Origin of the sequence: Aquabacterium sp. (genome assembly GCF_034003525.1) — a bacterium.
Taxonomy (GTDB): Bacteria; Pseudomonadota; Gammaproteobacteria; order Burkholderiales; family Burkholderiaceae_C; genus Aquabacterium.
In genome coordinates this window covers 1-56783 of sequence record NZ_JAVEYN010000017.1, presented here as the reverse complement: position 1 = coordinate 56783, position 56783 = coordinate 1, and the positions used below count along the sequence as shown (strand labels likewise).

At 64.5% G+C, this 56783-nt stretch carries 49 protein-coding genes and 1 tRNA gene (1 of these 50 running past the window's edge); 21 read left to right on the top strand and 29 right to left on the bottom strand.

Annotated elements, in window-relative coordinates; translation table 11 throughout:
- From RBT42_RS11170 to RBT42_RS11155, 4 genes are all read left to right on the top strand, one after another.
- Positions 1-468, top strand: partial view of a DUF58 domain-containing protein gene (locus tag RBT42_RS11170; RefSeq protein ID WP_320365098.1) — the final stretch only. It extends 531 nt beyond the left edge of the window; only the last 468 of its 999 coding nucleotides appear in the window; the start codon falls outside the window, past its left edge; it ends in the stop codon at positions 466-468.
- Positions 468-2582 carry a DUF3488 and transglutaminase-like domain-containing protein gene (locus RBT42_RS11165; protein WP_320365096.1) on the top strand — a complete coding sequence of 705 codons (2115 nt, stop codon included), beginning with the start codon at positions 468-470 and terminating at the stop codon, positions 2580-2582. The genes RBT42_RS11170 and RBT42_RS11165 overlap by 1 nt, the downstream gene beginning before the upstream one ends.
- A gap of 39 nt (positions 2583-2621) precedes the next feature.
- Positions 2622-3824, top strand: a complete 1203-nt coding sequence (gene mltB / locus RBT42_RS11160; protein WP_320365094.1) for a lytic murein transglycosylase B — start codon at positions 2622-2624, stop codon at positions 3822-3824.
- Between the two features lie 237 nt (positions 3825-4061).
- Positions 4062-4400 (top strand): H-NS histone family protein, encoded by a 339-nt coding sequence (locus RBT42_RS11155; RefSeq protein WP_320365092.1) that lies wholly within the window; start codon positions 4062-4064, stop codon positions 4398-4400.
- Between the two features lie 112 nt (positions 4401-4512).
- On the opposite strand, the gene RBT42_RS11150 is transcribed toward RBT42_RS11155, so the two are convergent.
- A complete protein-coding gene (locus tag RBT42_RS11150) occupies positions 4513-7278 on the bottom strand; it encodes a pitrilysin family protein (RefSeq protein WP_320365090.1) in 2766 nt (921 codons plus the stop codon).
- 180 nt (positions 7279-7458) lie between these two features.
- Here RBT42_RS11150 and RBT42_RS11145 point away from each other — a divergent pair, with 180 nt between their 5' ends.
- From RBT42_RS11145 to RBT42_RS11135, 3 genes are read left to right on the top strand one after another with little or no spacing between them, the layout of a single operon-like run.
- The gene (locus RBT42_RS11145; protein WP_320365088.1) at positions 7459-8574 is read left to right on the top strand and encodes an HlyD family secretion protein; all 1116 of its coding nucleotides are present in this window, start codon (positions 7459-7461) and stop codon (positions 8572-8574) included.
- Between the two features lie 8 nt (positions 8575-8582).
- Positions 8583-11390: a ribosome-associated ATPase/putative transporter RbbA gene (gene rbbA, locus RBT42_RS11140; protein WP_320365138.1), complete on the top strand. Its 2808-nt coding sequence runs from the start codon at positions 8583-8585 to the stop codon at positions 11388-11390.
- Entirely contained in the window at positions 11387-12526 is a 1140-nt protein-coding gene (locus RBT42_RS11135) for an ABC transporter permease (RefSeq protein ID WP_320365086.1), read from the top strand. The genes rbbA and RBT42_RS11135 overlap by 4 nt, the downstream gene beginning before the upstream one ends.
- A gap of 45 nt (positions 12527-12571) precedes the next feature.
- On the opposite strand, the gene RBT42_RS11130 is transcribed toward RBT42_RS11135, so the two are convergent.
- The 8 genes from RBT42_RS11130 to RBT42_RS11095 form a co-directional block, all read right to left on the bottom strand.
- Positions 12572-13063 carry a hypothetical protein gene (locus RBT42_RS11130; protein ID WP_320365084.1) on the bottom strand — a complete coding sequence of 164 codons (492 nt, stop codon included), beginning with the start codon at positions 13061-13063 and terminating at the stop codon, positions 12572-12574.
- A 100-nt stretch (positions 13064-13163) separates the two neighbouring features.
- The gene (gene ntrC, locus RBT42_RS11125; protein ID WP_320365082.1) at positions 13164-14768 is read right to left on the bottom strand and encodes a nitrogen regulation protein NR(I); all 1605 of its coding nucleotides are present in this window, start codon (positions 14766-14768) and stop codon (positions 13164-13166) included.
- A 52-nt stretch (positions 14769-14820) separates the two neighbouring features.
- On the bottom strand, positions 14821-15903 hold the full coding sequence (gene glnL / locus RBT42_RS11120) for a nitrogen regulation protein NR(II) (RefSeq protein WP_320365080.1): 1083 nt from the start codon (positions 15901-15903) through the stop codon (positions 14821-14823).
- Positions 15904-15962: 59 nt separating this feature from the next.
- The gene (locus RBT42_RS11115; protein WP_320365079.1) at positions 15963-16520 is read right to left on the bottom strand and encodes a hypothetical protein; all 558 of its coding nucleotides are present in this window, start codon (positions 16518-16520) and stop codon (positions 15963-15965) included.
- Positions 16521-16665: 145 nt separating this feature from the next.
- Positions 16666-18084, bottom strand: a complete 1419-nt coding sequence (gene glnA / locus RBT42_RS11110; RefSeq protein ID WP_320365078.1) for a type I glutamate--ammonia ligase — start codon at positions 18082-18084, stop codon at positions 16666-16668.
- Between the two features lie 234 nt (positions 18085-18318).
- Positions 18319-19116: a competence/damage-inducible protein A gene (locus RBT42_RS11105; RefSeq protein ID WP_320365077.1), complete on the bottom strand. Its 798-nt coding sequence runs from the start codon at positions 19114-19116 to the stop codon at positions 18319-18321.
- A complete protein-coding gene (locus tag RBT42_RS11100) occupies positions 19113-19949 on the bottom strand; it encodes an EI24 domain-containing protein (protein ID WP_320365075.1) in 837 nt (278 codons plus the stop codon). Before RBT42_RS11100 ends, RBT42_RS11105 begins: the two co-directional genes overlap by 4 nt.
- Positions 19950-19975: 26 nt before the next feature.
- Entirely contained in the window at positions 19976-20794 is an 819-nt protein-coding gene (locus RBT42_RS11095) for a TIGR00266 family protein (protein ID WP_320365073.1), read from the bottom strand.
- A gap of 176 nt (positions 20795-20970) precedes the next feature.
- On the opposite strand from RBT42_RS11095, the gene RBT42_RS11090 reads away from it, so the two are divergent.
- Genes RBT42_RS11090 through ubiE form a run of 3 tightly spaced genes read left to right on the top strand, consistent with a single transcriptional unit; the run spans position 20971 to position 24283 of the window.
- The gene (locus tag RBT42_RS11090) at positions 20971-22194 is read left to right on the top strand and encodes a GGDEF domain-containing protein (protein WP_320365071.1); all 1224 of its coding nucleotides are present in this window, start codon (positions 20971-20973) and stop codon (positions 22192-22194) included.
- A 41-nt stretch (positions 22195-22235) separates the two neighbouring features.
- Positions 22236-23531, top strand: coding sequence for an NAD(P)/FAD-dependent oxidoreductase (locus tag RBT42_RS11085; RefSeq protein WP_320365069.1), 1296 nt, complete (start codon positions 22236-22238; stop codon positions 23529-23531).
- A gap of 20 nt (positions 23532-23551) precedes the next feature.
- The gene (gene ubiE, locus RBT42_RS11080) at positions 23552-24283 is read left to right on the top strand and encodes a bifunctional demethylmenaquinone methyltransferase/2-methoxy-6-polyprenyl-1,4-benzoquinol methylase UbiE (RefSeq protein ID WP_320365067.1); all 732 of its coding nucleotides are present in this window, start codon (positions 23552-23554) and stop codon (positions 24281-24283) included.
- A 94-nt stretch (positions 24284-24377) separates the two neighbouring features.
- Here the strand turns inward: ubiE and RBT42_RS11075 are convergent, their stop codons facing one another.
- Positions 24378-24971, bottom strand: a complete 594-nt coding sequence (locus RBT42_RS11075; protein ID WP_320365066.1) for a chalcone isomerase family protein — start codon at positions 24969-24971, stop codon at positions 24378-24380.
- 2 nt (positions 24972-24973) lie between these two features.
- The gene (locus RBT42_RS11070; RefSeq protein ID WP_320365064.1) at positions 24974-26659 is read right to left on the bottom strand and encodes a long-chain-fatty-acid--CoA ligase; all 1686 of its coding nucleotides are present in this window, start codon (positions 26657-26659) and stop codon (positions 24974-24976) included.
- A gap of 119 nt (positions 26660-26778) precedes the next feature.
- Here RBT42_RS11070 and RBT42_RS11065 point away from each other — a divergent pair, with 119 nt between their 5' ends.
- Together RBT42_RS11065 and RBT42_RS11060 are read left to right on the top strand one after the other, a co-directional pair.
- Complete coding sequence (locus RBT42_RS11065) at positions 26779-27585, top strand: MerR family transcriptional regulator (RefSeq protein WP_320365062.1); 807 nt, start codon at positions 26779-26781, stop codon at positions 27583-27585.
- A gap of 94 nt (positions 27586-27679) precedes the next feature.
- Positions 27680-28267, top strand: coding sequence for a protein-L-isoaspartate(D-aspartate) O-methyltransferase (locus tag RBT42_RS11060; RefSeq protein WP_413785888.1), 588 nt, complete (start codon positions 27680-27682; stop codon positions 28265-28267).
- A 23-nt stretch (positions 28268-28290) separates the two neighbouring features.
- Here the strand turns inward: RBT42_RS11060 and RBT42_RS11055 are convergent, their stop codons facing one another.
- Positions 28291-28869, bottom strand: a complete 579-nt coding sequence (locus tag RBT42_RS11055) for an HPF/RaiA family ribosome-associated protein (RefSeq protein ID WP_320365059.1) — start codon at positions 28867-28869, stop codon at positions 28291-28293.
- Between the two features lie 238 nt (positions 28870-29107).
- Here RBT42_RS11055 and RBT42_RS11050 point away from each other — a divergent pair, with 238 nt between their 5' ends.
- Positions 29108-29569 (top strand): CBS domain-containing protein, encoded by a 462-nt coding sequence (locus tag RBT42_RS11050; RefSeq protein WP_320365058.1) that lies wholly within the window; start codon positions 29108-29110, stop codon positions 29567-29569.
- Positions 29570-29645: 76 nt separating this feature from the next.
- Here the strand turns inward: RBT42_RS11050 and RBT42_RS11045 are convergent.
- The 10 genes from RBT42_RS11045 to thrS form a co-directional block, all read right to left on the bottom strand.
- Positions 29646-29722: transfer RNA gene (locus RBT42_RS11045), tRNA-Pro, on the bottom strand.
- Between the two features lie 61 nt (positions 29723-29783).
- Positions 29784-30326 carry a MerR family transcriptional regulator gene (locus RBT42_RS11040; protein ID WP_320365056.1) on the bottom strand — a complete coding sequence of 181 codons (543 nt, stop codon included), beginning with the start codon at positions 30324-30326 and terminating at the stop codon, positions 29784-29786.
- A 61-nt stretch (positions 30327-30387) separates the two neighbouring features.
- Positions 30388-30747 carry an integration host factor subunit alpha gene (locus RBT42_RS11035; protein WP_320365054.1) on the bottom strand — a complete coding sequence of 120 codons (360 nt, stop codon included), beginning with the start codon at positions 30745-30747 and terminating at the stop codon, positions 30388-30390.
- Between the two features lie 20 nt (positions 30748-30767).
- The gene (gene pheT / locus RBT42_RS11030) at positions 30768-33197 is read right to left on the bottom strand and encodes a phenylalanine--tRNA ligase subunit beta (RefSeq protein WP_320365052.1); all 2430 of its coding nucleotides are present in this window, start codon (positions 33195-33197) and stop codon (positions 30768-30770) included.
- Positions 33198-33253: 56 nt separating this feature from the next.
- Positions 33254-34285, bottom strand: a complete 1032-nt coding sequence (gene ahr / locus RBT42_RS11025) for an NADPH-dependent aldehyde reductase Ahr (RefSeq protein WP_320365050.1) — start codon at positions 34283-34285, stop codon at positions 33254-33256.
- Between the two features lie 10 nt (positions 34286-34295).
- Positions 34296-35345 carry a phenylalanine--tRNA ligase subunit alpha gene (gene pheS / locus RBT42_RS11020; protein ID WP_320365048.1) on the bottom strand — a complete coding sequence of 350 codons (1050 nt, stop codon included), beginning with the start codon at positions 35343-35345 and terminating at the stop codon, positions 34296-34298.
- Between the two features lie 117 nt (positions 35346-35462).
- A complete protein-coding gene (gene rplT, locus RBT42_RS11015; RefSeq protein WP_035034889.1) occupies positions 35463-35822 on the bottom strand; it encodes a 50S ribosomal protein L20 in 360 nt (119 codons plus the stop codon).
- Between the two features lie 63 nt (positions 35823-35885).
- On the bottom strand, positions 35886-36089 hold the full coding sequence (gene rpmI / locus RBT42_RS11010; protein ID WP_028601240.1) for a 50S ribosomal protein L35: 204 nt from the start codon (positions 36087-36089) through the stop codon (positions 35886-35888).
- Between the two features lie 138 nt (positions 36090-36227).
- Positions 36228-36776: a translation initiation factor IF-3 gene (gene infC / locus RBT42_RS11005; RefSeq protein WP_320365136.1), complete on the bottom strand. Its 549-nt coding sequence runs from the start codon at positions 36774-36776 to the stop codon at positions 36228-36230.
- 115 nt (positions 36777-36891) lie between these two features.
- Complete coding sequence (gene thrS, locus RBT42_RS11000) at positions 36892-38811, bottom strand: threonine--tRNA ligase (protein WP_320365035.1); 1920 nt, start codon at positions 38809-38811, stop codon at positions 36892-36894.
- A 363-nt stretch (positions 38812-39174) separates the two neighbouring features.
- Here thrS and RBT42_RS10995 point away from each other — a divergent pair, with 363 nt between their 5' ends.
- Positions 39175-40203, top strand: a complete 1029-nt coding sequence (locus tag RBT42_RS10995) for a hypothetical protein (RefSeq protein WP_320365033.1) — start codon at positions 39175-39177, stop codon at positions 40201-40203.
- A gap of 43 nt (positions 40204-40246) precedes the next feature.
- Here RBT42_RS10995 and RBT42_RS10990 read toward each other — a convergent pair whose 3' ends face one another.
- The 4 genes from RBT42_RS10990 to ppa form a co-directional block, all read right to left on the bottom strand.
- Positions 40247-40810, bottom strand: coding sequence for a PEP-CTERM sorting domain-containing protein (locus tag RBT42_RS10990; protein WP_320365032.1), 564 nt, complete (start codon positions 40808-40810; stop codon positions 40247-40249).
- 40 nt (positions 40811-40850) lie between these two features.
- Positions 40851-43601: an ExeM/NucH family extracellular endonuclease gene (locus tag RBT42_RS10985; RefSeq protein ID WP_320365031.1), complete on the bottom strand. Its 2751-nt coding sequence runs from the start codon at positions 43599-43601 to the stop codon at positions 40851-40853.
- A gap of 289 nt (positions 43602-43890) precedes the next feature.
- Entirely contained in the window at positions 43891-45207 is a 1317-nt protein-coding gene (gene aceA / locus RBT42_RS10980; protein ID WP_320365029.1) for an isocitrate lyase, read from the bottom strand.
- Positions 45208-45457: 250 nt separating this feature from the next.
- Complete coding sequence (gene ppa, locus RBT42_RS10975; protein WP_320365027.1) at positions 45458-45991, bottom strand: inorganic diphosphatase; 534 nt, start codon at positions 45989-45991, stop codon at positions 45458-45460.
- 226 nt (positions 45992-46217) lie between these two features.
- On the opposite strand from ppa, the gene RBT42_RS10970 reads away from it, so the two are divergent.
- The 3 genes from RBT42_RS10970 (at position 46218) to RBT42_RS10960 (ending at position 48499) form a co-directional block, all read left to right on the top strand.
- Positions 46218-46772: a phasin family protein gene (locus tag RBT42_RS10970; protein WP_320365025.1), complete on the top strand. Its 555-nt coding sequence runs from the start codon at positions 46218-46220 to the stop codon at positions 46770-46772.
- Between the two features lie 219 nt (positions 46773-46991).
- Positions 46992-47744, top strand: coding sequence for a leucyl/phenylalanyl-tRNA--protein transferase (gene aat, locus RBT42_RS10965; protein ID WP_320365023.1), 753 nt, complete (start codon positions 46992-46994; stop codon positions 47742-47744).
- On the top strand, positions 47741-48499 hold the full coding sequence (locus RBT42_RS10960; protein WP_320365021.1) for an arginyltransferase: 759 nt from the start codon (positions 47741-47743) through the stop codon (positions 48497-48499). The genes aat and RBT42_RS10960 overlap by 4 nt, the downstream gene beginning before the upstream one ends.
- On the opposite strand, the gene RBT42_RS10955 is transcribed toward RBT42_RS10960, so the two are convergent.
- Positions 48484-49209, bottom strand: coding sequence for an SIMPL domain-containing protein (locus RBT42_RS10955; RefSeq protein ID WP_320365019.1), 726 nt, complete (start codon positions 49207-49209; stop codon positions 48484-48486). The genes RBT42_RS10960 and RBT42_RS10955 overlap by 16 nt on opposite strands.
- Before the next feature lie 192 nt (positions 49210-49401).
- Here RBT42_RS10955 and ompR point away from each other — a divergent pair, with 192 nt between their 5' ends.
- Together ompR and RBT42_RS10945 are read left to right on the top strand one after the other, a co-directional pair.
- The gene (ompR, locus tag RBT42_RS10950; protein WP_320365018.1) at positions 49402-50139 is read left to right on the top strand and encodes a two-component system response regulator OmpR; all 738 of its coding nucleotides are present in this window, start codon (positions 49402-49404) and stop codon (positions 50137-50139) included.
- Between the two features lie 3 nt (positions 50140-50142).
- Positions 50143-51471: a sensor histidine kinase gene (locus tag RBT42_RS10945; RefSeq protein ID WP_320365017.1), complete on the top strand. Its 1329-nt coding sequence runs from the start codon at positions 50143-50145 to the stop codon at positions 51469-51471.
- Between the two features lie 49 nt (positions 51472-51520).
- On the opposite strand, the gene ispF is transcribed toward RBT42_RS10945, so the two are convergent.
- Positions 51521-52009, bottom strand: a complete 489-nt coding sequence (gene ispF, locus RBT42_RS10940) for a 2-C-methyl-D-erythritol 2,4-cyclodiphosphate synthase (RefSeq protein ID WP_320365016.1) — start codon at positions 52007-52009, stop codon at positions 51521-51523.
- Positions 52010-52310: 301 nt separating this feature from the next.
- Here ispF and RBT42_RS10935 point away from each other — a divergent pair, with 301 nt between their 5' ends.
- Entirely contained in the window at positions 52311-53513 is a 1203-nt protein-coding gene (locus tag RBT42_RS10935) for an ammonium transporter (RefSeq protein ID WP_320365015.1), read from the top strand.
- Positions 53514-53516: 3 nt separating this feature from the next.
- Here RBT42_RS10935 and ispD read toward each other — a convergent pair whose 3' ends face one another.
- Positions 53517-54269: a 2-C-methyl-D-erythritol 4-phosphate cytidylyltransferase gene (gene ispD / locus RBT42_RS10930; protein ID WP_320365014.1), complete on the bottom strand. Its 753-nt coding sequence runs from the start codon at positions 54267-54269 to the stop codon at positions 53517-53519.
- Positions 54270-54358: 89 nt separating this feature from the next.
- Between ispD and RBT42_RS10925 the strand changes: the two genes are divergently transcribed.
- On the top strand, positions 54359-56783 hold a 2425-nt coding region (locus RBT42_RS10925; RefSeq protein WP_320365013.1), incomplete at its 3' end, for a transcription-repair coupling factor.

Genomic DNA, 56783 nt, shown 5'->3' with positions numbered 1-56783 from the left:
ACCCGGGTGCTGGTGTGGCCGGCCATCGACCCCCATGCGCCTCCGCTGCCAGCCTGGCAATCCGACGCTGCCTTGAGCGCGAGCACGCGTCAGGCCGGCCACAGCACCGAGCCCCCGGAAGGCCTGCGCGATTACCGACGTGGTGACCCGCTGCGCTGGATCGCCTGGAAGAAGTCCAGCCATGCGATTGCCTCGGGCACGGGCCTGGTGAGCCGCACGTCCGAGCAAGGGCGCTCGCCCGATCTGTGGCTGGACTATGAGCACAGCCCAGGGCTGGCGGGACTGGACACCGAAGCGCGCCTGTCGCGTCTGGCCACTTGGCTGCTGGAGGCCGAGAACCGCATGGAAGGCCCCAGCGGCACTTACGGCCTGAAGCTGCCCGGGCTGACCATGGCATGTGGCCGCGGTGCCGCCCACCTGCGGGAGTGCCTGGATGCCTTGGCAACCTGGCCCCAAGGGAGTCGCTGATGTGGCGCGCGGGCACTGCCACCCTCACGCGTGAAGGCCGAGACACCCTTTGGTTGCTGCTGGCCCTGTCCTTGAGCCTGGCGCCGCATCTGGAGCGCCTGCCGCTGTGGTGCAGCATCGGCACGGTGCTGGCCTTGCTGTGGCGGGCCCACCTGGCCTGGCGCGATGCACCGCTGCCGCCCCGCTGGGTGCTGTTCATCAGCCTGGCGGCCAGCGTGGGGCTGACGCTGTCGACCCACCACAGCCTGTTCGGCCGCGAGGCGGGCATCACCCTGGTGACGGTGCTGGCGGCTTTGAAAACGCTGGAGCTGCGCGCCCGGCGCGACGCCTTCGTCGTGACCTGCCTGGGCTTCTTCTTGGCGTTCACGCAGTTCCTGTACTCGCAAAGCATCCTGATGGCCTTGCTGATGCTGCTGACCACCTGGGCTTTGCTGAGCACCCTGGTGCTGGCGCAGCGGCCGCTGGGGCGACCGAGCCTGGGCAGCGCACTCAAGACCGCCGGGCAGAGCCTGCTGTGGGGCCTGCCCCTGATGCTGGCCTTGTATGTGTTCTTCCCACGACTGGGGCCGCTGTGGAGCCTGCCGTCCGACGCGGGCAGCAAGACCGGTCTGTCTGACCAGTTGAAACTCGGCCACGTCTCGGAGTTGGCGCTGGACGACACCATCGCCATGCGCGTGCGCTTTGACGGCACCGCGCCGCGCCCCAATCAGCTGTACTTTCGAGGGCCGGTGCTGACGTGGTTCGATGGCCAGACCTGGTCGGTGCGCACCGTGCCGTTTCGCCAGCAGACCGAACCCGATGCCGGCCCCGCCGTCCAGGCTCAGGGCCGCGCCCTGAGCTACCAGGTAACCCTGGAGCCCACCCGGCTGCAATCGCTGCCCTTACTTGATGGCACGCTGGCCGCCGGCCCTACACCGCCCCTGACCCAGCCCGAGATGCGCCGCTGGGGGCTGGACTGGCAAACCCGCCGTCCGGTGGGCGAGCGCATTCAGGTCAGCGCCCAAGCCTGGCTCGGCGCCCGCGACACGACGCTCGAACGCTTTGGCCGTCAGGCCCCGGAGCTGCAATTGCCCGCCGGCGTCAATCCGCGTACGCTCGCCTGGGCCCGCGCCCAGCGTGCTCGACCGGAACTGGCCCAGGCCGATGCGCGCACGGTGTCGCAAGCACTGCTCCAGCACATCCGCACCGAGAAGTTTGTCTACACCCTGGCACCGGATGACGACGAGCCGGCCCCCGACGGACGCCCCGAGCGGCACCTGATCGACCGTTTCTGGCTGGATCGCCGCACGGGCTTTTGCGAGCACTTCGCCACGGCCTATGTGGTGGTGATGCGCGGCATGGGCATTCCGGCGCGGGTGGTGACGGGCTTCCAGGGCGCCGAACTCAATGTGGTCGATGGCCTGTATGTGGTCCGCAACAGCGATGCCCATGCCTGGGCCGAGTTCTGGCAAGAGGGCGAAGGCTGGGTTCGTGTCGACCCGACTGCAGCCGTGGCCCCAGAGCGGATCGAGCGCAACAGCGCGCAGCGCATCAACCAAGGCGGCCTGGCCGCTGTGCTGGGCGAGGAGCAAGGACGCTGGTTGCGCACCTGGCGCGCCTACATCGACGCGGGCAACCACCGCTGGAATGTCTGGGTGCTGCAGTACGCCCGCGAACAGCAATTGAGCCTGATGCAGAACTGGGGCGTGAACGCGCACAACTGGGCCGACCTGCTGCGCATCTGCGCCATGATCTTTGCCGGCGTCAGCTTGCTCGGCCTGAGCTGGCTGTGGTGGCAACGCCCCCGCACCGTCCACAGTCCCTGGGAGCACACGATGTGGCAACTGCATCGCAGCCTGCTGGCGTTGGGCGTGACACCGCCGGACAGCTGTCCGGCACCCGCCCCGGCACTGGCCTGGGCGCAGCGCCTGCGCGCCCTTCCGCCTGATCGCCTGCCCCTTGACCTGCGCCGCTTTCTGCTGGAGCAGTTGACCACCCTGGATGCCTTGCGTTACGCCGCGCCTGCCCCCCATACCGCATCGCCCCTGCGCCAGGCCCAAGGCCTGGTCAAGCAGTTGCGCCAGCGCATCGAGGCCTATCGCCGCGCGCGCCCTGCCCCGTCATCGGCGCGCTGACACGGCGCCCCGACCTCCCTCTTGTCTGTGCCCATTGCCATGAAGCCCTCTCAACGTCACCTTGTTCTCTTCTCGCGCCGGGGATGGATCAGCCTGAGCGCCGCCCTGCTGTGCGCCTGCAGCACCCCTTTGCCGCCCCCCGAAAAGGAAGCGGCCTCTGCCTCTGCATCATCTGCGGCCAGCGCCGCGGTACCGGCTGCCAACGCCCAGGTGGAGGCCATCGCCACTGCCGAGATCACCCCTCAGGTGCTCAGCGCCCCGGGCGATGCCGACAGCTACAGCGGGCGGGACGATGCCCGCGCCCTCGCTCGCGACATCGCGCAAACCCATGAACTGGACGAAGCCTGGGTCTGGTCGGCCCTGTCGGCGGCCCGCTACAAAAGCCAGGCCGCGCGCCTGATGATGCCAGCGCCGCGCGGCACGGCCAAGAACTGGGGCGCCTACCGCTCGCGCTTCATCGAGCCCATCCGCATCCGCGCCGGCATGGCTTTCTGGCAGCAGTACCAGGCTGAGTTGCAGCGCGCCCAGGCGCAATACGGCGTTCCAGCCGAGATCATTGCTGGCGTGATTGGCGTGGAAACCATTTATGGCCGCTACACCGGCAATTTCCGCGTGTTGGACGTGCTGACCACCTTGTCGCTCGATTTTCCGAGTGGCCGCAGTGACCGCAGCCCCTTTTTCAAGAAGGAACTGGGCGCCTTCCTGAAACTGTGTGCGGAACAACAACTGGTGCCCGATGCGGTGCTGGGCTCGTACGCCGGGGCCATCGGCTGGCCGCAGTTCATGCCCAGCTCCATCCGGCGCTGGGGCGTGGACTTTGATGGCGACGGCCGGGTGGACCTGCAGCGCAGCCCGGTGGACGCGATCGGCAGCGTGGCGCATTACCTGGCCGAACATGGCTGGCGTACCGGGCAGCCCACCCACTTTGACGTGACCCCGCCGCAAGACGACGACGCCCGCGCCAAACTGCTGGCCCCCGATATCGTCCCGAGTTTCTCTGCCGAGGAAATGCGTGCACTGGGCGCCCTCCTGCCCGATGCGGCCACCCAGCATTCGGGGCTCTTGGCACTGGTGCTGCTGGAAAATGGCGACGCGGCCCCCACGCTGATTGCGGGCACGCAGAATTTCTACGCCATCACCCGTTACAACCAGTCGAGCTATTACGCACTGGCGGTCATTGAACTGGGACAGGCCGTGAGCCAGACCACCCAAGCCACGGCCGGCTCAAGCGACAACCCATGAGGCCCGATGTATCCGGATTCTTCACATAACTTCATGTAAACAATCGATAACGGGGCGCACATAAAACCCACTCCAAGGCTGTTGGTAAGTCGTTTTGAATTTTGGGGCAATTGCAGGGTATTTATTTTTGGGTTTAGAATAACTATCAGATGAGGCAGATCAGCCGCTTGGCTGGTTCGCCTCTCTCACTCCCAATAAGTATTCAAGCCCTGGCAACAGCGCATCAAAGGATCGTACATGAGCAACTACCAAGACCTCCTCGCCCAAAAAGCCGCCCTCGAAAAGCAAGCCGCCGAACTGGAAAAGGCGCTGCAGGAAGCGCGCCGTGCTGAACGCGCAGGCGTGATCGCTCAGATCAAGTCGCTGCTGGCTGAACACGGCCTGACCGTGGCGGACCTGGGCCTGAAGGCTGGTGGCAAGGTGGCTGGCACCCCGAGCAGCAGCGCCGGCCGCAAGGTGGCCCCGAAGTACCGCAACAACGCCACCGGCGAAACCTGGACCGGCCGTGGCCTGCAACCCAAGTGGATTCAAGCCGCCATCGCTTCGGGCAAGAAACTGGAAGACTTCACCATCTGATGGGTGTTTTCTGATGGCTGGCGGTTTTACGCCGCCACCCTCTCAAAAAGCCGATGCCTGCGCATCGGCTTTTTTCATGCCGACGCCACTTTCTCTGTGGCGTCGCTCACGCTCAAGGCGCCTTGAAATCCCCGGCCACGCCCAGCACGAATTGCTCAGGCTGGATGTAACGACGCAGGGCCTCGTTCACCTGAGCCAGGGTCAGGCTTTCCAAAGCCTGGTCCACCTGGGCCGACAGTGCGAAGGTGCGCTGGAGATACAGATTACTGGCCCAGCCTGCGGCCAGACGGGCATCTTGCGCGCGGCTCAAACGCCGGAAACTCAACAGCCCCCGCTTGCCAGCCTCAAACTCGGCCTGCGTGAAACCCTCTTTGAGCGCACGCGCGATCTCTTCGTGGAAGGCGGCGAGCACCTTGTCCCGATTCTGAGGTGCGAAATTGGCGGACGCGGTCCAACGAGAATGGGGCTCCTCGGCATTCCACTGCATGGAACTGTAAACGCTATATGACAGGCCGTCCTTTTCGCGAATACGGTTCCACAGCCGGGAATCTCCTCCACCGCCCAGCAGGTGATTCGCCAGCATGAGCGCCGGATAATCGGCATGCGCGTCGCTCAGCGGCAGGGGCAAGCTGACAGCCAGCGAGGCGTTTTGCCGGTCCGGCGTGTGCAGTTGCACATTCGTGGCTTGTACGGTCAGGAAAGGGTCGGGCACACGGGCATACGTCGCCGGGCTGCGCCAGTCCCCAAAGGCAGCGGTGAGCGCGGCCACGGTCGCAGCCGCGTCCAGATCGCCGACCGCCGCAAACTGCGCATGGCTGGCCCCCAGGAACTGCCGGTGATAGGCCCGGATGCGCTCAAGCGGCACAGCCTTCCAGTCGGCCTCCACCTCATCGAAGGTGCGGGCGTAACGCACATCGCCACGCGGATAGGGGTTGCCGTGACGTGCCAGGGCTTCGTCCAGCACGGCCTCGGGCTCTTTGCGCGAAGCGTCGAGGGCGGACAAGGCCTGGCGTCGCACCTCCTCGAGCGCGTCGGCGGGCAGTGCCGGCTGGCGCAACATCTCTGCCAGCAGGGCAATCGCCTCCGGTAGCTTGTCGCGTCGCGTCGACAGCTGCACCGCGAGGCGGCCCGGTGAGCCGTCCAACGACAGCTCGGCCTGCAGGGCATCCAGGCGGTCTTGCACCTGCTGGCGGCTCATGCGCTGCGTGCCCTTGTCGAGCAGGGCGGCCAAGGCTGCCGGCGCCTCGCCCCACCCGGCCAGCGAGGTCGCATCGCCGAAGCGCAAGGTCATCGACACCTTGACCGCCTGACCACGTGTGGCCTTGGGCAGCAGCGCCACCCGCATACCCGAGGGCAAGGTCAGACGCTGCGTGCGCGCGTCGATGTTCGCGGGGCTGGCGTCAAAGGCTTCGGCGGCAGCGGCAGCGGCCTGGCCCTTGAAGTCCTTCAAGGCCGCGGCCACGTCCACACGCGCGGGCTGAGGCGCCCGCTCGGGGGTGGCCGTGGGCACGTACTGGCCCAGGGTGCGGTTGGACGGCAGGAAGGTCTGCGTGGCCACCCGTTGCACATCGGCCAAGCCGATCGCCCGGACGCGATCACGGGTCAAGAAGAACAGGCGCCAGTCACCCTGGGCGACCGCCTCGGACAAGGCCACCCCGACGTGCTGCGGATCGGCAAAGCCCTGTTCCCACTCGTTGAGCCACTTGGACTTGGCCCGGGCCAGTTCCGCCTCGGTGACGGGCTGACGGGCCACATCCTCGATCTCGGCCAGCATGGCCTGGGTGGCCTTGGCCGGGTCCTGCTCATTGCTCAGTTGCGCGCCCAGCAGGATGTAGCCCGGGTCGGCCAGCGCCTGTGAAAAGCCGAACACCGACGCCGCCAGGTTCTGCTCGGTCAGACGGCGGTGGAGGCGGCCCGATGGGTTGTCGGTCAGCACGATGGACAGCAATTCGACCGCGGCATAGTCGGGGTGCGCGCCCGGCACGACGTGGTAGGCGGCGAACTGCATGGGCACCCCGCCGACCCGGCGTACCGTCACGCTGCGCTCACCGTCTTGCACCGGGTCAAGCGTGTACAGCGGGGGCAGCACGCGCTTGGGCTTGGGGATGGCGCCAAACGACTGCTGCACCCAGTTCAGCACCTTGGCCGCGTCAAACTTGCCCGAAACGATGAGCGTGGCGTTGTCCGGCTGGTAATAGCGCTGGTAGAACGCCTTCAGGTTGCCGATGTCGACGTTCTCGACGTCGGTGCGCGCGCCAATCGTGGACTTGCCGTAGTTGTGCCACTGGTACATGGTCGCCAGGGTCTTTTCCAGCAGGATGCGCCCCGGGTTGTTCTCCCCCATCTCCATCTCGTTGCGCACGACCGTCATCTCGCTATCGAGGTCCTTGCGCGCGATGAAGCTGTTGACCATCGCGTCGGCCTGCCAGTTCAGGTACCACTTCAGGTTGTCGTCGTTGGCGGCGAAGCTGGCGAAATAATTGGTGCGGTCATACCAGGTGGTGCCATTGGCGCTGAAGCCACGCTTGTTGAACTCGGACCAGACCTGGGGATGGCGCGGGCTACCCTTGAAGATCAGGTGCTCCAGCAAGTGGGCCATGCCGGTTTCACCATAGCCCTCGTGACGCGAACCGACCCGGTAGGTGACGTTGACCGTGGTGGTGGGCTTGGTGTCATCGGGAATCAACAGCACCTGCAAGCCGTTGGGCAAACGGTATTCGGTGATGCCCTCGACGCTGCTGACCTGCTGCAGCGCCGCCTTCTGGGCCAGGGCCCGTGACGGGCTGGCCGAGGTGGGCGCCGCCTGCGCGACGGGCATCCAGGCGGAAGCAATCAGGAGGGGCAAAAGCGCGAAGGTCAGGCGGCTGGGTTGGGTCATGGGATCAGTCAGCGTGAACAGGGCTTGGCACGGAGGCCAGACAGGTGTGACGCAGGTGCCAAGGACCTGCCGTGGCAGTGAGTGTAGGCCGGTCGCAGAAAGGTTCCCCCTTGCTCTAAAGCCACCCGGAAAGGCACTTGCGCATGTTAAAAAGACAGCATCCTGATAAACCCTCAAGCCATGTCCGAATCCACCCCCGCTGCGCGCACCAAGCTCCGACAAGTCCTCATCTGGGGTGCTGTGGCCCTGGTGATTGGGGGCGGATTCCTGGCCTGGCAGCGCCTCAAGCCCCAAGGCTTGCCGCCCAGTATCGCCAGCGGCAACGGCCGCCTGGAGGCCACCGACACCGACATCGCCACCAAGACCGGCGGCCGTGTCAAGCAGGTGCTGGTGCGGGAAGGGGACAACGTGAAGACGGGCCAGACCCTGGTCATCATGGACACCGCTTTGCTGGAAGCCGATCTGGCCCGGGCCCAGGCGCAGGTCCGGCAGGCCCGGCAAGCCAGTACAACGGCCGATGCCTTGCTGGCCCAGCGCCAACAGGCCGTGACCACCGCGTCCGCCCAGGTGGCCCAGCGCGAAGCCCAATTGGCCCTGGTCACCAAGGAGTGGCAGCGCGCCAAGGAGTTGGTCGCGCAAGGCTTTCTGCCGCCGCAAAAACTCGACGAAGCCACTGCACAGCTGCAAGGTGCCCGTGCCGCGCTGAGCGCCGCACGCTCACAGGTGGCCGAAGCGCGCACGGCCATCACCACCACCGAGTCGCAGCGCACCGAGGCGCAATCGGCGATTGAGACGGCCCAGGCCAGCGTCAAGCGCATCGAAGCCGACCTCGCCGACGCCACCTTGAAGGCGCCGCGTGACGGCCGCATCCAGGTCCGTGCTGCGCAAGAAGGCGAGGTGCTCGGCGGTGGCGGCCGCGTGCTGTCCATGGTCGACCTGAGCGACGTCTACATGACCTTTTTCTTGCCCGAGACCGCGGCCGGCCGCGTGGCCATCGGCAGTGAGGCCCGCCTGGTGCTGGACGCCGCCCCGCAGTACGTGATCCCGGCCAAGGTGACGTTTGTGGCCAGCGTGGCCCAGTTCACGCCCAAAACGGTCGAAACCGCCGTGGAGCGCCAGAAGCTGATGTTCAAGGTGCGTGCGCACATCGACCCGCAATTGCTGGCGCGCTACAGCAGCCAGGTCAAGACGGGCATGCCGGGCATGGCCCATGTGCGCATCCAGGCCGATGAGCCCTGGCCCGATCAGCTGGCCGTGAACCTGCCCGCCGAACCCGCTTCCGCCCCCGCACCGTGAAGCCCGCCATGACCCGGCCCGTGGCCCAGGTCCAGGGCCTCACCCACCGCTACAAGCGGATCACCGCGCTGGACGATGTCAGCTTGAGCATCCCGGCCGGGTGCATGGTCGGCCTCATCGGGCCAGATGGCGTGGGCAAATCAACGCTGCTGGCACTGCTGGCCGGGGCCAGATGCATCCAGACGGGCCAGGTGCAGGTGCTTGATGGCGACATGGCGCAGGCCGCTCACCGTCGCAACGTGTGTCCCCTCATCGCCTACATGCCTCAGGGCCTGGGCAAGAACCTCTACGCCACCCTGTCGGTGGCCGAGAACGTCGACTTCTTCGGCCGCCTGTTCGGCCACGCCCCCGCCGAGCGCCAGGCCCGTATGGCCGACCTACTGCAGGCCACCGGTCTCGCCCCGTTTGCCGACCGCCCGGCTGGCAAGCTCTCCGGCGGGATGAAGCAGAAACTCGGCCTGTGCTGCGCCCTCATCCACGACCCCGACCTGCTGATCCTCGACGAGCCCACCACCGGCGTGGACCCGCTGTCGCGCCGCCAGTTCTGGGAGCTGATCGACCGCATCCGCGTGCGCCGCCCCGGCATGAGCGTGCTGGTGGCCACCGCCTACATGGAAGAGGCCGAACGCTTCGACCACCTGATCGCCATGGACGCCGGCCGCGTGCTCGCCACCGGCACCCCAGCGGAACTGCGCGAACGCACCCAGCGCGACACGCTGGAGGGGGCCTTCATCGCCCTGCTGCCCGCGCAACGCCGCGAAGGCCACCGCGAACTGATCGTGCCCCCCCACGCCAGTGCTGACGGGGAGATCGCCATTGAGGCGCACGACCTCACCTGCCGTTTTGGCGACTTCACGGCGGTCGACCGGGTCAATTTGAGCATCCACCGTGGCGAGATCTTCGGCTTCCTGGGCTCCAACGGTTGCGGCAAGACCACGACCATGAAGATGCTCACCGGCCTGCTGCCGCCCAGCGAAGGCCATGCGGAGCTGTTCGGGCAGTCCGTCAACGCGCACGACCTGTCGGTGCGCCGCCGCGTGGGCTATATGTCGCAGGCCTTCTCGCTGTACGGCGAGCTGACCGTGCGCCAGAACCTCGACCTGCACGCGCGCATCTTCGAAGTGCCCGCCGCCCAACGCGAGGCGCGCATCGCCGAGATGATGGCCCGCTTCGAGCTGGCCGACGTCGCCGACGAACTGCCCGACAAGCTGCCTTTGGGCGTCCGCCAGCGCCTGTCGCTGGCGGTGGCAGTTGTCCACGGGCCAGACATGCTCATCTTGGACGAACCCACCTCGGGCGTCGACCCCATCGCTCGCGACCAGTTTTGGGAACTGATGCTCCAGCTCTCGCGTCAGGATGGCGTGACCCTGTTCATCTCCACCCACTTCATGAACGAGGCCCAGCGCTGCGACCGCATCTCGCTGATGCACGCCGGGCGCGTGCTCGACAGCGGTACGCCCGCCGAGCTGATGCAGCGCCACGGCTACGCCAAGCTGGAAGACACTTTCATCGCGTTGCTGGAGCGGGCGCAGGCCGAGCAGGACAGCACCTCCATCGCATCACCTTCGCCGGTGCGCTCATCGGACCGGCCTGTCGCAACCGCAGAGACATCGGACAGTGAGCCCCGTGCCGAGCTGACACCCGATGCAGCCGCGCCGCCTCGCGAGGCCGCCTCAGTCCACCGCCGCCCACCTCGTTTCAGCCTGGCCCGCCTGCTGAGCTACGCGCACCGCGAATCGCTGGAGCTGCAACGCGACCGCATCCGCCTCACCCTGGCCCTGATTGGCTCGGCCCTGCTGATGATCATCATGGGCTACGGCATCAGCCTGGATGTGCAGGACCTGCGCTTTGCCGTGCTCGACCGCGACCAGACCGCCCTCAGCCGCGACTACGTGCTCAACATCGCCGGGTCGCCCTACTTCCTGGAAGAGGCACCGCTGCAAAGTGATGCCGATCTCGACCGGCGCATGCGCAGTGGCGAGTTGAGCCTGGCCATCGAGATCCCGCCCAACTTCTCGGCCGATCTGCAGCGCGGACGCCCCACCACCATCGGCGTGTGGGTCGATGGCGCCATGCCCCAGCGCGCCGAAACCGTCTCCGGCTACGTCCAGGGCCTGCACGCGACCTACCTGAGCGAGCAGCTCGCGCTGCACGGCATCCCGGTGGCCTCGCCCGCTTCGCTGGAAGTGCGCTACCGCTACAACCCCGATGTCAAGAGCCTGTTCGCCATGGTGCCGGCCGTCATCCCCATCTTGCTGATGTTCATCCCGGCCATGCTCACCGCGCTGGGCGTGGTGCGTGAAAAGGAACTGGGCTCCATCACCAACCTCTACGTCACCCCCGTCACCAAGCTGGAATTCCTGCTCGGCAAGCAACTGCCCTACATTGGCACCGCCATGCTGAGCTTCCTGCTGATGACTGCCATGGCCATCTGGGGCTTTGGCGTGCCGCTCAAGGGCAGCTTCCTCACACTCTTCATCGGTGCCGTGCTCTACGTCACCGCCTCCACCGGCTTTGGCCTGCTGATGTCCACCTTCACCGGCAGCCAGATCGCGGCCATCTTCGGGACCGCGCTGGCCACCATGCTGCCGGCCATCCAGTTCTCCGGCCTGATCAACCCGGTCTCGTCCCTCGAAGGCGTGGGAGCCCTGATGGGCCAGATCTACCCCACCGGCCCCTTCCTCATCATCAGCCGCGGCACCTACTCCAAGGCCCTGGGGCTGACGGACCTGTGGACCTACTTCGTCCCGCTGCTCGTCATCATCCCGGTGCTGACGCTGGCCAGCGTCCTCCTCTTGAAAAAGCAGGACACATGAACAGCGTGCTCACTTCCCTAGGCCACATCTGGCAACTCGGGCTCAAGGAGCTGCGCAGCCTGTGGCGCGACCGCCTGCTGCTGCTCTTTGTCATCTGGGCCTTCTCCGGCGCGCTCTACACCGCCGCCAAGGCCGCGCCTGACCGGCTGCACCGCGCCGCCATCGCCGTGGTCGACGAGGACCAGTCCCCGCTGTCTCAGCGCATCGTCAACGCCTTCTACCCGCCCACCTTCATGAAGCCCACAGCCATCGGGCTGCAGGACATGGACGCGGGCATGGACGCAGGCCGCTTCACCTTCGTGATGGACATCCCGCCCGACTTTCAGAGCGATGTCCTGGCGGGCAAGCAACCCAGCATCCAGCTCAATGTGGACGCCACGCAGATGAGCCAAGCCTTCCTGGGCGCCAGCTACATCCAGAGCATCGCCCTCGGCGAGGTGGCCGAGTACCTGGCCGGTGACCGCGTGGTGAGCACGCCGGTCGTGGACCTGGCCATCCGCAATCGCTTCAACCCAGCGTTGGACAACACCTGGTTCATGGGCGTGATGGAGCTGATCAACAACGTCACCATGCTCTCCATCGTGCTGACCGGTGCCGCGCTGATCCGCGAGCGCGAGCACGGCACCATCGAGCACCTGCTGGTGCTGCCGGTCAAACCGTCGGAAATCATGCTGGCCAAGGTCTGGGCCATGGGGGCGGTGGTCTTGCTGGCCACGGCCCTCGCTTTGCAGTTTGTGCTGCGAGACGCCCTGCAAATGCCCGTGAGCGGCTCCATCGGCCTGTTCCTCACCGGCTGCGCCCTGCACCTGTTTGCCACCACTTCGATGGGCATCTACCTGGGCACCGTGGCGCGCTCCATGCCACAAATGGGCCTGCTGATGATCCTGGTGCTGCTGCCCCTGCAGATCCTCTCAGGCGGCATGACGCCACGCGAAAGCATGCCCGACCTGGTGCGCTACCTGATGATGGGCGCGCCCACCACGCACTTCGTCAGCTTTGCCCAGGCCATCCTCTACCGAGGGGCTGATCTGAGCATCGTGTGGCCGCAGTTTGCCGCCATTGGCCTGATCGGGACCGCCTTCTTTGTAGCGGCCCTCAAGCGCTTTCGCAGCACGGTCAGCAGCATGCAAAGCTGAGCCGGCGCACTGCGGACCGGAGGCCCTGCGGCCTCCGCATCATCCTCAACGCGGTGCGTTGACCTTCGGCGCCAGCATCACGCGGGTCTTGCCGCCAGTCGTCACCAGGATCACGGCGTCACCGGGCTTGAAGGTTTCATTGCCTTCGGCCTGCACGATGGCGCGGCGCTCACCATTCGACAGCTGCAGCAGGATTTCCACGGCATCCTCACGGGTGCCGTAACGCTCGACCGCATGACCCACCACGGCGCCGACCACCGCACCGGCCACGCCGGCCATGGCCGAACCTCGCGGGTTGCTGGTGCCACCGGCGCCCGCAATGCCACCGATCACGGCACCTGTACCCCCGCCGATGCCGCTCTGGCTGCCCTCCACCACCACCGGGCGCACATTGAGCACCACGCCATCGGCCACCTGGGACAGGCGCTGGGCATCACCCGGCTTGATCACATCCGGGCTCGTGGTGGAACAGGCCGCCAACACACACAGCGACACCACCGACATGGCCTTGGCGGCCATCGACATCATTTGCTTCATGAGAACACCTCGACTCACAGACAGGGAGGGCCGCAGCGCCTTGCGACGCTGCACCATGGCGCCACTGTAGCCGAGTCGAACGGGACGCGTGCCCCGCCCCTCACTCGTCCATGCCCAGCTCCTGGATCTTGCGGGTGATGGTGTTGCGCCCGATGCCGAGCTTCTGCGCCGCCTCAATGCGACGGCCTCGCGTCAACTCCAGCGCCGAATGGATCAGGCAGGCCTCGAACTGACGGGTCAGCACGTCCCAGACGTCCGGCTGCCCCACCTCCAGGCGCTGACGCGCATCGCGCTCCAGATCGCGCAACCACGCCGGCGTGGCCGGCACGCCCAGCACCTCGGTCAGCGAAGCCGGCGTCGCATCGTTCCCGCCGTGCAACGCGCCATTGGCCCCGTTCACGGTGGCGTCACCGAGCGCGCCCACCGATCCTGACAAGGCATCGTCCAGCGACACCGGCGCCGCCCCGGCACTGCCCAGCGCGGCCGCCCCCGCGTTGCCCAGCACGGACGACATGCCATTCAAGGGTGCCAGAGACCCCAGCGGACCCGCCGCACCGTCCAGCAACTCGGGCGGCAAGTCCTTGCTCTCGATCACCTGCGCCGGCGCCATCACCGTCAGCCAGTGGCAAACGTTCTCCAGTTGACGCACGTTGCCGGGGAAGTCGAACGCTGCCAGACGTGCCAGTGCCGCCTCCGAAATCCGCTTGGCTTCCACGCCCAGGTCCTTGGCGCTCTTTTGCAAAAAGAAACGCGTCAGCGTCGGAATGTCCTCGCGGCGTTCGCGCAAGGGAGGCAAGCGCAGGCGGATCACATTGAGGCGGTGAAACAAGTCCTCGCGGAACACGCCCTGGCGCACCCGCTCTTCCAAGTTCTGGTGCGTGGCCGCGATCACACGCACATTGCTCTTGATCGGGTGGTGCCCGCCCACGCGGTAGAACTGCCCATCGCTGAGCACCCGCAGCAAACGGGTCTGCAGGTCAAACGGCATGTCGCCGATTTCGTCCAGGAACAGCGTGCCGCCATCGGCCTGCTCGAAGCGCCCCCGACGCATGGTCTGCGCGCCGGTGAAGGCCCCGCGCTCATGGCCGAACAGTTCCGACTCCAGCAGGTCTTTCGGGATGGCCGCGGTGTTGATCGCCACAAACGGCCCGTTGCCGCGCGGACTGTGCTTGTGCAACGCGCGCGCCACCAACTCCTTGCCCGAGCCCGACTCGCCGGTGATCATCACCGTCACATTGCTTTGACTCAAGCGGCCAATGGCCCGGAAGACGTCCTGCATCGCCGGGGCCTGCCCCAGCATCTCGGGCATCTGGGTGACACGCTCGTCGATCACCTCCTCGCGCACGCTCTCGTCCACCGCACGGCGGATCAGCTCGACGGCCTTGGGCAGGTCAAACGGCTTGGGCAGGTACTCGAAGGCTCCGCCCTGGAAGGCAGACACGGCGCTGTCCAGATCGGAGTAGGCCGTCATGATGATGACCGGCAGGCCCGGCAGGCGCTCCTTGACCTTGCTCAGCAGGTCAATGCCCGAGCCGCCCGGCATGCGGATGTCGGTCACGAGCACCTGCGGCTCGTCGTCATTGAGCGCCATCAGCACATCGCGGGGGTTGGTGAAACTGCGCACGGGAATTTCCTCGCGCGCGAGTGCCTTCTCAAGCACAAAGCGGATGGATTGGTCGTCGTCAACGATCCAGATGGGTTTCATGCTGTGGTCTGGTTAGGGCATCCCGAACCGCGTGCAAACGCCAGACCGGACGTCAAGGCAGCGGTATCAGGATCTTGAATACCGTGCGTCCGGGCTCGCTTTCGCATTCGATGGTGCCTTGATGCTGTTGAACGAAGGTCTGAGCCAGAGTCAGACCCAGGCCAGAGCCCCCGTCACGCCCCGACACCAGCGGGTAAAAAATACGATCACGGATGGACTCCGGTATCCCCGGGCCGTTGTCTTCGATATGCAAGACCAGTGCCAGGCGGTGCAACTGCCGGTTGATCGTCACCCGCCGCGCCACCCGCGTGCGCAACGTCAACAAGGCATCGCCCGCCGCCACCCGCTCGGTGAGCGCCTGCGCCGCGTTGTGCGCGATGTTCAACACGGTCTGGATCAGTTGCTCTCGGTCACCCCGGAACTCGGGCAAGGACGTGTCGTAGTCCCGCCAGACGCGCAAGCCCCGTGGAAACTCAGCCAGGATCAGCGAACGCACCCGCTCGCACACCTCGTGGATGTTCACATCGCCCACCACATGCGGACGCCGGTGCGGCGCCAGCAAGCGGTCCACCAGCAACTGCAGCCGGTCGGCCTCATGGATGATGACCTGGGTGTACTCCGTCAGCGAGCGTGACTCCAGTTCCATCTGCAGCAACTGCGCCGCCCCGCGGATGCCGCCCAGCGGGTTCTTGATTTCGTGGGCCAGATTACGGATCAGCTCCTTGTTGGCCTTGGCCTGGTCGAGCACGCGCTCCTCGCGCTCCTGGCGCGTCTGCTGCTCTGCCTCAACCAGTTCCACCAACACCAGGTCGCCGTGCTCCAGCCGGGTAGCAATCACCTGCACCGACATGACCTCGCCCACCTGCAAATGCAGGTGCCGCTTCAACTCGGCGTTCAGGCGGCTGGTCGCGTAATCATTGCGCGCCACGGCGGCCACCACATCGCGCAGCACGCTCGCGTCCACCAGCCAGTCGAACATCGACAGGCCCAGCATGGCGCGGCGTGACAGGCCCAGGGCCTCCTCAAAGGCCGTGTTGGCAAACAAGCACAGCCCCTCTGGCGTCACCACCGACACCATGGTGGCCAGGTGATCCAGGGTCTCCAGATGGTCGGGCAGACTGTGCTGGGTCAGCATCTGCCACTGAGGGTCACTCGTTCTCGGGGATCTCTCCATCCCTGGGTCCCATGGATGCGTTACTTCGCGCCGCCGCCGCTGCCGAACTTGCTCAGCTCTCGCTGCAAAGAGGCCACGTCGGCTTCCTTGCGCGTCAAGGCGGCCTTCATTTCATTGACGCGGTCCAGATACTTCTGATAGTTGCGTTCGTCGCCCCGGCGCTCGGGTTGGCCGTTGTTGTATTCCTTCTTCAAGGCGTCCAAGGCCGCCTGCTCCTTGCGCAACTCGGCTTCCAGAATGCGACGGGCATCGGTGTCGCGGGCCTTTTGCTCCTCAGACGCCACCTTGTTCTCGGGCGAGCTGCTTGCGGCTGAACCGCCGGCGCTGCGATTGCCACCGGAGGCCGCCCGCGGGGTGACCGACTGGATCACCGTGATCGGGGCACCGTCCAGCGTCTTGCAACCCTTGGCCGCCGCCTCTTTCGGAGACAGCGCATCGGTGTACAAGTTGCCGGGGCAACGGTAGACCTGCTGCGCGTACGCCGTGCCCCCCACCGGCGCCAGTGCCAATGTCAGGCAGGCAACAGGGCGCCACAGTCGAGAAAAAGCGAGCGAAGGTGGCAAGGTGAAGTGCGTCATGTCCTGTTTCTGAAATGCAGAGCCTGAGGTTCGATCCCAGTATGCCCCAGCGGTTCCGACTGCGCGGACGCCGGGGCCAAGAAAAAAGGGCGACTCGCGCCGCCCTTTGTATCGGGATGTCAACCCCAGGCCCGATCCCGAAGGATCACAGGCTGTAGTACATGTCGAATTCGACCGGGTGCGTGGCCATGCGGAAGCGGGTCACTTCCTGCATCTTCAGCTCGATGTAAGCGTCGATGTACTCATTGGTGAACACGCCACCCTTGGTCAGGAACGCGCGGTCCTTGTCCAGGTATTCCAGAGCCTGATCCAGGCTGTGGCAGACGGTCGGCACCAGTGCGTCCTCTTCCGGAGGCAGGTGGTACAGGTCCTTCGTGGCGGCTTCGCCCGGATGGATCTTGTTTTCCACGCCGTCCAGACCAGCCATCATCAACGCGGCGAAAGCCAGGTACGGGTTGGCCGAAGGATCGGGGAAGCGCGCTTCGATGCGGCGAGCCTTGGGGTTGGCCACATACGGGATACGGATCGAGGCCGAGCGGTTCTTGGCCGAGTAAGCCAGCTTCACCGGAGCTTCGAAGCCGGGCACCAGACGCTTGTACGAGTTCGTACCGGGGTTGGTGATGGCGTTCAGAGCACGGGCGTGCTTGATGATGCCGCCGATGTAGTACAGAGCAAATTCGCTCAGGCCAGCATAGCCGTCGCCAGCGAACAGGTTCTTGCCGTCCTTCCAGATGGACTGGTGAACGTGCATGCCGGAACCGTTGTCGCCAACGATGGGCTTGGGCATGAAGGTGGCGGTCTTGCCGTAGGCGTTGGCCACGTTCACGATCACGTACTTCTGCAGTTGCAGCCAGTCAGCGCGTTCGGTCAGGGTGCTGAAGCGGGTGCCGATTTCCATCTGGCCGGCGTTGGCCACTTCGTGGTGGTGCACTTCAACAGGAATGCCCAGGCTTTCCAGGATCAGGCACATTTCCGAGCGCATGTCGTGACCGGAGTCCACGGGAGGCACGGGGAAGTAGCCACCCTTCACGGTGGGACGGTAGCCGTTGTTGCCGTGCTCGTAGGAGGTGCCGGTGTTCCAGGCGCCCTCTTCCGATTCGATCTTGAAGAAGCTGCCGGACATTTCGTTGCCCCAGCGGATCGAGTCGAACACGAAGAACTCGGGCTCCGGACCGAAGAAAGCGGTGTCGCCCAGGCCGGAAGCCTTCAGGTAGGCCTCAGCGCGCTTGGCCAGCGAGCGAGGATCGCGCTCGTAAGGCTTGCCGTCGTGCGGATCGATCACGTCGCAGGTCAGCAGCAGGGTCGGCTCTTCGAAGAAGGGGTCGATGTTGGCCGTGTTGGGGTCCGGCATCAGCAGCATGTCGGAGGCTTCGATGCCCTTCCAACCAGCGATCGACGAACCGTCAAAGGCGTGACCCGATTCGAACTTGTCTTCGTCAAAGTGAGAAACGGGCACCGTGGTGTGGTGCTCTTTGCCGCGGGTGTCGGTAAAACGGAAGTCAACGAACTTCACTTCGTTGTCCTTCACCATCTTCATCACGTCGGCGACGGTCTTGTTGGCCATCAGATGCTCCTAGCCAGAGGCTGAATGTAAAAGCGAGAAATTTGAAGCTGTCTCAAGCGACCCGGAGACAGCGCCCAATGTATATGCAGAAAGCGTGCCATCGCGCCCATTACCCGACGGATCGGTGCACGCACTGAAACAGGGGCTGAATGTACATGCGCCGGCCGTGTTTGACCACTGCCGACCCACGCATTCAGCGCAATGCACCACATCGGTGCATTTATTTTAAGGAGATCAGTCGCGCACCGTTATGGGGCCAGTCGATGCACCAAACTGAGACAGTCCGGCTTGCAGCTCCGTGAACGCCGCTTCCACCAGCTCGGTCGGCCCCTTCACCCCCAGTTCGATGTGGCGGCCATGCACCGGATGGTCAACGCTGGGCAGACTGAAAACCTTGACCGGCGCAAAGCGCGCCTCGATCGCCACCATCAAGGGGGTCAACAGCGACTCGATGCCGCCATACACCACGATGGCCTTCTCTCGCTTGCGCCCCGAGCCATGCAGCTCACGGTGCAGGTGATCGAGCGCCCAAGCCATCATGGGCCAGGCCATCACCGGGAAGCCCGGCATGAAGTGCACCCGCCCTTCCAGCGAGAAGCCGGGGATCCGGTTGTAAGGGTTGGGCAAGATGGTCGCGCCTTCGGGGAAGAAGCCCATCTGCAGGCGCTGCAGGATGTCGGGAGCGCCCGGATCAAAGGGCTGCCCCGCCTCTTCGGCCATCTCCTGGCTGCGCTGCAAGATCAATTCCCGCGCCTGTGGGTGCAGCACCAGGGGGCGGCCTGCGGCCTGACCGGCACAGGCCCGCGTACAGTCGTCGGGCGTGGCGCCGATGCCACCGAACGAGAACACCACGTCCCCGCTCGTCAAGGCGTGACGCACCTCCTCGGTGATCCGCTCCGGGTCATCGCCCACATAACGAGCCCACGACAGCGCCATGCCGCGCTCGCCCAGCAACTCGATGGCCTTGCTCAGATGCTTGTCCTGGCGACGTCCGCTGAGGATTTCGTCGCCAATGATGATGATGCCGATCATGAAGGTTCACCTGCCGCAAGCAGCGGCGTCAAAGGTTCAGGAGAAGAGGCTTCGGCACGCAGCGCGCTCAGTGCCGGCAGCAGGAAGTGCGCAAACCACAACGCGGCGAACGCAAACACCAGCGTGTAGATCCACACTGACAACAACAGGATGAAAGGCGCCAGGGCCAGCGCCAGCACCCCCAAGGCCCACAGCGCCGCCGGGGCCGCGCCCAGGTAGCCCGCGATCACACCCATGGTCAGCAAGGCCGGACGTTGCGAGCGCAGCAGGTGCTCGCGCTCCTGCGGCGTCGCCCAGTCGGCCAGGGTGTCGAACACCAGCACACGGTAGGTCAGCCACCCCCAGATCAAGGGCGGCAGCACCACCGCCAGCGGAGGCAGCAGCCACAGCGGCAGGCTCACGCCCAGGGCCAGCAGCGCCAGCACCGTGGCGCGCAGCGACCACCACAGACTTTGCCACACGGAGGCCTGATGGCGCGACTGCAGCGCCGGAAAGCGTCGTCGCACCACCAGCTTGACGAGGGCGGGCGTCATCAAGGCGGCCACCAGGAGCAGGCACATCACCACCACCAGCGGAATCACGACCAGCACCAGCACCAGGGGGGCCACGGCCATGCGCAACTGCGACAAGCCCCAATTGTCCAGGGCCGAGAGCACATGCTGGCTGACCGACCAGCCGTCCAGCACGACGCGCACCCAGGCCACGCCATCGCTCCAGCCCCACCAGGCCAGGGCGCCCAGCACCACCGCCGCCAACAGCAAAGGCAGCAACGACAGCCAGATCACCTGAGGCATCAGGCAATAGGCCAGCGCACGCCAGCCTGCGTCCAGCATTCGCCCCAGGGGCGGCACGTTCCCGCTCACTCCTGGTCCCCGCCCAGCAAGCCACCCAGCAAGGAGCCACCGGCCACGCCCGTCAACAAGGAGCCCTCGTCACGGCTGCGTCCGCCGGCCTGGGGTGCCGCGGCAAAAATGCGCGAAGCCAGGCGCGAGAAAGGCAGGCTTTGCAGCCACACCTGTCCGGGCCCCGTCACGCGCGCCAGGAAGATGCCCTCACCGCCGAACAGGGCCGTCTTGATCTTGCCGACGTACTGGATGTCGAAATCCACGCCTTGCGTATAAGCCACCACACAGCCGGTGTCGATGAGCAGGGTCTCACCGGCCTGCAGGTCGCGGCGCACCACCGTGCCGCCCGCGTGCACAAAGGCCATGCCATCGCCTTCGAGCTTCTGCATGATGAAACCTTCGCCGCCAAAGAAACCGGCGCCCAGCTTGCGCTGCAAGGCGATGCCCAGGGACACCCCACGCGCCGCACACAAGAACGAGTCTTTCTGACAGATCAGGGTGCCGCCCAACTGGCGCAGGTCCATCGGCAGGATCTTGCCCGGATACGGGGCGCCAAAGGCCACCCGCTTCTTGCCGCTGGCCTGGTTGGTGTAGACGGTCGTGAACAGGCTCTCACCGGTGATCAGGCGCTTGCCGGCGCCCAGCAACTTGCCGAACAGCCCGCCCCCCTGCTGGCCCGAGCCGTCGCCAAAGACCGTGTCCATCTCGACACCGGGCTCCATGAACATCATGGAGCCCGCCTCGCCAATTGCCGCTTCACCAGGGTCGAGCTCGACCTCCACGAACTGCATCTCGGCGCCCTTGATCTCGTAATCCACCACGTCCATGGCCATGAATCCACACTCCAACCAGTTCCGCACCCCAGGAAGCGGGGTGACACACGCCTGCCGCGGGGCGCACAATGCCCTGCATGCTGCGGCAGCAGAGCGAAAGCTCTGCGATTATTGTGGCCGAGATCCGCAGCCCCTGATGCCATCTGGCCCACGCCAACCGCCTCACCCCCTCTTCGATGTCGCTTCATCTCCCGACCCTGGCCCTGGTGGTGTGCGTGGTGCTCCTGACCACCACCGTCATCATGACGCTGGTGGGCCTGACCCAACGCACCTACCGCGGCTTCTGGTGGTGGACCGCCGCACAGGGCCTCACCCTGCTGAGCGCCGTGTGTCTGCTGCTGCGCGACACCCACCCCTGGCTGCCGGCCCTGTCGGTCTTGCTGTGGCTGCAATGGCCCATGACCATGCTGGTGGGGATGCGGCAGTTCTATGCGCGCACCGATTTCCGCACGCCCCAGTGGATGGATGGCGCCTTGCTGGCCCTGGGCTTCTGGGCCCTGCTCACCCTCGACCAACGCCTGCCCGACGACCTGGGCGCGCGCGTGGCCAGTTTCAGCTTCGTCAGCATCGGCTTTTTCCTCTACGCCGCCTGGCAGATCCACGCCATCCGTGACTGGCGCCAAAGCGCCTACCTCAAGGCCCTGCTGCTCTACCTCGTCTCGGCCGCCCTGCTCCAGGTGCCCCGTCTGCTGTCCGGCCTGAGCAGTTGGGGCACCCCGGTCACCGCCCCCGACCACATCCAGCAGCCGGCGGTGCTCGTGGCCCTGGTGGCCGGCGTCATCTTCTCGGTCTACATCTGCCTGCTGCTCACCTACGAACGCACCGAGCACGACCTGCGCGAGTCACACCGGCAACTGCGTGTCATGGCCGACTTCGACATGCTCACCCAGTTGCCCAACCGGCGCCACTTCACCGAGATGGGCACCCAGGCCCTGCGCCTGAGCACCCCGGGCTCGGCCGCCTTGATGATGTTCGACATCGACCATTTCAAGCGCATCAACGAACAGCACGGCCACGCTGCCGGCGATGAAGCCCTGAAGCTGCTGGCCAGCAGCGCCCGGCGCCTGCTGCGCACCCGCGACCTGATGGGCCGTCTCGGTGGCGACGAGTTCGTGGCGCTGCTGACCGACACCACCGTCAAGGATGCGCTGCATGTGGCACAACGCATGGTGGCTCACGTCGAACGCAACCGGCAGTCCCTGAAGCAGCATCCCCTGAGCGTCAGCTTCGGCGTCGTGCAGGTTCAGCCCGACGAGGCCCTGACCGACGCCATCCGCCGCGCCTCCCAGGCGCTGGACGAAGCCCGCAGCCAGGGAGACTCCCGCTTCGTGTCCGCCGAAGACGACGACGGCATGCCGGTGTTCTCGCCCAGCCAGCCGCTCGGCCACAGCGGCTTCTGAATCACGGCCCAGCGGGCGGCCGAAGCAGCGACAATCGGGCCATGTCTTCTTACGATGTGGTGGTGATCGGCGCGGGCGCGGCCGGTCTGATGTGTGCGAGCGTGGCGGGCCAGCGCGGTCTCAAGGTCCTGCTGCTGGACCACGCTCCCAAAGTCGCCGAAAAGATCCGCATTTCAGGGGGCGGGCGCTGCAACTTCACCAACCGTGAGGTCACGCCGGCCAACTTCCTCAGCGAGAACCCCCACTTCTGCCGCTCGGCCCTGGCGGGCTTCACCCCGCAGGACTTTCTGGCCATGGTCGAACGCCACGGCATTGCCTGGCACGAGAAACACCGCGGGCAGCTGTTTTGCGAACACAGCGCCAACGACATCATCCAGATGCTGCTGCGTGAATGCGAAGCCGGTCAGGTCACGCGCTGGCAGCCTTGCGCCGTTCAAGCCGTTCGGCCCCTGCATGCCGCCGACACCGACGCCATCCGCTTTGAGATCGACTCCGACCGCGGCCTCATCCGGGCTCATCAGGTCGTGATCGCCACCGGTGGGCTGGCCATCCCCAAGATCGGCGCCACCGACTTCGGCCAGAAGCTCGCCGCCCAACTCGGCCATCAGATCGTGCCGCTGCGCCCTGCCCTTGTGCCGCTCACCTTTGCGGCCGACACCTGGGCGCCCTTTGTGCCCATGGCCGGTATCTCACTTGAGGTGGAGGTCAGCACCCCGGCGGCCAGCGGCGCCAAAGGCAAGCGCGGCAAAAGCGGCGCCCCGCTGTTCCTCGAAGACCTGCTCTTCACCCACCGCGGACTCAGCGGCCCCGCCATCCTGCAAATCTCCAGCTACTGGCAACCTGGCCAGGCGCTCACGCTGAACCTGACCCCGCAGCGCGACCTGGCTGGCAGCCTCAAGCAGGCCAAGGCCGGCTCACGCAAGCAGCTGTCCACCGAATGGGCCCGCGCCCTGGGTGAGGCCGTGCCCCAGCGTCTGGCGCAGACCTGGCTGGCCGAGCAAGCCGTGCGCATCTCGCCCTCGCTGCGCCCGGACGCCGCCCTCGCTGAACTCAAGGACAAGGACCTGGACGCCCTGGGCCAATCGGCCAACGCCTGGTCCATCGTGCCCAGCGGCACCGAGGGCTACGCCAAGGCCGAGGTCACGGCCGGCGGCGTGGACACCCGCGAACTCAGCTCGCAAACCATGGAGAGCAAAAAGGTGCCCGGCCTGTACTTCATTGGCGAAGTGGTGGACGTGACGGGCTGGCTGGGCGGCTACAACTTCCAGTGGGCCTGGGCCAGCAGCGTCGCCTGCGGCCGCGCCCTCTCCCCCACCCCTGGGTCGGCAGCAGGCTAACCCGGTAGTAAGATGCCGACATGAGCAGCACGCACTTCGGTTTCCAGCAGGTTGACGAGTCCCAGAAGGCACAACGCGTTCGCGGTGTGTTCGACTCCGTCGCCAACAAGTACGACATCATGAACGACCTGATGTCGATGGGTCTGCACCGCCTGTGGAAGACCTACACCATCGCCGCGAGCGGCGTGCGCGAAGGCCACAAGGTGCTCGACATTGCCGGCGGCACCGGAGACCTGTCCGAGGCCTTTGCCAAGCGCGTCGGCCCCAGCGGCATGGTGGTTCACACCGACATCAACGAAGCCATGTTGAGCACCGGCCGCGACCGCCTGCTCAACAGCGGCGTGGCCCTGCCCACCACGCTTTGCGACGCCGAAAAGCTGCCCTTCCCCACCGACACCTTCGACATCGTCACGGTGGCCTTCGGCCTGCGCAACATGACGCACAAGGACATCGCCCTCAAGGAAATGTGCCGCGTGATCAAGCCGGGCGGCCGCTTGCTGGTGCTGGAGTTCTCGAAAGTCGCCAAGCCGCTGGAAAAGGCGTACGACTGGTACTCCTTCAAGATCCTGCCCAAGATCGGGCAGTTCGTCGCCGGGGACGCCGCCAGCTACCAATACCTGGCCGAATCCATCCGCATGCACCCTGATCAGGCCACCCTCAAGGCCATGATGAAGGAAGCCGGCTTCGGCCACGTCGACGTGCACAACATGACCGGTGGCGTCGTGGCCCTGCACATGGGCATCAAGTGCTGATCTGATCGCAGCCCCTGCCCTTCGTCCAGGCGCAAAAAAAAGGCCGGTGATCACACCGGCCTTTTTGCTTTGCGGCGCCCGCAGGCGCTCTGCATCAGGACACGCCCAGCAGATCTCGCTTGAGCGCATTGTCAGACGGACGCTCACCCAGCCAGATCTTCAGCAGCGCGCGGTAGAAGTCCTCGCCCGCGATGTCCTGGCCCAGCGCCTTGCCACCCAGGGTGATGTGGGTGCCCTGGCCAGGTACGTAATCGAGCTGGATCACCGAGCCCTTCTGCGCCTCGCCCACTTTCAGCATCGTGGCCTGCAGCGCCTCCAGACGCTTGCGCAAGACCGCCTGCTCGGCCGAGGACGCATTGTCTTCAATGCCGGTCACCAGGCTGTCGGCCAACTGCTCGGCCGACACATTGCGCAGCATGACGATGCGCACACTCTTCGGGCCGGGCTGGTTCAGCACGGACGCCGCCGAGGCATCGCGACGCGGCACATACAAACCCACCGCGTACACCTTGATGATCATCTTGACGCGCAAACCTGCGCCGTTGAGCACCAGGGGCTGATCGGCCAGCGTCAGTTGATCTTCAAAACGAACACCACCCACGTCACGGGCGGCATGCGCCGTCGGCACCACGGCCAGCAACAAAGCAGACAGTGCCGCACTGGCGATCTTCTTGGTCAGGGAACTCATCATCAGGCGGCTTTCTTCAGATCGGCATCACGCAATTCACGACGCAAAATCTTGCCCACATTGGACTTGGGCAACTCGTCGCGAAACTCAATGTACTTGGGTCGCTTGTAGCCGGTCAACTGTTCCCTGCAGAACTCGGCCAGGTCTTCCTTCGTCAGCTCAGGGTCGCGGCGCACGACAAACAGCTTCACCGCCTCGCCCGAATGAACGTCCGGCACGCCGATCACTGCGGCCTCCAGCACGCCGGGGTGCGACACCGCCACGTCTTCCACCTCATTGGGATACACATTGAAGCCCGAGACCAGCACCATGTCCTTCTTGCGGTCCACGATCTTGACGTAGCCCTGCTCGTCCATGACGCCCACGTCGCCGGTCTTGAAGAAGCCGTCTGCCGTCATGACCTTGGCAGTTTCCTCGGCACGGTGCCAGTAGCCCGCCATCACCTGCGGGCCGCGAATGCAGATCTCACCGGCCTGGCCCAAGGCAACTTCCTGCCCGTCATCGTCACGGATGGAAATCTCAGTGGACGGCAGTGGCAAACCGATGGTGCCCGTGTACAGCTCAATGTTGTTGGGGTTGCAGGACGCCACTGGCGAGGTCTCTGACAGGCCGTAGCCTTCGATGATGGGCTTGCCCGTGATCGCCTTCCAGCGCTCGGCCACCGCGCGTTGCACCGCCATGCCGCCCCCGATCGTCACCTGCAGGCTGGAAAAGTCCAGCTTGGCAAACTCGGGGTTGTTCATCAGGCCGCTGTAAAGCGTGTTGACCGCGGGGAACAGGTGGAAGCGGAACTGCGACAACTCCTTGATGAAACCGGGAATGTCGCGCGGGTTCGGGATCAGCAGCATGCAGGCGCCATTGCGGATGCCCATGAGCGCACATACCGTCAGCGCGAAGATGTGATACAGCGGCAAGGCGCACACCACATTGAGCTGCGGAAAAGCCTGACGGTCTACACCGTTCATCAGCCACGCTTCGCACTGCAGCACATTGGACAGCAGGTTGCGTTGAAGCAGCGTGGCGCCCTTGGAAACACCGGTGGTACCGCCGGTGTACTGCAAGAAAGCGACGTCATCGGCCGTCAGCGGCACGGGCTGGTAGGCCTGGCGTGCACCCTCGGTAAGCACCTGGCCAAAGCGGTGATAGCCCGGCAACGACCAGGCTGGCACCATCTTGCGCACACGGCGCACGACGAAATTGGTCAGGGCGCCCTTCACGAGGCCCATCAGGTCGCCCATCGACGCCACCACCACATGCTTGAGGTGGCCGCGTGCCTGGATGGCCTGCAACGTGGTCGCAAAGTTCTCGAGGATGAAGATGGCTTCGGCGCCGCTGTCGTGCAACTGGTGCTCCAGCTCACGCGGCGTGTACATCGGGTTGACGTTGACCACCACACAGCCCGCGCGCAAGATGCTGGCGACCACCACGGGGTACTGCAAGACATTGGGCATCATCACCGCCACGCGGCTGCCCTTCTTGAGGCCCTGGGCCTGCAGCCACGACGCCACGCGCGCCGACAACAGGTCCACGTCCGCGTACGTCAGCGAGGCACCCATGCAACGGAAGGCCACGCGGTCCTTGTACTTGCGCATGGCCTCGTCCAACAGGGCCACCAGCGAACCGTATTGACTCGCGTCGATCTCCTGCGGCATGCCCGCAGGGTAATGCTTCAACCAGATTTTTTCCATGAACACCTCAGACGACGGCGCGTACACGACCAGCCGCATTAACACAACAAGCGGAATGTTACATTAACTCTGCAACATGCGATCGGTATCATGTCGTCCATTCAGCGTTCGCCCAGCCGATGCATCCCAAATCTGCCAATTCTTCACGCGCCCGCCCCACCCGTGCGCCCGACAGCACCGACCCGGAGATCACCGTGGAAGAGTTATCGGCACGCACGGGCGTGAGTGTGCGCAACATCCGCGCCTACCAGACCGCGGGGCTCATGCCCCCACCGCGGCTGAAGGGCCGACTCGGCCTGTATGACCACGAGCATCAGGGCAAGCTGGAGCTGATCCGCGATCTGCGTCAGCAAGGCTTTCGCCTTGACACGATCAAGGACATGCTGGAGAACACCCCTGAGGGTGCCTGGTCGGAGTACTCGCTGATCAGCGGCCTGTTCTCGACCACGTTCTTCACCGTGGAGGCGCCCAAGCGCAAAGCCCTCTCGGAAATGGCCTCGCATTGGGCCACGCCCGCGACCCCCGAGCAGAAAGAGCGCCTGAGCCAGAACGGCCTGTACCGTCGCATCGGCCCGGACGAGGTCGAGATCCTGAGCCCGGCGCTGGAGCGCATCGGCATCCAACTGGCCGAGCTGCATGTGCCACTCGACACAGTGCTGGACCTGCAAGACACCTTGATCGAGCACACCCGCATCATTGCCACGGCCTACGTCGAGCAGCTGTTTCTAAGCTTGGCCAAGGACGTGGCAGCCAAGGCCGAGAGCGCTGGCGGCAAAGCCACCGATGCCGGCGTGGTCGAGCCCTTGAAGGCCTTGTTCGAACGCCTGCGCCCGCTGGCAATCGGCTCCATCAGCGCCGCCTTTCCCGTGGTGCTGCAGCAGGAATTCGACCGCAGCATCCAGAAACAGCGCAAACTGCGAGACTGACGGACCGCGAGGAGGCGCCATGAGTCACAACCATCAACGTGCCCATGACGCCCTGCTCCACGAGATCGAAGCCGAGGTGCGCGACACGCAGGACATGACCGGCCGCGCCTCGCTGTCAAAGCGCGTCGTGCAGGCGCTGCGACAGGTGCGGCGCGAGGCCTTTGTGCCCGACGACCTCCAGGACTCGGCCTACCTGAACATGCCCTTGCCGATCGGGCACCGTCAAACGATTTCCCAACCCTACATCGTCGCCCTGATGACGGAGTTGCTCGAGCCTCAAGCCGATCAGGTCGTGCTCGAAGTCGGCACGGGCTCAGGCTATCAGGCAGCCGTCCTGGCTGGACTCGTCAAGCATGTGTACTCGGTCGAAGTCCTGCCAGCCTTGGCCGAACAAGCCAAGGAACGGCTGCGACGCCTGGGCTATCACAATGTCAGCGTGCGCGAAGGCGATGGCAGCGAGGGCTGGCCCGAGCATGCCCCTTATGACGCGATCATCGTGACGGCCGCCGGCCCTCAGGTCCCCCTGGCGCTGATTGAACAACTCAAACCCGGCGGTGTGCTCGTGATGCCGGTGGGCCCAAGCCACTTTGGCCAAATCCTGAGGGTGATCCGAAAAGGCGCCGAAAGCCAACTGGACGAGCGCGATGTGCTGCCGGTGGCCTTCGTCCCCCTGACCCACTGAGCGCAGTCCGGTGGTCCCGGCCTTCAACCACCTATGTGGTGCTTGCCGATCAGGTAGGCGCTGCTCGCCTGCGGGCCCTCTTCGCCCATTTCCTCGGCAAATCGCAGCTCATCCCCCAAGGCCAGTTGGTCGAAGTCCCCTTCGATCAGGCTGTTGCGGTTGAGATAGAACATCCGCCCGTCAGGCGCCTCGATCCAGGCACGGTCCCGCTCCGGCTCAATCTCGGCCACCCGGCCATGGCCCTGCGGTTCGTGCGTCTTGACCTTGTCTTGTTGGCGACGCAACAAATCCTCCAGTTGGCGCCGCATCGCATCGAAGGCATCGCGGATGGCCACGTAGACATCGGTGTAGGCGTGATGCTGCTCGGGTTCGCGGTCGGCGACAAGCTCATGCCCCGGCACCCGGGTGTCGATGCGAATGTGAAAGAGGTTGCCCTGCTGGTGGTGACGATGGCGCTCTTCCACCACCACACGGCAACTCATGATGGTGGGGTAGAACGTCCCCAGCTTGTCCACGTGTTCCAGAATCCTGGCTTCGATCGCATCCGAATGATCCAGATTCCGGAAGGTGACCTGCACAACGGGCGCTGGTGAAGCGGTCATTTGATTTGCTCCATGGATGAACAACAAGGACTGCTCAGCCCACTTCAAGCAATACGGCACGACATGAGGAGGCCACCGGGTCGCCATACTGCGGCGAAGACAAGCCCCTTGTCAATGCATCCGATTGACCCAGCCAGGTGAAGTCGTCATCATCGGCCGGTGATCTGTCTGTCCGCCCTTTACAGCCAGATGTCGCAGGCCTGAACGGGGCATCTTCACATCAGCCAGGGAGACGGCCATGGGTGAACGATTGAACGCAGGGGAAGTCTGTACACGCGAGGTGACCATCGCCTTTCGCCACACCGAGCTGGTCACGGCCGCCCAATTGATGCGGGAGGCTCATGTTGGCGCCCTGGTCGTGGTCGATGAGGCTCAGGGCATTCGCACCGTGGCCGGACTGCTCACCGACCGGGACATCGTGACCGCCGTCATCGCCCCCGGTATGGACCCGGGCACCTTGACCGTAGGCGAGGTCATGAGCGAACCAGCTGTGACGGTCGGAGAGGACGCCTCCCTGATTGACCTGATGCGCACCATGCGTGATCACGGCGTGCGTCGCGTTCCGGTCGTCGGCGAGCGGCAAGCGCTGCTGGGACTGGTCACCTTGGACGATGCCCTGGAGGTTCTGGCCGAGGAACTGTCCTTGCTCGTCGCAACCATTCGCAACGAGAACCGGCGTGAGCGCCAGCGGCGCCAGTGAAGCCGCCCCCAACCTGTCGGCAGGCCCAGAAAGCAGAAAACCCGGTATCTTTCGATACCGGGTTTCGGCTATTTCTTGGTCGGGGCGGCGGGATTCGAACTCGCGACCCCTTGCACCCCATGCAAGTGCGCTACCAGGCTGCGCTACGCCCCGACAAGAATTAAATTATATGCTGGAAATTCATCGATTTGCAAGACGCCCGAAATTTTTTGCGTCAAGCCAACAAATCGCGGATCGACACCAGGGCCTCGCGCAAGGCCAGCACCGTCTGTCCATCCAGCGATTGCATCTCGGCCAGGTCGGGTGCACCCCAAGCCGCGCCCACGGTGGCCGACACGCTGGCTTGCAAGGCACGGCTCGACGTGCCGCTGCTCCACGCCGGCGACGTCGCGCCCGCCATCACGGCCGGTGCGGCCAGATCCACCGGCAAGGCCGCCACAGCGGCTTCATGCGGCGCATCCTCGTCCACGGCCTCGTGGACATGCCGATGGGCGTTGCCCTCGGCCAGCTGGTTGCGCGCCCCACTGATCGTGAAGCCCTGTTCGTACAGCAACTCCCGGATGCGGCGGATCAACAAGACCTCATGATGCTGGTAGTAGCGCCGGTTGCCCCGGCGCTTCATCGGCTTGAGCTGAACGAACTCCTGCTCCCAGTACCGCAGCACATAGGGCTTGACCAGACACAACTCGCTCACTTCACCGATGGTGAAGTAGCGTTTGGCAGGAATGGGCGGCAAAGCGCTGTCGACGCGGTCCATGTGTCCCTAAAGCAAGAAGAACCTTGCCCGCATCACATGCCGCGGGCAAAGAGGACTGACTTTACTCCAAGTCTTCGTCAGACGGAACGTCGCCCTGCACCATGCCTTTGAGCTTCTGGCTGGCATGGAAGGTCACCACGTTGCGGGCCTCGATGGGGATCACCTCACCCGTGCGCGGATTGCGCCCCGGACGGGCAGCCTTGCGACGGATCTGAAAGTTGCCAAAGCCCGACAGCTTGACATCCTGCCCCTCGATCAAAGCCCCTTGCACCGAGTCAAAAAAGGCCTCGACCATGTCCTTGGACTCACGCTTGTTGAGGCCCAGACGGTCGAACAGCATCTCCGACAACTCCGCCTTGGTCAGGGTGGGCGTTTCGATGGTCGGCAACAGCACGGTCAGGTCACTGATCTTGTCATTCATGTCGACGGCCCTCCCCGGCCTCAAGCGCGCACGCGCGCACCCACGGCCGAACCCACCGCAGCCAACACGGCCTGCATGGCCACGTCGATGCGTTCGTCGGTCAGGGTCTGCTCGTCGTCACGCAACTCCACGCGCACAGCCAGGCTGCGCTCGTTCTCGGCCAGGCCCGCCACCGGCGTCTTGGGCTTGTAGATGTCGAACAGGCGAGCGCCCCGCACCAGGCCATCGGTCGCCGCCTGCGTGATCGCGCCAATCACGGCGTCATGCGCCGTGGTGTCGTTCACCACCAGGGCCAGGTCGCGGTACACCGACTGCATGCGCGGCACCGGCTGGAAGGCGGGCACGACGCGCTGGCTCAGCACGCTGGCATCCAGCTCGAACAGCACGGGAGCCAAAGGCAGGTCGTAGGCCTGACGCCACTTTGGATGCAACTCGCCCACGAAGCCCACAGCTTGACCGCCGACCAAGACCTGGGCACAACGCCCCGGGTGGAACGCGGGATGCTCGGCCGCCACAAAAGTGGCCCGGCGCGGCGCCAGCAGCGCCTCGACATCGCCCTTCACATCGAAGAAATCAATGTTACGCGCCGCGGCACCCCACTGCAGGGTATCGGCCGGGCCGTAAGCCAGACCACTCACGCGCACCGGCTGGTCAAAGCCGCCCACGGTCAGGTTGCTGTCCACCACCGAGTCGTCGCGCTTGAACACACGGCCCACTTCGAACAGGCGCACGCGTTCGGCCTTGCGAGCCAGGTTGGTCTTGAGCACCTCGACCAGGCTGCCAATCAGCGTCGAGCGCATCACCGACAGCGGGCTGGCGATCGGGTTGAGCACACGAATCGGCTGGGTGTTGCCGGCAAAGTCGGCTTCCCAACGCTCTTCGACGAAGCTGAAGGTGATGACCTCCTGGTAGCCACGGCCCGCGACATCGTGGCGCACCGCGTACAGGCTGCGGCGTGCTTCCGGCAGCACCAGCGGCGTCACGGGGGCCAGCGGCGCACGCTTGGGCAGCTTGTCAAAGCCGATCACGCGCACCACTTCTTCGATCAGGTCTTCCTCGATCTGCAGGTCGAAGCGCCAGCTCGGCGGCGTCACCACCAGGTGCGTGTCGTCACCCTGGGCCACGGTGCTGTAAGGCAGACCCAGGCGATGCAGCACGGTCTGGCACTCGGCCAGGGTGACGGGCATGCCGATCACCCGCTGGGCACGCGAGAGACGCAGCGTCACCGGCTTGCGCTCGGCCGCCTTGACGATCTGGTCGTCCACCGGACCGGCTTGCCCACCGCAGATGTCGAGGATCAGCTGGGTGATGCGCTCGAGGTACTGCACGGTCGGTGCCGGGTCCACGCCACGCTCGAAGCGGTGCGAGGCGTCGGTCGAGAAGTTGTAGCGGCGGGCGCGTCCGGCAATCGCCTTGGGCCACCAGAACGCGGCCTCCAGGTAAACGTTGCGGGTCTCATCGCCCACGGCAGTGTCGTCACCGCCCATGATGCCGGCCAGCGACTCGACCTGCGCGCCGGCGGCGATCACGCCCACCTGCTCGTCCAGCGTCACGGTGTTGCCATTGAGCAGCTTGAGCGTTTCGCCCGGCTGCGCCCAACGCACCTGCAGCTCGCCCTGGATCTTGTCCAGATCGAACACGTGCGAGGGCTGGCCCAGCTCGAACATCACGTAGTTGGAGATGTCGACCAGGGCCGAGACGGGGCGCTGGCCGCAGCGCGCCAGGCGCTCGACCATCCAGTCCGGCGTCTTCGCTTGAGGATTGACGCCCTGGATGACGCGGCCTGCAAAGCGGCCGCACAGCTCGGGCGCCTGCACCGTCACCTTCAGTGCGGCATCCACACCGGGCTGCACCGGCTCGATGCTCGGCAAGGTCAAAGGGGCGCCAGTCAGAGCCGACACCTCGCGGGCAATGCCGGCGACGCTCAGGCAATGCGCCAGGTTGGGCGTGAGCTTGAGGGTGAACAGCGTGTCGTCGAGCTTGAGGTGCTCACGGATGTTGACGCCGATGGGGGCGTCTTCGGCCAGGATGTGCAGACCGTTAGACTCTTCCGAGATGCCCAGCTCACGGGCCGAGCACAGCATGCCCTGGCTCTCGACACCCCGCAGCTTGCCCAGCTTGATCTTGAAGACCTTGCCATCGGCACCCGGTGGCAGCTCGGCGCCCACGGTGGCACAAGGGATCTTGATGCCGGGGCGCACATTGGGCGCGCCACAAACGATCTGCAGGACTTCGCCGGTACCCGCATCCACCTTGCACACGTTCAGACGGTCGGCATCAGGGTGCTTGGCGACGTCCAGCACCTGCGCCACAACCACACCGGTGAAGGCCGGGGCCACCGGTTGCAGCTCTTCCACTTCCAGACCGGCCATCGTCAGCAGGTCAGCCAGTTGCTGGGTGCTCAGGTCGGGGTTGCAGAAACTGCGCAGCCAGGACTCGGGGAATTGCATGTCAGGGATCCTTGGGTATCTGTGTTCAGTGAACCGTGTGGGTGACGAGTCAGTGCTCAGGCCTGATCGAAATCGGCGTCCAGCACCACACGGTAACGAGCCTTGCCTGCGCGCAGGTGGTCCAGCGCATCGTTGAGGCGGCTCATCGGGAAATGTTCGGTTTGCGGCTTGATGCCATGTCGAGCGGCGAATTCCAGCATCGTGTCGATGTCCTGGCGCGAACCGGTGGGCGAGCCGGACACGCTGCGCTGACCGCCGATCAGCGGGCCAGCCTCCACCTCCATGGGCTGCGGCAGCACGCCCACCAGATGCAGTCGGCCATTGGGCGCCAGCGTGCTCATCAGCGCCTTCCAGTTGAGCATCACATTCACGGTGACCAAGACCATGTCGAGACGGCCACGCAGGGCTTTCATGGCCGATGCATCCACACTGGACACCACCTGATGAGCGCCCATCTGCAGCGCTTCGTCACGCTTGGATTCGCTGGACGTGAAGGCCGTGACCTCACAGCCCCAGGCGCGCGCAAACTGCAAGGCCAGGTGGCCCAGACCGCCAATGCCCACCACACCCACGCGGTGGGTCGGCTTGATGTCGAAATTCAGGAAGGGCGAGAACACCGTGACCCCACCACACAGCAAGGGACCGGCGTCCTTGGGGTCCAGCCCCTCGGGAATCGGCGCGGCCCACAACCAGTGCGCGCGCACGCGCTCGGCAAAGCCACCGTGGTGACCGATGATGGTGGGCACGCCAGCACGGCACATCTGAGGCTGGCCGCTCAGGCACGGCGCACAGGCCATGCAGCTGCCACTCATCCAGCCCAGGCCGACGCGCTGACCCAGTTTCAGGCCACGCGCCTGCGGGCCCAAGGCCACCACCGAGCCAATCACTTCGTGACCGCCGACCACGGGATAGGCTGCCGGCCCCCATTCGCCATCGATCACCGACAGGTCAGAGTGACACAGACCGCAGTGCTCGACGCGGATCTCGACCTCTTCCGCGCCCAATGGGCCCGGATCGTACGAAAACGGCACCACAGGCTGGTTCAAGGCCTGCGCGGCCCAGGCACGGATCGAGGTGGCGGTCGTCATGGCGTGGTCCTTACTGGAACTGCTGCAGGAAGCGCAAATCGCCTTCGAAGAACAGGCGCAGGTCGTTGACGCCGTAACGCAGCATGGTCAAACGATCGGGACCCAGGCCGAAGGCGAAGCCGATGTAGTGCTCGGGGTCCAGGCCATAGTTGCGCACCACGTTCGGGTGCACCTGCCCTGCCCCGCCCACTTCCAGCCAGCGGCCCTTCAAGGGGCCGGAGGCGAAGGCGATGTCCACTTCGGCCGAAGGCTCGGTGAAGGGGAAGAAGGATGGACGGAAACGAATGTCCAGCTCGTCGGTCTCGAAGAAGGTGCTGAAGAAGTCGCCCAGCATCGCCTTCAGGTCGGTGAAGCTGACGTTCTCGCCAATCCACAGGCCTTCGCACTGGTGGAACATGGGCGAGTGGGTGGCATCGCTGTCCACGCGATAAGTGCGGCCGGGCGCGATGACGCGCAGATCGGGCATGCGCTCGCCTTGGGCCATCGCCGCTGCGTGACGCTGGACGTGCTGCACGGCATAGCGCACCTGCATCGGGCTGGTGTGCGTGCGCAGCAGGTGCCCCCCCTCCACATAGAAGGTGTCGTGCATCGAACGTGCGGGGTGGTCTTCCGGCGTGTTGAGGGCCGTGAAGTTGAACCAGTCGGTTTCGATCTCGGGGCCATCGGCCACGGCGAAACCCATCGAGCCGAAGATGCCTTCGATGCGCTCGATGCTCAGGGAAACGGGGTGCAGACCGCCCTCGCCACGACGGCGACCGGGCAGCGTGACGTCCAGGCTTTCGGCGCGCAGTTGCTGCGCCAGTTCGGCGTCGGCCAAGGCCTGACGGCGTTCGTTGAGTGCGGCTTCGACCTTCTGCTTGGCCTGGTTGATGGCCGCACCACGGGTCTTCTTCTCTTCAGGACTGAGCGCCCCCATGCCTTTGAGCAGTTCGGTCACGCTGCCCGACTTGCCCAGGAATCGCGCTTTGGCGTTTTCAAGGTCAGCAGGCGTGTTGGCCTCGGCGAATGCCGCTTGGGCGGATTGAACCAGTGCCTGAAGGTCGCTATGGGGATCGTTCATTGTCTTGTGTCGAAAAAAAAGGCCAACACACGGTTGGCCTTTGAATCACCCGCCTGCCCGCTCAGGTTGCCCTGAACCGATGCAGCCGGGCGCAGCATCTTGCTGATTGCTTAAAAATCAAGCAGCCAGTTGAGCCTTGGCCTTTTCAACGATGCTGGCAAAAGCTGCCGGGTCGTTGACGGCCATGTCGGCCAGCACCTTGCGGTCGATCTCAATCGATGCCTTCTTGATGCCAGCGATGAACTTGCTGTAGGTCAGGCCCAGAGCACGGCTACCGGCGTTGATACGTGCGATCCACAGACGGCGGAACTCACGCTTCTTGGCGCGGCGGTCGCGGTAGGCATACTGCCCAGCCTTCATGACAGCCTGTTTGGCGATGCGGAACACGTTCTTGCGGCGACCACGGAAACCCTTGGCCAGGGCGAGAACTTTCTTATGACGAGCGCGGGCTGTTACACCACGTTTGACGCGAGGCATGGATGACTCCTTCGGCGTTAACTATCTAAACCAATTCGAAACGATCTGCTGTTCGGTAGCCGATTACAGGCCAGCGAAAGGCAGCATTTGAGCCATGTGGCCCATGTTCGTTTCGTGCACGTTGACGGCGCCGCGGAGCTGGCGCTTGTTCTTCGTGGTCTTCTTGGTCAGGATGTGGCGCTTGAAGGCTTGACCGCGCTTGACGGTACCACCCGGACGCACGCGAAAACGCTTCTTCGCACTGCTCTTGGTCTTCATTTTGGGCATGTTCTGCTCCTTTTACGTTGTTCCTGCCAGGCGCCACGGATACCACTTCCGTGTCTTGATGGCCTGCAGGCACTTTGAGCCAATGGTGGTGGCGACCAAACCGCCACCTTGGCAAATCACACGGCCTGCGCCGGGTGATTATTTCTTTTTCTTGGGGCCGAGCACCATGATCATCTGGCGCCCTTCCAGCTTGGGCATGTTCTCGACCACCGACACATCGGTCAGGTCGTCGCGCACACGCTCCAGCAAGCGCATCCCGATTTCCTGGTGCGTGATTTCACGACCGCGGAAACGCAGGGTGACCTTGCCCTTGTCACCATCTTCCAGGAAGCGACGCAGGTTGCGCAGCTTGATCTGGTAGTCGCCCTCGTCCGTACCGGGGCGGAACTTCACTTCTTTGACTTCGATGACCTTTTGCTTCTGCTTGGCATCGTGAGCCTTTTTCTGCTCTTGGTACTTGAACTTGCCGTAATCCATCAAGCGACAGACCGGCGGTTCAGCCGTGGCGGAGATCTCCACCAGGTCCACGTCAAGCTCTGCGGCCATCCGCAGGGCTTCCTGAACACTGACGATACCAAGGGGCTCGTTCTCAACGCCGGTCAGGCGGACTTCGGGAGCCATGATTTCACGATTGAGCCGATGCTTGCGCTCATCATTGCGCGTACGGCGGTCAAAGAAATTAGCGATGTTGAATCCTTTGGGCAACAGGCTCTGGACGCCTGCACCGGTTAACCTTGATCACGCACCCAGGCAAACCCGGCAAGTCTGCGCTTCATCCACATGGACAAAGCGCACTCCCGCCTCAGGCCTTGCTGGCGATGTCTTGTGAGATCTTCTGGGAGAAGTCATCGAGTGACATCACACCGAGGTTCTGGTTACCCCGGGCGCGCACGGCGATGGTGCCATCCGCCTTTTCCTTGTCGCCGACAACGATGAAGTACGGCACCTTCTGCATCGAGTGCTCGCGGATTTTATACGTGATCTTCTCGTTGCGCAAATCCAACTGGACGCGCAAGCCCTGCTTCTGCAGCGTTTTGGCAATCTCTTGCGCGTAATCAGCCTGCGCATCGGTGATGTTGAGCACCACCACCTGTTCGGGCGCCAGCCACACTGGCAAAGCCCCGGCGTGCTGCTCGATCAGGATGCCGATGAAGCGCTCGAGCGAGCCCAGGATGGCGCGGTGCAGCATGACCGGGTGCTTGCGCTCGCTGGTGTCAGCCACGTACTCGGCGTTCAAACGCTGCGGCATGGAGAAGTCGACCTGGATGGTGCCGCACTGCCAGTGACGGCCCAGCGCGTCCTTCAAGGTGTACTCAATCTTGGGGCCGTAGAAAGCGCCGTCGCCCACGGCGATGGTGAACTCGCTGCCCGTGGCGCGCAGCGATTCCATCAGGGCGTTCTCGGCCTTGTCCCACACCTCGTCGGAGCCAATGCGGGCCTCAGGGCGGGTAGCGACCTTGTAGATGATGTCGGTGAAGCCGAAGTCCTGGTAAACCTTCTGCAGCAGCGCCGTGAAGGCCACGCACTCGGACAGGATCTGGTCTTCAGTACAGAAGACGTGCCCGTCGTCCTGCGTGAAGCCGCGCACACGCATGATGCCGTGCAGGCCACCCGAGGGCTCGTTGCGGTGGCACTGGCCAAACTCACCGTAACGCACCGGCAGGTCGCGGTAGCTCTTGATGCCTTGGTTGAAGATCAGGATGTGGCCAGGGCAGTTCATCGGCTTGAGCGCGTAGTCGCGCTTTTCCGACTCGGTGGTGAACATGTGGTCGCGGTACTTGTCCCAGTGACCGGTCTTTTCCCACAGGGTCTTGTCGATGATCTGGGGACCCTTGACCTCCTGGTAACCGTTGTCACGGTAGACCTGGCGCATGTACTGCTCGACGGCCTGCCACACGGTCCAGCCCTTGGGGTGCCAGAACACGACGCCCGGGGCGTGATCGTCGATGTGGAACAGGTCCAGCTCGCGGCCCAGCTTGCGGTGGTCGCGCTTTTCGGCCTCTTCCAGGCGGTGCAGGTACTGAGCCAGGTCTTCCTTGGTCGTCCAGGCGGTGCCGTAGACGCGCTGCAGTTGCTCGTTGCGGTGGTCGCCACGCCAGTAGGCGCCGGCCACCTTCATCAGCTTGAAGTGCTTGAGTTTGCCGGTACTGGGCACGTGGGGGCCACGGCACAGGTCGGTGAAGGCGCCTTCGCTGTAGAGCGACACGTCCTGATCCGCCGGGATGCTCTCGATGATCTCGGCCTTGTAGTGCTCGCCCAGGCCCTTGAAGTAACTCACCGCTTCGTCACGGGGCAGCACCTTGCGCTCGACCTTCTCGTCCTTCTTGGCCAGTTCGGCCATCTTCTTTTCGATGGCCAGCAGGTCTTCGGGCGTGAAGGGGCGCTTGTAGGCGAAGTCGTAATAGAAGCCGTCTTCGATGGTCGGACCGATGGTGACCTGCGCCTCTGGGAAGAGCTCCTTGACGGCATAGGCCAGCAAGTGGGCGGTGGAGTGACGGATCACCTCCAGACCGTCGGCGTCTTTCTCGGTGACGATGGCCAGGGACTCGTCGGCTTCGATGCGATAGCTGGTGTCCACCAGGCGGGCGGACTCGGCACGACCCACACGGCCAGCCAACGCGGCTTTGGCCAAACCGGCACCGATGGAGGCGGCCACTTCGGCCACGGTGACCGGACAGGGAAACTCACGCTTGGAGCCGTCAGGCAACTGGATGGAAATCATGGGGAAACCTTGTGTATCTGGAGCGCGCCCGACGCCAGGCGGCGAAGGACATGAAAAAAGCGCGGTGGACGCCGCGCTTTCTGAATGACAACAGGAAGACGAAAGCAGCGGCCAGCCGACTAGACCTCGGTCGAGGTGAAGGAGGGGGTCGAAGTTCGCGGTGTCATAACCGGATCTGCCTTTCTACGCTTCTTACCTGTTGCCTGGGGCGCACCCAAACCTGGCGCCAACGTGACTATTGTAGCGGCGAGCACGCACCTGCGCCTTGTCCCGATGCCCACGCTGTCCGCTCGGATGTATGCTGGCACCACCCGAGCCTCGCTCCGGTGACGCCGGGCACCTCACGCCACTTCGAAAGATTGGATGATCACTCGCCCCACCTCGCTGCCGAATCGCTGCCTGCCACCGGCCCGCCTGCTGCTGATGTGCGCCTGGCTCCCCTGGGCCGCGCTCGCGCAAGCCACCGAGGCCCCAACGGCCAGCGGCAGCCCGGACAGCGCCCTGAGCACCGCCGCCCCCACCCCGGAACCCACACCGAACGAATCGACCATGAGCCGGGCGCGCAGCGGCGTGCGTTCGTCGGTGGAGTGGCTGGCCAGCGGCATCGACAGCTGGTTTGGCGACATCCCTTTCTCCAACGGTGGCAAGGTCACCCATGGCGAACTGGGGCTGTCGCTGTACAAGCGGGAGGACGACTCCGCCAGCGTGGGGCTGCGCTTCAAGGCGCGTTTTCGCCTGCCCAATCTGGAGTCGTACCAGTACCTGTTCGTGGGCAACGACGACCGGCGCGAAATCGTCACCGACCAGCCCGACACCTTCACACGCCAGCAACAACTGCTGCGCGGCGACAACCGCGACAACGCCTTCTTTGCCGGGATTGGCGCCACCTTGCGTGACAACCTGGATGTACGCCTGGGGTTCCGCGGCGGACTCAAGCCCTATGCTCAGGTGCGCTACCGTCACATCTGGGACCTGACCTCGACAGACCGCGTCGAGTTTCGCGAAACCTTGTTCTACAGCGTGGCCGACCAGCTCGGCTCAACCACGGCCCTGACGTATGAGCACGCCCTGAGCCCAAGCCTGACGGCGCGCTGGCTCAATGCCATCACGGCAACTTCCAAGAGCAAGGATGCGGGCTGGTCCAGCAGCGCGGGCGTGTTCAAGTCCTACGGCGGCCAACGCCAACTGTCCCTGGAGGCCCTGCTCAATGGGGTGGTCGGGCAACCGGTTGGAGTGCAGGACTATGGCCTGCAGATGAAGTGGTCCCAACCCATCCACCAGGACTTCGTCATCGGTGAAGTCATCGTGGGGCATTTCTGGCCACGCAGCGACCCGGCCCTGCCGCGCGATCGCGCCTGGGCCATTGGCACCGGCGTCAGACTCAAGTTCTGAAACCGGGCCGCGTGCGCCTGTTAATGGCGCACCGCGAGCAGGCTCAGGACGGACGACAGCGACGCGCCACGCAGGCCGCGACCGCGCCGGCCAACAACAAGCCCAGCATGCTGGGCTCGGGAACGGCCGATGGCGTCACCGTGAAACCGCCCCACGACGTCTCGGCCTGCATGGCATCCAGGGGGTTGGCTGTGAAGCCAAACAGGCCCGCAAACGGATCAGAGAAGAAGCCCCCCGAGAACAGATGCAAGCTCACGCTGGGTGAAGCCCAATCGTCCTGATACAAAAAGTCAAAGCCATCGAACAAGCCGTTGTTCACCCAGGCTGCTGCCAGCACATTGGGCGATGCCAGGGTGTAGGTCTGCCCCAGGAAGGTCAAAGTGAACGCGCTCAGCGGCACCTCGACGAGACCCGATTCTGCGGGCTCGTTGTAGGCGAAGCTGCCCGTGATGCGACTCCCGCCCAGCGGTGCCATGTCGTCGACTTGCCCGTCAAACGTGAACATGGCTGCCGAGGCCGAGGATGCCATGGCCGCAAGAGCCAGCGCCGAGACCGTGCGACGCACCAAGGCGACCAACGATGTCCAGGGATGGTGAGAACTGCTCATGATGTGAATTCCGTTCGAGTGGTTGGAGGGCTGGCGCCCATCAGAAGATGTAGTTGCTGCGGCTGAGCGCATCACAGGAAGTGTTCTTGAGCGCGATCATCGGGCGACGTGCCGAAGGACCCGAGGCATCCGGATCGACATAGATCAGCGAATCGGCGATACCGGATGCAGCGCAACTGACGTAGCCCTGTCCGATCGGGTCTGCAACCTGGACGCGCAAGCCTTGCAGCACGCCACGCAGACCGATCACATCCGCGCTGGGCGCGAAATCGGTGATCGTGGCACCGCCCGTGAAGTCGGCCCGGAAGGCGAACTGGTCGCGACCTGCGCCACCCGTGAGTGAGCGGCGCCCCGCCCCGACGATGATCAGGTCGTCACCTGCGGTCCCCATCACCGTGGTGCTGGTGGACGCAGCGGTGATGTACTGGTTGTACAGGTTCAGCCCCACCACCAAGGGGTCGTGGTCGGAAGAGCGGTAAGGCGTAGGCGAGTAGGGGTCAGGCGCACACGTGGCACACACTGGCTGCTTGAACTCCAGGTTGTAGTCGTGCGCCAGCGACTCGTCCGCATTGATGTGCCAGTCCAGTGCATGCGAGACCTTGGGCGACAACGAGGTGGTGCTGATCGCATGATCCAGGCGACCTGCCGCCCCATCGAACACATACGAATAGCCGAAGGCGTTGAAACGACCGATCTGATCCACGTACCCGTTGCTGGTCAAGGCATGAATCGGGTCCTCCTTGGCGTAGGCATTGAAGTCACCCACCAGCAGCACATCCTGCGACCCGGACGAGGCCTGTAGCGTGCTGACAAAGTTGCGCAACTGCCCCACCTGCTGCAAACGGGTGGCATTGAAGCAACCTTGGCCATCCCCCTGGTCGGCGTCGGCACCCGATGTGGGGCAACTGCCCTTGCTCTTGAGGTGATTCACCACCATGGTGAAGACTTCGCCGTTGGCCACCTTGAAGGTCTGTGCCAGCGTGGGACGGCTGTTGATGGGCGAGGTGTCGACTTGCGACAAACCCATCGGCTGCAACTTGGCCGGCTTATAGAGCATGGAGAGCTTGATGGCATCCGTACCGATGACGCCAGCAGCCGGCCCAGGGGCAACGGCGTAGGTGCCCACACCCACCTTGGCGTTCAAGGCGTCTGCCAGATTCTGTGCGGCGACGGTGTTGTTCTGCACTTCCATCAGGCCGACCGCATCGGCGTCAATCCTGCTCAAAGCCTCGACGATCTTTTGGCGCTGGCGGAGGAACTCCGTGTAATTGCTGGCACCGCGGCAACTGGAGGCCGCTGTCTGGCCCACCACACAGGTCTGCCCAGTCTGGCCGTTGACGATGGTTTCGCCATTGGTGAAGGTGGTGAAATAGTTCAGCACATTGAAGCTGGCCACCTTGTAGTTGCCACCTACCGACGGGACATAGCTCGGACGAGGATGCGTGATCATGTAGCTGAGCGCATCAGGACTCAGGGGAACGATGCGGTAATCCCCTGGGCCACTCGCCGTCGCTGTGGAAGGGCCGTAGTCGATGACACCGGTGATCGAGCCCACTGTGTCGCCAGCGCGCAATGCGCCGGTCGGACCGGTGAAGGACGTCGGGTTCACGTTCTGGCGTGAGGTGCCATCTTCCAGGACGATGCGGCGGCTAGCATTATTGGCTGCCTGTTCCTCGGCTTGCGCCCCGGGGCGATAACGGTTGGTCGGCGTCTCCAGGCGGCCACCGGCCGACAAAGTCAGCTGACCGAAACGCGCCTGGAAATAATTCTGGTTGACCGTCAATGGGCCATTCACGGTGACCAGCATGCCCTCATAGCGTTCCAAGCCACCCGCGACCGGTAGCGTGATGCCCACCGGTGGGAGGCTGTAGCCCGCCCCCTGCACCACGATGTCGGAAGGCGACGTCAGCTGGGTGACGGTAGAACCGCCGCCCGCAAACTCGGCCACCGTACCGCTCAACTGGATCAGCTGCCCCACGCTCAAGGTCGGCGCTGCGCTGGTGAAGACGTAGATGCCGTCGGATGTGGCATCGTTGCCGTCGCCTTGCATGGCCTGCAGATAGAAGCCGTTGTTGGTCAAGCGGGTGACGACACCGGTGGTGCGCACCAACTGGCCCACATGAGGACTGGTGGCGCCAGCGCCCTGGATGGCCGGAATCTCGACCGAAGGCACAGTCGGCGTCACCGGTGGCGGCGGCGTGACCGCTCCCCCGCACGTGACAAACGGCAAAGCGCTGTTGCGCGGCTGAGGGGTGACGACCGCGAAATCGGAGCCGTTGTTGTTGGTGTCAGTGCAACCGCTGGCGGCACGCATGGCGGCCGTGGTGTTGCTCAACACGGCCGTCGACGTTCCCTCCATCGGGGTCGCCGAGCCGTAACTGACGGCATCCACCACGCCCGTCGGCGCAGCCCCCGTCAACGCCACAGTGCTGGCCACCAAAGCGACCTTGCCGTTGGTGCCGGACATGGCCGTGCTCCCCAACACATCGGGCACCAGATCAACCGTGCCGCCGGTGCCCGCTGCCATCCGCACCAGCACGTACTGGCCCGGCTGCACCACCAGGGTCGATGGCAACTGGGTGACTTGCCAACTGCTGCCGGTCGCAGAAGCGTACTGCACCGACCAGCCTCCCACAGCCACTGCAGAGGCACCGTTGTTGAACAGTTCGACAAAGTCGTTCTTGAACACGGCCCCCGTATTGCCGCCCCCGCCATAGACCTGGCTGATGACGAGCGCCGCGTGCGAGGCAGGCGCGAACGCCAGCAAGCACAGGGGAAGCGCGGCAGCCAAGGCTGCATTCAAACGCCGAAGTGGCGGCAACACATGAGTTCTGGTCAGCATGAGAGTGGCGATTCAAGGAAGGGAAAGGAATGTCCAACACACCCATCCGTGCCGCTCTGGTACTGGCCTGCGATGCGGGGGGCGCAGGCGGACTCTAGGGAGCCGAGGTGACGAAGGCGTTACAAATTCACGAACACAGGCCACTCCCCTCGTTTGGGGGGCAAAAACAAAAAAGCCACCCGAAGGTGGCTTTGTGGTCCAGGCTGAAGTTCGCGGGAAGCGAACCTCAAACCAGGGATCAGTGGAACTGTTCTTCTTCGGTCGAGCCGGTCAGGGCCTTCACGGAAGACGAACCACCTTGGATCACGGTGGTCACGTCGTCGAAGTAGCCAGCGCCCACTTCTTGTTGGTGCGACACGAAGGTGTAACCCTTCTCGCGAGCAGCGAATTCGGGCTCTTGCACCATGTTGACGTAGTGCTTCATGCCTTCGCCGCGAGCGTAAGCATGGGCGAACTGGAACGTGTTGTACCAGTTGACGTGGATACCAGCCAGGGTGATGAACTGGTACTTGTAGCCCAGAGCCGACAGCTCTTCCTGGAACGAAGCGATCTGCGAGTCGTTGAGGTTCTTCTTCCAGTTGAAGGAAGGCGAGCAGTTGTACGACAGCAGCTTGCCGGGGCAGGCAGCGTGAACGGCTTGAGCGAATTCGCGGGCGAAGCCGATGTCAGGCACGCCGGTTTCGCACCACACCAGGTCAGCGTAGGGAGCGTAAGCAACGCCACGGCTGATGGCTTGCTCCAGACCGTTCTTGACGCGGTAGAAGCCTTCTTGGGTGCGCTCGCCAGTGACGAAGGGCTTGTCGTTGTCGTCGCAGTCAGAGGTCAGCAGGTTGGCAGCTTCAGCGTCGGTACGAGCCAGAACGATGGTGGGCACGCCCATCACGTCAGCAGCGAAACGAGCAGCGATCAGCTTCTCAACGGCTTCACGGGTGGGAACCAGCACCTTGCCGCCCATGTGACCGCACTTCTTGACAGCAGCCAGCTGGTCTTCGAAGTGAACGCCAGCAGCGCCGGAGGCGATCATGTTCTTCATCAGTTCGAAGGCGTTCAGAACGCCACCGAAACCGGCTTCAGCGTCAGCGACGATGGGCAGGAAGTAGTCGATGAAGCCTTCGTCGCCGGGATTGACGCCGCGCGACCATTGGATTTCGTCAGCACGCTTGAACGTGTTGTTGATACGACGAACCATCGTGGGGACGGAGTCGTAAGCGTACAGCGACTGGTCGGGGTACATGGTTTCGGACGTGTTGCCGTCGGCAGCAACTTGCCAGCCCGACAGGTACACGGCTTCCAGACCAGCCTTGGCCTGTTGCATGGCTTGACCGGCGGTGATGGCGCCGAAAGCGTTCACGTAGCCCTTCTTGGCACCGCCGTTGACCTTTTCCCACAGCTTTTCAGCGCCGCGCTTGGCCAGGGTGTACTCAGGCTGCAGGCTGCCGCGCAGGCGCACAACGTCAGCAGCGGAATAGCCGCGCTTGACAAGCTTCCAGCGGGGGTTTTCGGCCCAGTCTTTTTCCAGGGCAGCGATTTGCTGTTCACGGGTGAGGTTCGTCATGACGAGATCTCCGGGGGGTTGGTGAAACGGTTCGAGAAGTTGCCAGTCTAACGCGGTTTGCGGGCCTTGGTAAAGACTTATGTCTTATATAAGACATAACTTTTCACGAGGTGCTCGGCATGAGGCAGCACGGTGACGCAGATTGGCAACATTCACCCGGTTTGAGGGGGTCTTGCCTGCGACACGCCGAAAAAAAGCCGCTCGGTACACCAGAGCGGCTTTCGGCCAGGCTTCTCAGCGCAGGGGCACCTCAGTGGGACTTGGCGAACGCGGCCAGGCCGGTGGTCACTTCGGCCTTGGCGGCATCGATGCCGGCCCAGCCCGTGACCTTGACCCATTTGCCGGGCTCCAGGTCCTTGTAGTGCTCGAAGAAGTGCTTGATCTGCTGGATCAGCAGTTCAGGCAGGTCTTCCAGCTTCTGGACGTTCTTGTACATCGGGCAGATCTTCTCGGTCGGCACGGCAACGAGCTTGGCGTCGCCACCGGCCTCGTCTTCCATCTGCAGGATGCCCAGCGGACGGCAGGCCACGACCACACCCGGTTGCAGGGCGAACGGCGTCACGACCAGCACGTCCACGGGGTCACCGTCGGCGGCAATGGTCTGGGGCACGTAACCGTAGTTGCAGGGGTAGTGCATGGCCGTGCCCATGAAACGATCGACGAAGACCGCACCGGTCTCGTGATCAATTTCGTACTTGATCGGATCGGCGTTGGCGGGGATTTCGATGATGACGTTAAAGACGTCGGGTGCCTTGGCACCGGCAGGAACGTTGAGCAGGCTCATGATGGTTCGATCACAAGGTTAGGAATCGGAAAGATGCGCAAGTGTAGGCGATGACAAACGAGGGCATTTACAGACCGATACGCCTTCTTTGCTGCGGCGCACAAAAAACGCTTGCAATCATCTGTCACTTGCCTATACTGGAGTCATGTTGCAACGCAGCAAAGCCGAAGTCAGGCAGCCGCAGGATGCAATCTACTTTCTGTCATCACTCATTGGAGATCTCGACATGCTGACCGCTGAACAACTGCTCGCCGCACAAAAAGCCAACCTCGCCACCCTGTTCGACCTGGGCCAAAAGGCCTTCGAAGGCGTCGAAAAGGTGATGGAGCTGAACCTGCAAGTCGCCAAGACTTCCTTTGAAGAAGCTTCCGACCACGCCAAGGCTGTGTTGGCTGTCAAGGATGCCCAAGAGTTGCTGGCCCTGCAAGCTTCGCTGCTGCAACCCGCCGCCGAGAAGGCTGCCGCTTACAGCCGTCACCTGTACGACATCGCCTCGGGCACCAGCGCCGAAGTGAGCAAGCTGGCCGAATCGCAACTGGCTGAAGCCCAAAGCAAGTTCGCCTCCGTGGTGGACAACGCCGTGAAGAACGCTCCCGCCGGCACCGAAAACGCTGTCGTGCTGGTCAAGTCGGCTGTCGCCGCTGCCAACAACGCTTTCGAGTCGGTTCAAAAGGCCGCCAAGCAAGCTGCTGACGTTGCCGAAGCCAACTTCCAGGCCATCAGCAACTCCGCAGTGAAGGCCACCCAGGCTGCCACCAACAAGGCTCGCAAGTCGGCCTGATTGAACACTCGCAGTGCAGGACTGTGACCGCGCTCAACACAACTTTACGAAGTTGGAAACGTTGAGTCTGGAACTTTGCCCTGCTGCCGCAATCACTCAAGGGACCGTTTTGGACGAGCGGTCCTCCTGAAAGGTTGTCTCCTCGGTACCTCATGAACCTTTTCTAAGGTACCTTTCAAGCCCGATGGTTCGCCATCGGGCTTTTTTTATGATGTGGCCATGATTGCCTGGCTGGAACCCGACGACCCCCTTCCCGATACCGCACACGCCCTGGGCCCGGACTCTGACGCGCCGGGGCTGCTGGCCGCCGGTCACGACCTGAGTCCGCGGCGGCTGACCGAGGCCTATCGGCGCGGGATCTTCCCCTGGTTCAGCGTGGGCCAGCCTGTGCTGTGGTGGACCACCGACCCGCGCATGGTGCTGCCCGTGGCGGAGTTCAAGCTGTCGCGTTCCCTTCGCAAGACGATTCAGGCTTTTCGCCGCACGCCCTGCTGCGAAGTGCGCATAGACCACGATGTCGGGCAGGTGATGCGAGCCTGTGCCACCACCGAGCGCCCCGGCCAGGATGGCACCTGGATCGTGCCGGACATGCGCGAGGTCTACGCCCAGTGGCACCTGGAAGGCGCCGTGCACTCCTTCGAAACGTGGGTGAACGGCGAGTTGGTGGGCGGCCTGTATGGCGTGAGCATCGGGCGGATGTTCTATGGTGAATCGATGTTTGCGCACCGCAGCGACGCCTCCAAGATTGCCCTGGCGGCGCTGGTGTGTTTTTGCCGGGCGCATGGCATCGAGGTGATCGACTGCCAGCAGGAGACCGCCCACCTGGCCTCCCTGGGGGCTCGCCCCTGGCCACGCGCGCGATTTGAAGCCCACTTGCATGCGGTGGTCGACCTGCCACGGCCCGCTCCTTGGACCTATGATGAGGCACTCTGGTCTCATCTGGATGCCCCGCGAACGAGCCCCGCACCGTGACCCGTCTCCAAGAACTCCCCTTGGCGTCTCTGCAGTTTTACGCCACCGCGCCCTACCCCTGCAGTTATCTGGAGGGGCGGCAGGCGCGCTCGCAGGTGGCCACGCCCAGCCAACTGATCCACGCCGACGTGTATTCGGAGCTGGTGCTCAATGGTTTTCGGCGCAGCGGCCTGTTCACCTATCGCCCGTATTGCGATGGCTGCCAGGCCTGCCTGCCCCTGCGCATCCTGGTGGCGCAGTTTGTACCGCGTCGCAGCCAGAAGCGGGCCTGGAAAGCCCATGCGCACCTGTTGGCCCGCGTGCTGCCGCTGAGCTTCCAGCCCGAACACTACGAGCTGTACCTGCGCTACCAGCAACAGCGGCACCCGGGCGGGGGCATGGACCTCGATTCGATCGATCAGTACAGCCAGTTCCTGCTGCAAAGCAAGGTGAACTCACGCCTGATCGAGTTCCGCGAACCCGGGCCTGACGACAGTACGTTGGGCGCCTTGAAGATGGTGTCTGTGGTGGACATCCTCAGCGACGGACTCTCGGCCGTGTACACCTTCTACGAGCCCGATGACCACGCGAGCTATGGCACTTTCAACGTGCTGTGGCAGATCCACCAGACCCGGGAGCTGGGCTTGCCCCACCTCTATCTGGGCTACTGGATCGCCGAGAGCCCCAAGATGGCCTACAAGGCCCAGTTCACACCCCACCAAGTCTTGCGCGACGGGGTGTGGCAGAGCCAGGATCTCGGTCAGGGCGTCAGGTAAACCTGCCCGTTGATGCTGACCGACAAGCGGCCCTTGCCTGGCTCGACGGGCAAGGCGGCATCGGCGGCTTCCATGGTTTTGGCGCGTGCGGCCATCATGTAAGGGCGCGGCTCGAAGCCGGGCTCAGTCGACGACACCGAGACTTCGCCCAGGGTGTAACCCTTGAAGCCGAAGGCCGAGGCCATGGCGCTGGCCCGCGAGCGAAAGCGCTGGATGGCTTCGTTGGTCAGGGCGGCTTCGTGGCGCTCGCGCAGGCCACGCGACAGGCCGTACTGCATGTTGACGACATTGAGCTGGGTGAGCTTGCCGGCGGTTTGCGAGATGCGGGTGGTGTCGGTGCCTTCCAGCACCAGTTGTGCCGAGCCCTGCCAGCCGCTGATGCGCCCGGCGTTGGTGTAGCGGGGCTGGACCGAGAACGAGCCCGTGCGCACCTCGATGCCCGACTGCCCTTGGGCCGCTTTGCGCGCCTCGCTCAGGGCCGACTCCATGAGCTGCTTGAGCGCGGCCTGCACCTCGGCGGCCTGGTTGCCTTCACGGGTGGCCTGCAGGGTCACGACCAGCAAGTCCTGTGTGACTTCTTCGGTGGCGCTGGCACTGAAGGACAAGGCGTTCTGACGGGGGGCCTCGGCCTGGGCCGCGCCCGCCGCCAAGGCCAGCACCGACAGGCTCAGGCTGCGACGCAAACGCGGCGAAATGGTGGACATGTGCATGAAAACTTCCCTTTCTGAATGGGGCTGTACCGAATGGAACGCATGAACGGCCAGCTGGGCTGACCGCCGGGCGCATGGGCTTGACGGGCCTGACACAGAGCCGCAAGATTTGTAACAGGTGGTCAGTAGCCCGACTTTCCGAGTTCGAAACTGCGCACAATCCGCCTCTGTTACAAATTCCGAGGAATGCCGATGTCGTCTCCCGCCCCCAACCAGCGTCCCGATCGCGTGCTCGTGGTCGATGATGATGCACGCATTCGCGACCTGCTGCGCCGTTATCTGAGCCAGGAGGGTTTTGAGGTGCTGCTGGCCGAAGACGCCAAGGCGCTCAACCGTTTGCTGACGCGGGAAACCGTCGATCTGATCGTGCTGGACCTGATGCTGCCCGGCGAAGATGGCCTGTCGATCTGCCGGCGCCTGCGTGCGGCCAACGACGTCACGCCCATCATCATGCTGACCGCCAAGGTGGAGGACGTGGACCGCATTGTGGGCCTGGAGGTGGGCGCGGACGACTACCTGCCCAAGCCGTTCAACCCGCGTGAGCTGCTGGCACGCATTCATGCCGTGCTGCGCCGCCGCCCGGCTCAAGAGGCGCCCGGAGCGCCCGCCAAGGATGCCCAGAGCGTCAACTTCGGACCGTTCGAGTTTGACCTGACGCTGCGCCGTCTGAGCAAGGATGGTGAGCCCATCGCCTTGACCACCGGCGAGTTTTCGATGCTCAAGGCCCTGGTGCGTCATCCGCGCCAGCCGCTGTCACGTGACAAGCTGGCCCAACTGGCCCGTGGCCGCGAGTTCGAACCCTTCGACCGCAGCCTCGATGTGCAGATCTCGCGTCTGCGCAAGATGATCGAGCCCGATCCGGCGCAGCCCCGCTACATCCAGACCGTCTGGGGCGTGGGCTATGTGTTCGTGCCGGACGGCGGGTCCTGATCGATGCCGGAAAACCGTCTGGCCCTGAGCCTGTTCTGGCGCACCTTCATCCTGCTGGGGCTCTTGCTCACGGTGGGGATCGTGGCGTGGGTGCAGACCTTCCGGGCGCTGGAGTTCGAGCCGCGCGCGGTGCAATCTGCCCAGCAGATTGCCAGCTTGGTGAACCTGTCGCGCGCAGGCCTGCGCTATGCCGACAGCATCAACCGCGTGACGCTGATCAAGGCCTTGTTTGACTCCGAATCGATCACGCTCAAGCCCAGCGAGCCCGCCGACACCTATCTGCCGTTCGAGAAAGATCGTTTCACCCGCACGATCGCAGCCGAGTTGCGCGACCGACTGGGGCGTGACACCGTGGTGGCGAGCAGCGTCAACGGGATGCCCGGACTGTGGGTGCGCTTCCCCATTGAGCGCGACCTGTACTGGCTGCAAACCGACAGCCGCCGTGTGGAGACCCTGACAGGCCGGACCTGGTTCGTCTGGGTGGGCATCGCCCTGGTGGCCACGCTGCTGGGCTCGATCGTGATTGCGCGGCTGATCAACAAGCCGCTCAAGGAGCTGTCGTTTGCGGCCAGCCGGATCCGGGAGGGGGAGTACGACTCGCGCCTGGATGAGTCGATGATCACCCGCGAGATCCGCGAGGTGAACCAGGGCTTCAACCGCATGGCGCGCGAGTTGGCCAAGGTGGAAGAAGACCGGGCGGTGATGTTGGCCGGGATCTCGCACGACCTGCGCACGCCACTGGCGCGGATGCGCCTGGAAACAGAGATGAGCGTCGCCGATGAAGAGGCGCGGCGCAACATGGTGGCCGACATTGAGCAGCTCGACGCCATCATCGACAAGTTCATGGACTACGCGCGCCCGGGCGAGGTGGAGTTGGTGCCCGTGCATGTGGCCACGGTGGTGGACAAGGCGATCAGCCAGTTCCGCGACACGCAGCGCATCCGCATCAGCAGCAAGCTGCCCATCGACACCCGGGTGATGGCCGACGAGACCGAGCTGGGTCGGGTCTTGACCAATTTGTTCGAGAACGCGCGGCGCTATGGTCGCAACGCCTACACCGGCGTGACGAACGTCGAGGTGAGCTATGCGCGCGTGGGCTCGTGGGTGGTGCTGAGCGTGCGCGACCACGGCCCAGGCGTGGCCGCCGAGAAACTGGCCGAGCTGACGACGCCCTTCTTCCGGGGTGACGCGGCCCGCACGGCCGCCACCGGTGCCGGGCTGGGCCTCGCCATTGTGGAGAAGGCACTGCAACGCATGGGCGGCGATTTCGAACTGGCCAATGCCGCGGGTGGCGGCCTGGTGGCACACATCAAGCTGAAGCGGGCGCCCTGAGGGTGGCGCCTTGAGCGGGGCGCCTTGCGTCAGGCCGGGACGGGCCGCTTCAGGCCTTGTAGAGCAGGCAGATGGCGCGGGCCTCGATGGCCCGCCCCTCACCCACAGGCCCCATTTTTTCGGCCGTCTTGGCTTTGACGTTGACCTGCTCTTCGCTCAAGCCCAGGGCCTGGGCGATGCGAGCGCGCATCAGCGGGATGTGTGGGGCCATTTTGGGCGCCTGCGCCACGATGGTGGTGTCGAGGTTGCCGATGGCCCAGCCTGCGGCACGCACGCGGCGCGTGGCCTCCTGCAGCAGCACCACCGAGTCCGCGCCTTTGAACTGCACGTCGGTGTCAGGAAAGTGCCGGCCGATGTCACCCAGCGCCGCCGCACCGAGCAGGGCATCGGTGATGGCATGCAGCAGTGCATCGGCGTCGGAGTGGCCGAGCAGGCCGTGGGTGTGAGGGATGGTCACACCACCGAGGATGAGGGGGCGGTCGAGCACCAGAGCATGGGTGTCCCAGCCCTCCCCCACGCGCAAGGCGGGCAGTGTCATGTGGGTCTCGCAAGGCAAGAGTGAGCAAGCGGGAGATTGTCACCTGAAAGCGCGTGAAGGCGGTCCGATGCCACCATCGGCGCGGCGCACCACGACAGGGTCTTCGCAGGGTCTCCGCACACATTGAGAGCGTTTGCGCACCACGTTCGCCCGATCGAGATCCAGATCGGTGCGCCCGCCTCGCATCCGACACTCCAAATGTGGGCACATTTTCTGCTTCACCTTGGTGCGCCTTGAACCGGGATGCGGCGCACGGTTCAAAACAGTGCGATCAAGCCGTTGGATTGCGGATGTTGGAAAAATGGATTCATTCAAACAAGGTGCAGACACCCTCTTCATCATGCTGGGGGCGGTCATGGTGCTGGCGATGCACGCCGGGTTCGCCTTTCTGGAGTTAGGGACCGTGCGTGGCAAGAACCAGGTCAATGCGCTGGTCAAGATCCTGGTGGACTTCTGTGTCTCGACGATCGCGTACTTCTTCGTGGGCTACACCGTGGCCTATGGCGTTGACTTTTTCGTGGACGCGCACACGCTGGCCGAGGCCAATGGCTATGCGTTGATGAAGTTCTTCTTCCTGCTGACCTTTGCGGCGGCCATCCCGGCGATCATCTCCGGGGGGATTGCCGAACGGGCACGTTTCAACCCGCAGTTGATTGCCACGGCGGTGATCGTGGGGGTGCTGTATCCGCTGTGCGAAGGGGCGATCTGGGGTGACCGGTTTGGCTTCGAGGTGTGGCTCAAGCAGGTCACCGGCGGCAACATGCATGACTTTGCCGGCTCGGTGGTGGTGCATGCCTTTGGCGGCTGGATCGCACTGCCTGCCGTGCTGATCCTGGGGGCGCGACGCAACCGCTACCGCAAGGATGGCGCGATGTCAGCGCACCCACCTTCGAGCATCCCGTTTCTGGCACTGGGGTCGTGGATTCTGGCGGTGGGATGGTTTGGCTTCAACGTGATGAGCGCCCAGACGATCGACAAGATCTCGGGCCTGGTGGCGGTGAACTCATTGATGGCGCTGGTGGGCGGCACCTTGGTGGCCCTGATGATGGGCAAGAACGACCCGGGCTTTGCCTACAACGGCCCGCTGGCCGGTCTGGTGGCCGTGTGTGCAGGCTCGGACATCATGCATCCGGCCGGCGCACTGGCAGTGGGGGCCATCGCCGGGGCCATCTTCGTGCTGATGTTCACCCTGGTGCAGAACAAGTGGAAGATTGACGATGTGCTGGGCGTGTGGCCGCTGCACGGTTTGTGTGGGGCCTGGGGCGGCATCGCCGCGGGATTGTTTGGTCAGCCCTGGCTAGGGGGCGCTGGTGGCGTGCATTTCGGCGCGCAATTGCTGGGCACGCTGTGCGTGGTCCTGTTCGCACTGGTGAGCGGCTTTGTGGTCTACGGCGCGCTGAACCGTCTGATGGGCCTGCGCCTGTCGCAAGAAGAGGAGTTCGACGGCGCCGACCTGTCGGTGCACCGCATCAAAGCCAGCCCCGAGCAGGAAGTGTCCTGGTGATCGTCAAGGCCGGGTGGACAAAAGCCGCTCGGCCAGGGCGAAATCGCCGGGCCAGGTGACCTTGAAGTTGTCGTAGGCGCCCGGCACCAGGCGGGGCTGATGACCCAGCATCTCGATGGCACTGGCTTCGTCAGTGATGGCCGCGGCCGTGTCGGGGTCAGCCAGCGCCGAGGTCAAGGCAGGTGCCAGCAGACCCAGGCGGAACATCTGCGGGGTCTGGGCGGCCCATTTGCCGGCACGGTCAACCGTGTGCTGCGCGCGGGGCTCGCCACTGGGGCCGCTCACCGCAGCTTTGAGGGTGTCGGCCAGGGGCAAGGCGAGCAGGCCACCCACTTCGTCGTCCTCGCAGGCGTCGATGAGGCGCTGCACCCAGTCAGGCTGGATCAGGCAGCGGGCCGCGTCGTGCACCAGCACCCAGTCGTGGGGCTGGGCGCCGCGGGCCAGCAGCTCTTGCAACCCGTTGGCCACGCTTTCTGCGCGTGAGGCCCCGCCGACCCGGGCCACCCAGGCACGATCCCCCAGGAAGTCGGGCGCGTGTTGCTCGAACTGGGCGTCGTCGGGCGACAGCACCACCAGGGTGGCTTCCAGTCGCGGCACGGCCGTCAGCGCAGCCAGGGTGTGGGCCACCACGGCGCGACCGGCCACCGGGTGGTACTGCTTGGGACCGCCGACACCGGCGCGCTCCCCCACGCCGGCGCAGGGCACGAGGGCATACGCCCGGGGTTTGAACTCGTGTGAAGCAATCGTCAGAGACATGGGGAGATTGTCCCCCACCTAGAATGTACGTTTTGGATTCAACACGCCCGCCACCTCGGTGAACGGGCGCTTTGTCATTTCTGAACGCCATGTTGCCCGCCCTACCCCTGCCCTCGATCGCCCCCGGCAAACGCTACACCGTGCCCCGCCCGGCCGGCTCTGGGGATGCGCTGCTGCTGGCGCACTTTGCCCAGTCGCGCAAGGCGCAGGGGCAGCTGACGGCCATCCTCACGGCCGACCCGGCGGATGCGCAGCGCTTGATGGACGAGATGGCTTTCTTTGTGCCGGAGCTGCGTTGTGCGATCTTTCCGGACTGGGAAACGCTGCCTTACGACACCTTCTCGCCGCACCAGGATTTGATCTCGGAGCGCCTGGCGACGCTGTGGCGCATGCAGCAGGGCGTGAAGGCGGAGACGGGCGTGGACGTGGTGCTGCTGCCGGCCACGACGGCGCTGACGCGTCTGGCCCCGCCCTCTTTCCTGGCGGCCTACACCTTCCACTTCAAGCAGAAACAGAAGCTGGACGAGGCGGCGTTGAAATCGCAGCTGACCCTGGCGGGCTACAACCATGTGAGCCAGGTGGTGTCGCCTGGCGAGTACGCGGTGCGCGGTGGCCTGATCGACCTGTACCCGATGGGCTCGCCGGTGCCCTACCGCGTAGACCTGTTCGGCGACGAAGTGGACTCGATCCGCACCTTCGACCCCGACTCCCAACGCAGCCTATATCCGGTGCCCGAGGTGCGGCTGCTGCCCGGCCGCGAGTTCCCGATGGACGAGGAGTCACGCGCGGCCTTCCGCAACCGTTGGCGTGAACGCATTGAGGGCGACCCGACCAAGTCCCGCATCTACAAGGACATGGGCACGGGCGTGGCGACAGGCGGCATCGAGTACTACCTGCCGCTGTTCTTTGACGAGACTTCGACGCTGTTCCAGCATATGGGTGAGCACGCCGCCGTGGTGCTGCATGGCGAGATCACCGAGGCACTGGAGCGCTTCTGGAACGAGACGCGCGAGCGCCACCGCTTCCTGCAGCACGACCCGGAGCGGCCCTTGCTGCCACCGGAAGACCTCTACCTGAAGGCCGAGGAGTTCTTCACCCACGCCAATGCGCACGCGCAACTGGCCGTGCGTGGCAAGGAGCCGACGGAGTGGGCCCGCCCTCTGCCGGATCTGAGCGTGGAGCGAGGCGGCCAGGACCCGCTGAGCAAGTTGGAAAAGCACATCGCGCAGACGGACCAGGCCGGCCAGCGCGTGCTGGTGGTGGCTGAGAGTGCCGGCCGCCGCGAGAACCTGATGGAGTTGCTGCGCGATCACCGCATCGACCTGCCCAGTGTGGACACGCTCGACGCCTTTGTGCGCGGTGACCATCGGCACGCGATCACGGCCGCGCCGCTGGCTGGGGGCTTCATCTGGCACGACGGCCGTGCGTCTGGCGCGGGCATCCAGTTCGTCACCGAGACGGAGCTGTTCGATGCCACACCCGCCACGCGTCGGCGCCGCAAGACCGAGCAGGCCACCGATGTCGACTCGCTCATCAAGGACCTGAGTGAGCTGAATGTGGGCGACCCGGTGGTGCACAGCAACCACGGCATTGGACGCTACCAGGGCCTCATCAACCTGGACCTGGGCGATGGCCCATCAGAGTTCCTGCACCTGGAATACGCCGACAGGGCCACGCTGTATGTGCCCGTGTCGCAACTGCATCTGATCAGCCGCTACACCGGCGTGAGCCCGGAAGAGGCACCGCTGCACAAGCTGGGCTCGCCTCAGTGGGACAAGGTCAAGCGCAAGGCCGCCGAGCAGGTGCGCGACACCGCCGCCGAGTTGCTGAACCTATATGCCCGCCGTGCCGCGCGCGAGGGCTTTGCCTTCCGCTTCTCGGCGCAGGACTACGAGGCCTTTGCCGCCAGCTTTGGTTTCGAGGAGACCGCCGACCAGCGCGCGGCCATCCACGCTGTGATCCAGGACATGATCAGCCCGCGCCCGATGGACCGTCTGGTCTGCGGTGACGTGGGTTTCGGGAAGACCGAGGTGGCCTTGCGCGCGGCCTTTGTGGCCGTGACAGGCGGCAAGCAGGTCGTGCTGCTGGCGCCCACCACGCTGTTGGCCGAGCAGCATTACCAGAACATCGCCGACCGCTTCGCACAGTGGCCGGTGAAGGTGGCCGAGATGTCGCGCTTCCGTTCCGCCAAGGAGATCAAGGCGGCGATGCAGGGGCTGGAGGACGGCACCATCGACATCGTCGTGGGCACGCACAAGTTGCTGAGTGAGTCGGTGAAGTTCAAGCGCCTGGGCCTGCTGATCATCGATGAGGAACACCGCTTTGGCGTGCGCCACAAAGAGGCGATGAAAGCCATGCGCGCTGAAATTGACGTGCTGACTCTGACCGCCACCCCCATCCCGCGGACGCTGGGCTTGGCCATGGAAGGCCTGCGCGACCTGAGCGTGATCGCGACCGCACCGCAGCGTCGTCTGGCGATCAAGAAATTTGTGCGCAGCGAGAGCAGCGGCGTGA

Excerpts from the sequence above, each read along its gene's own strand:
- RBT42_RS11165 (WP_320365096.1), top strand. The coding sequence starts at position 468 with ATGTGGCGCGCGGGCACTGCCACCCTCACGCGTGAAGGCCGAGACACC.
- mltB (WP_320365094.1), top strand. The coding sequence starts at position 2,622 with ATGAAGCCCTCTCAACGTCACCTTGTTCTCTTCTCGCGCCGGGGATGG.
- RBT42_RS11155 (WP_320365092.1), top strand. The coding sequence starts at position 4,062 with ATGAGCAACTACCAAGACCTCCTCGCCCAAAAAGCCGCCCTCGAAAAG.
- RBT42_RS11150 (WP_320365090.1), bottom strand. The coding sequence starts at position 7,278 with ATGACCCAACCCAGCCGCCTGACCTTCGCGCTTTTGCCCCTCCTGATT.
- RBT42_RS11145 (WP_320365088.1), top strand. The coding sequence starts at position 7,459 with ATGTCCGAATCCACCCCCGCTGCGCGCACCAAGCTCCGACAAGTCCTC.
- rbbA (WP_320365138.1), top strand. The coding sequence starts at position 8,583 with ATGACCCGGCCCGTGGCCCAGGTCCAGGGCCTCACCCACCGCTACAAG.
- RBT42_RS11135 (WP_320365086.1), top strand. The coding sequence starts at position 11,387 with ATGAACAGCGTGCTCACTTCCCTAGGCCACATCTGGCAACTCGGGCTC.
- RBT42_RS11130 (WP_320365084.1), bottom strand. The coding sequence starts at position 13,063 with ATGAAGCAAATGATGTCGATGGCCGCCAAGGCCATGTCGGTGGTGTCG.
- ntrC (WP_320365082.1), bottom strand. The coding sequence starts at position 14,768 with ATGAAACCCATCTGGATCGTTGACGACGACCAATCCATCCGCTTTGTG.
- glnL (WP_320365080.1), bottom strand. The coding sequence starts at position 15,903 with ATGCTGACCCAGCACAGTCTGCCCGACCATCTGGAGACCCTGGATCAC.
- RBT42_RS11115 (WP_320365079.1), bottom strand. The coding sequence starts at position 16,520 with ATGACGCACTTCACCTTGCCACCTTCGCTCGCTTTTTCTCGACTGTGG.
- glnA (WP_320365078.1), bottom strand. The coding sequence starts at position 18,084 with ATGGCCAACAAGACCGTCGCCGACGTGATGAAGATGGTGAAGGACAAC.
- RBT42_RS11105 (WP_320365077.1), bottom strand. The coding sequence starts at position 19,116 with ATGATCGGCATCATCATCATTGGCGACGAAATCCTCAGCGGACGTCGC.
- RBT42_RS11100 (WP_320365075.1), bottom strand. The coding sequence starts at position 19,949 with ATGCTGGACGCAGGCTGGCGTGCGCTGGCCTATTGCCTGATGCCTCAG.
- RBT42_RS11095 (WP_320365073.1), bottom strand. The coding sequence starts at position 20,794 with ATGGCCATGGACGTGGTGGATTACGAGATCAAGGGCGCCGAGATGCAG.
- RBT42_RS11090 (WP_320365071.1), top strand. The coding sequence starts at position 20,971 with ATGTCGCTTCATCTCCCGACCCTGGCCCTGGTGGTGTGCGTGGTGCTC.
- RBT42_RS11085 (WP_320365069.1), top strand. The coding sequence starts at position 22,236 with ATGTCTTCTTACGATGTGGTGGTGATCGGCGCGGGCGCGGCCGGTCTG.
- ubiE (WP_320365067.1), top strand. The coding sequence starts at position 23,552 with ATGAGCAGCACGCACTTCGGTTTCCAGCAGGTTGACGAGTCCCAGAAG.
- RBT42_RS11075 (WP_320365066.1), bottom strand. The coding sequence starts at position 24,971 with ATGAGTTCCCTGACCAAGAAGATCGCCAGTGCGGCACTGTCTGCTTTG.
- RBT42_RS11070 (WP_320365064.1), bottom strand. The coding sequence starts at position 26,659 with ATGGAAAAAATCTGGTTGAAGCATTACCCTGCGGGCATGCCGCAGGAG.
- RBT42_RS11065 (WP_320365062.1), top strand. The coding sequence starts at position 26,779 with ATGCATCCCAAATCTGCCAATTCTTCACGCGCCCGCCCCACCCGTGCG.
- RBT42_RS11060 (WP_413785888.1), top strand. The coding sequence starts at position 27,680 with ATGACCGGCCGCGCCTCGCTGTCAAAGCGCGTCGTGCAGGCGCTGCGA.
- RBT42_RS11055 (WP_320365059.1), bottom strand. The coding sequence starts at position 28,869 with ATGACCGCTTCACCAGCGCCCGTTGTGCAGGTCACCTTCCGGAATCTG.
- RBT42_RS11050 (WP_320365058.1), top strand. The coding sequence starts at position 29,108 with ATGGGTGAACGATTGAACGCAGGGGAAGTCTGTACACGCGAGGTGACC.
- RBT42_RS11040 (WP_320365056.1), bottom strand. The coding sequence starts at position 30,326 with ATGGACCGCGTCGACAGCGCTTTGCCGCCCATTCCTGCCAAACGCTAC.
- RBT42_RS11035 (WP_320365054.1), bottom strand. The coding sequence starts at position 30,747 with ATGAATGACAAGATCAGTGACCTGACCGTGCTGTTGCCGACCATCGAA.
- pheT (WP_320365052.1), bottom strand. The coding sequence starts at position 33,197 with ATGCAATTCCCCGAGTCCTGGCTGCGCAGTTTCTGCAACCCCGACCTG.
- ahr (WP_320365050.1), bottom strand. The coding sequence starts at position 34,285 with ATGACGACCGCCACCTCGATCCGTGCCTGGGCCGCGCAGGCCTTGAAC.
- pheS (WP_320365048.1), bottom strand. The coding sequence starts at position 35,345 with ATGAACGATCCCCATAGCGACCTTCAGGCACTGGTTCAATCCGCCCAA.
- rplT (WP_035034889.1), bottom strand. The coding sequence starts at position 35,822 with ATGCCTCGCGTCAAACGTGGTGTAACAGCCCGCGCTCGTCATAAGAAA.
- rpmI (WP_028601240.1), bottom strand. The coding sequence starts at position 36,089 with ATGCCCAAAATGAAGACCAAGAGCAGTGCGAAGAAGCGTTTTCGCGTG.
- thrS (WP_320365035.1), bottom strand. The coding sequence starts at position 38,811 with ATGATTTCCATCCAGTTGCCTGACGGCTCCAAGCGTGAGTTTCCCTGT.
- RBT42_RS10995 (WP_320365033.1), top strand. The coding sequence starts at position 39,175 with ATGATCACTCGCCCCACCTCGCTGCCGAATCGCTGCCTGCCACCGGCC.
- RBT42_RS10990 (WP_320365032.1), bottom strand. The coding sequence starts at position 40,810 with ATGAGCAGTTCTCACCATCCCTGGACATCGTTGGTCGCCTTGGTGCGT.
- aceA (WP_320365029.1), bottom strand. The coding sequence starts at position 45,207 with ATGACGAACCTCACCCGTGAACAGCAAATCGCTGCCCTGGAAAAAGAC.
- ppa (WP_320365027.1), bottom strand. The coding sequence starts at position 45,991 with ATGAGCCTGCTCAACGTTCCTGCCGGTGCCAAGGCACCCGACGTCTTT.
- RBT42_RS10970 (WP_320365025.1), top strand. The coding sequence starts at position 46,218 with ATGCTGACCGCTGAACAACTGCTCGCCGCACAAAAAGCCAACCTCGCC.
- aat (WP_320365023.1), top strand. The coding sequence starts at position 46,992 with ATGATTGCCTGGCTGGAACCCGACGACCCCCTTCCCGATACCGCACAC.
- RBT42_RS10955 (WP_320365019.1), bottom strand. The coding sequence starts at position 49,209 with ATGCACATGTCCACCATTTCGCCGCGTTTGCGTCGCAGCCTGAGCCTG.
- ompR (WP_320365018.1), top strand. The coding sequence starts at position 49,402 with ATGTCGTCTCCCGCCCCCAACCAGCGTCCCGATCGCGTGCTCGTGGTC.
- RBT42_RS10945 (WP_320365017.1), top strand. The coding sequence starts at position 50,143 with ATGCCGGAAAACCGTCTGGCCCTGAGCCTGTTCTGGCGCACCTTCATC.
- ispF (WP_320365016.1), bottom strand. The coding sequence starts at position 52,009 with ATGACACTGCCCGCCTTGCGCGTGGGGGAGGGCTGGGACACCCATGCT.
- RBT42_RS10935 (WP_320365015.1), top strand. The coding sequence starts at position 52,311 with ATGGATTCATTCAAACAAGGTGCAGACACCCTCTTCATCATGCTGGGG.
- ispD (WP_320365014.1), bottom strand. The coding sequence starts at position 54,269 with ATGTCTCTGACGATTGCTTCACACGAGTTCAAACCCCGGGCGTATGCC.